This is a genomic window from Hanstruepera marina (assembly GCF_019880635.1).
Lineage (GTDB): Bacteria > Bacteroidota > Bacteroidia > Flavobacteriales > Flavobacteriaceae > Hanstruepera > Hanstruepera marina.
In genome coordinates, this window is sequence record NZ_JAINVX010000006.1 from 115343 (window position 1) to 173013 (window position 57671).

A 57671-nucleotide genomic window follows, 5' to 3' on the forward strand; every position below is an offset into this window, starting at 1 on the left:
ATTACAGGCCCTTCATCACCTGTTAATGTTGCGACTGGTGGTCCAGCTGGTGTTGACGATAACTTTTTAGAATACACCTCTACTGGAACAACTGGAGCAGGTGCTAGAATGGCTATATTCAATTCATTTCAACAATGGTCTGGTGATTTTGTTGCTCAAAGTGTAGTAGAAGTTCAATTGGATGTCGAAGTATTGACCAATGATTTACACTTAAGATTAGCTTTTCAGGGACCTAATGGAACTCGAATGATTTCTACTAACCCAGTAATTGTTACAGCTGGATCTGGTTGGAATAGCATTGCCTTGCCTTGTGGCATAAATGATTTTACTGTTCAATCTGGGCCTAATACGGTTTCAGAAGTTTTGGCAGCTGTTTCAACTATGCGAATAATAAGTGTTAGAGAAGAAAATATTGATAGTTGGAGAGGAGAGGTTATTGCTGCTACATTGCGTGTTGACAATATCACAGCTTCTACAACATTATCTCGTAAAGATTTTGATGTTCCTAATAACGAGTTTACAATTTATCCAAATCCAAGCCGATCTAAATTAAATATTACTTTACCAACCGTAGAGCATGTTTCTAAAGTTGAAGTTTATAATATTTTAGGTGCTCGAGTTTATAGTACAGTGTTAAATAAATTAAATACGTCAATTAATGTTTCACAATGGAATAATGGCGTGTATTTAGTGCGTGTATCTTCAGATTCAGGAACTGTTACTAAACGTTTTGTAAAGCAGTAAGGAAATAAAAATTTACTATAATTTAAAACCATCGGTTTACTGATGGTTTTTTTATATCAAAACTGTAAATAATAATCCTGTTATAATAGCAATTCCAAAGCTAATAAGTGTACCAATCAGTATATACTCGGTAAGTTTTCTGTGTTTACTTTCTTTTAAATCACCAAATCTAAATACGGATTTTGCGGTAATTAAAAAGCCAACAGCTTCCCAATGACCTGTAACAATAAAGATGAAGACTAAAAGCCGTTCTAACATACCTATGTATTTTCCAGCATCTTTAAGAGATTCGTTGCCTTTGGTTAGTTCTTTTATGTTCCATTTACTGAAAATGGCCTTCATGATTATGGAGACAGGCTGTGTCAAAAATAATAAGCATGTTAGGAGTAATACCGTATTTTCTGTAAATAATTTATCAGCCTTTAGGGTGTTATCTGTAAATATGTAGAATGCTATTATAATACTTAATAGATGTAATAATTGATCTACAAAAAACCACAACCGTTTGGTTTTTTTGGTTTGAAACAATAGTTTACTGGTATCTATAAGAAAGTGGAAAACACCTATAGCTATCAGTAATGGCCATTTTGTTAAGTCCCAAACAATTAAAAACATTATAGCTATATGTATAGCGACATGTATGTACAGTTTGGGTGATTTAAGTTTCTTCTTTTCTTTATCCTTAACCCATTTTTTAGGTTGCAGGAAAAAGTCACCAATCAAGTGTGCTAATATGAGTTTGATTATTAAAGTCATTTTATATTCTTTCTTGTTTGAGCTATTTTGGAGTTAAGCATTTGGTTGACTTCCAATATTTCATCAAGATAAGCGCGCTTCATACGTTTGCTAACCGCATCTTGACTTATACCTATTATTTCAGCTATTTCTTTTTGAATTTTATTCTTATTCTCTAGATGTAATTTAACAACTTCTGCTGAATTTACAGACCAATTATCCATTAGAATGTTTATGAGTTTTAAATAAAGATTCAACTCATTATCTATACTTCCTGCTCCTTTTATTTTCAAATTGGTTTTTGTCTGTTTTAAGAACTCCAACAGGTCGCCTGAATTTTGAAAAGCACTTCCATTGGATTCTGTTACTGAAGCACCCGTGTATGTTTTTGAGCCAATACCTATAGCCATTCTAACATCCAATCCCTTTATCATTTTTACGCAAGCTTTTATATAAACGGCATTTATAAAACAGTTATAAATATCTTTTATTTCTATTTGAAAACTATCGCCTCTATATATTTCCCAATCTTTAGAATTGGTAGATATAGTTTTTAGAGCTTCCTTTAACGGAGCAAGCCATATATTCGAATTTTCGTATTGCGTAGAGTTTATAATATCTCCTGTTATAACACCTGTCATTATTTTATTTTAAATATTCCTTATTTATGGAATAATCAAAAATATGCCTTTTTTATGGAATAAACAAATATATTCCTTAAATACGGAATTATTAAATGTTCAAACTGAAGGAGTTTTGAAACTAAATTGAAGTAAAACAGGTTCTATATTATAAGCGCCTATTACTGCGCTCAACATCTTCTTCAACTTTGGTTATGAAATATTTAGTATCACCTAGCCAGAAAAATGATTTAAACCGTTCAAAATAGTGTAGCTTTACATATTTCCCTTGAAGTCGCTGTAAATCTTCAATAACTTGTTTTTCATCTTTCTCAACAGAAAATTCAAAAATTTGGGCTTCAGAAACGCCTTGACTTATTTCGCCTTCCCAAGTTTTTATAATTACTCCTTTATGGCTAAACTTTACCAATTCGCCTGCCCGAATACCTTCGCTATATTTTGCAAAATAAATAAATACAGCATAGGCGATAAATAGTAGTAGAGCAATGCCTAAAATTTTTAAAAGAAATTTTTTCATATAATTATAAATTATTATTCTTCGTCATCACTTTCGGCACGTTTTAAAATAGGTTCAGGTAAAGATTTCTTGGCTTTGGCTCCCATTTTTTTCAATTTTTCAACACGCCCTATTAAATTACCTTTACCTTCAACCAACTTATTCATGGCTAAAGAATAATCGGCCTTTGCAGCATCAATTTTTTTGCCTACACCTGTTAAATCACTTACCAGTCCTTCAAATTTATCATACAAAGCGCCAGCTTGCTTGGCAATTTCCAATGCATTACGTTGTTGTTTTTCATTACTCCACATGGTGTCAACCGTTCGCAATGTGGCCAAAAGAGTAGAAGGTGTTACAATAACAATATTTTTTTCAAAGGCTTTATTATAAAGGGTGTTGTCTTCATTTAAGGCTACAGCAAAAGCAGGTTCAATAGGGATAAACATAAGTACAAAATCGGGAGATTCCATATCGTACAAATCCTCGTATTTTTTTTCTGATAATTGTGAAACATGTTTGGTTATGGAGTTAACATGAGCTTTAAGAAACATGGGTTTTTCATCATCGTCGGCATTGGCATAACGCTCATAGTCGGTTAGAGAAACCTTACTATCTATAATCATGCGTTTATTATCTGGAAGGTGTAAAACTACGTCTGGCAAAACACGCGTACCATCTTCACGATTAAAACTCTGTTGTACAAAATATTCGCGATCTTTCTCCAAACCAGATTTTTCCAAGACGCGCTCCAAGACCAATTCACCCCAGTTCCCTTGCATTTTACTATCACCCTTAAGCGCTTTGGTTAAATTATTGGCTTCTTTGGTCATTTGTTGGTTCAGGTCTTTAAGTCCCAATAACTGTTCCTTTAAGGCTGAATGCATGCTTATGCTTTCTTTTTGGGATTTTTCAACTTTATCTTCAAAAGTCTTTATCTTTTCTTGAAGTGGGTTGAGTATTTGTTTGATGTTTTCTTTATTCTGGAGGGTAAATTTTTCGCTTTTTTCATCTAATATTTTACTTGCCATCAATTCAAAATCCTTACGTAACTGTTCTTGTTGTTTGGCAAGTTCTTCGTCACGCTTTAGATTAAGCTGCTGTAAGTTTTCAAATTCGGTATTGCGTCGCGTTAGTTCAGAATTCAAGAAATCCTTTTCCTTTCTAATGGTTTCCCTTTCAGTTTCAACTTTGGCTAGGTTTTCTTTTAATTCATTAATAGTATTTGACAGTTGGTTTTGACGTTCCTCTAAAGTGCTTTTATCTCCTTTACTTTTCAGCTTTGAAATGGTTATGCCAATGTAGGCTCCTATACCTGCTGAAAAAAGAATGGAAAGGATAAGAATTATACTATCGTTCATTTAAAATTGAAGTTTACCCAAAGATAAATTTTTAGCTTGAGGATAAAAAGAAATGCCTTTAGATAAATTCAATTTAATTATTACAACACAGATGTTGTAATTTCAACATCAGCATATTGCCAAGCCGTATTGAATTCTTGCATAATAGCTGTGGCTTCATCTCGTTTACCTTGCGCCATAAGACTTTCGTATAATCCCATTAAAGACCAACCGTTTTGTCTTAAATCTGATAAGTCTTCAAGATAAACTGCTTCAGCTTGTTGAAATTCACCTGCTTTTAACAATACTGCTCCTAAATTTTGTCTTGGAGGAATATGCCAAGCCGAAGGTTCATTATAGATGAGATTGTCTTCCATTTCCACGGCTTTTTCCAGGTGTTCAATAGCTGATTTTAAATTGCCCTCAATAGCAGCAATTTCGCCAGCAACAACTTCATAAGCCAGTTTGGCAATGGTGGTTCCGTTGTCAAAACCACTAGCTAAAATATTTTCCATTTCCGGGTCATTAATTAACGATTCAATAGCGTCTAGTTCTTCTTTGGCTTCTTTGCTGTTATTTTTTCGGGTAAAAGCTACACCTCTTGAATAATGCCATATAAGCTTTAAATGTTTAATACTGTCATTAGGTTTTGGATAGGTCAAAATATCATTCCACTTTCCAAATCGGGTATAAGCAAGAAGTGGAGTGGCCGCGAAGTTTTGAAGAAAATGTAACTCTTCCATTTCCCCAATAGGAACTTTTTCAGCTGTTTTCTTGGCAGCATCAATGGCAGTCTCGCTATCGCCCAATAAACTTGCTGCTGACCATAAAAAGTGAATATTATGTGGGTAATACCCTAAAGGATACATGCCTTGGGAGTAACATTGAGAAATATAGTCCTCGTCAGCAAGTATAGCTTTTTGATTGGCTGAAACAGCATCTTTGTAGCGGCCAACCCTTATATATATGTGAGATGGCATATGAACCAAATGACCGGCAGCAGGCATTAATGTCCCTAATTTATCTGCACTAGGCACAGCTAAATCTGGTTTTGGAAGCTCTACCATATGAATATAATAATGATGAGCTCCAGGACTATTTGGGTTAATGCTAATGGCTTTTTCTAAAGCCAATTTGGCTTCAGGGATATTAGGAGATGGGTTGCCATCGTTATCCCAGTAATTCCATGGAACCGTATTCATCACTGAAGCTGCGTAAAGCGTTAAAATATCTGAATCTTCAGAATAGTCCTTCGCTACCTTTTCCATAGCTTCCATGTATGCTATATTTAATTCAGAAACGTCCTTTTCTAAATCTGTTGAATACCTAAAAGATAGGGCATGAATTAAAGCCTGTTCTTGATCTGAAGCGTTGTGAGCCAGTTTAATTGCTTTAGCAATGGCTTCGTTGTATTTTGTTTTTCGTTCGTCATCAGGGAAAGGGTCATTAATGTTTGGACCTAAAGTATAAGCTTGTCCCCAAAAGGCCATAGCTAAATTGGGGTCAATTCTTGAAGCTTCCAAAAAAGAGCGATGTGCTTCAGCATGATTGAACGCATATGTTAAACGTAGCCCTTGATTAAAAAACTTTTGGGCCATATTATTGTTGGTACTAACTTTAAAACTATGGTTACCTAAATTATCAAACAGAGGAGCTATTTGTTTAGTAGTATCAATATCAGTAAGTAAGAACTTTGCGGGTGTACATTTAATAAAGTTCATGCCTACTTTATCGGGATAATCAGTTTGATTATTGAAATTGAGGAAAAATAGACTACAAACGATAACTAAAAGGAGGACTATTGGTATGGACTTGTTTTTCATGACTTTTTGAATTAATGGTTAAAATCGCAGGTAATTAATTCAAAAAAAGTAGTTTAAAGGACTGAAAACTAATAAAGTAAAGATATGAAATTTTAATCAGAATAAAAATTATTTGTTTACACGAAAGCTTCCCGTTTTTTCATCAAAAGCAATGAGATCTTTTGGGAATAGCTCATTGAATGTTCCTTTTTGAATGAGATTACAAGGCATGTCTGAAACCACACAGTCTTTTGTCATAACAATCATTTTATCGCATAACTGAATGGCCAGATCTATTTCGTGTGATGAGAATAGAATAGTCTTACCAGTTTCTTTAACCAGTTTTTGCAATAATTTTAATATATAAGCTTTGTGGTACATGTCTAAATGTGTTGTAGGTTCATCTAGAATAATCACATTGGTGTCTTGTGCCAGAGCGCGAGCAATCATAACTTTTTGAAGTTGACCATCGCTTAACTCAAAACATTTTCTATGTTTTAGCTCAATAATGTTCGTTTGCATCAATGAGTTCTCAATAATATCAATATCGTGTTTTGATAAATTACCAATCCAATTGGTATAAGGTTGTCTTCCCAATGCTACCAACTCAAATACAGTAAGGTTTTTTGAAACAATTTGTTCAGTTAGTACTAAGCTTAAATTTTTGGCTAGTTCGAGTGGCTGGATTTCCGAAAGGTTTTTATCATTTAAAATAATTTTTCCTCCTATAGTATCTTGAACTTGTGTTAAGGTGCGTAACAATGTGGACTTACCAATACCATTAGCGCCTACTAAACCAATTAATTCACCTGCATGCAAGTCGATATTTATATAGGATGCAATAACGGTTTTTGAGTTCTTAGATTTGTAACCAATGGTTAAATCTTCAGTTTTTAGAATGCTATGTAGGTTTTTGTTGCTCATTAAAACATCATTTTACGTTTTCTAACCAATAACCAAATAACCACAGGCGCACCAATTAACGAGGTAATGGCATTTATAGGCAATGTATAATCGCTAGTAGGTAGTTGGGCTATGCTGTCACAAATTAGCATAACTATGGCGCCGAGTAAAATAATTGCAGGTAATAGGATTTTATGGTTTGAGGTGGTAAATACTTGCCGAACAATATGCGGAATAGCTAAACCAATAAACGCAATTGGCCCAGCAAAAGCTGTAATGGTGCCCGCCAATAGACTGGTAGCGATTATGATAATGAGTCTACTTTTATTGATGTTTAATCCTAAACTTTTGGCGTAGTTTTCTCCTAGTAACAAAGTGTTTAGTGCTTTTATGGAAACAATACTCATAAGCAATCCTAAAAGGTAAATACTAAAAAAAACAAACAACTCGTTCCATGATAAGTTTCCAAGACTACCAAAACCCCAAAAAATATACTGCTGTAACTGCTCGGCTGAACTAAAATAGGAGAGTACGCTAACAATAGCAGCAGTAATGCTGCCAAACATCAAACCGATGATTAAAATGGCCATGGTGTCTCGTACTTTGGTTGAAACAGCCAATACAGCTAAAAGGACTAAAAAACTACCTAAACTAGCAGCGATAACAATACTCCATTTAGAAATTAATAGCGTTGTAAAAGCACCACCAAAAACGCCAGCGCCTAATATAACAATGGCTACGCCCAAACTGGCTCCAGAACTTATGCCTAAAACAAAAGGTCCGGCAAGTGGGTTCCTAAAAAGCGTTTGCATAAGTAACCCAGATATACCTAGACCTGAACCAACAAGTATAGCGGTAATGGCTTTTGGTAATCTGTAGTTTTGAATAATATAGTTGTCTGATAACCCAAAAAGGCTATTAATTATTTCGTTGGTTGAAATAGATACGGAGCCTAAACTAATATTGATTAAAAAGCAAGCAATCAATAATGCTATTAATATTAAGAACGATGCTCTATATGATTTAATTTCCGACACTTATTTTAATGATTTAAAAAAATGGGTTTCGTAATTAGTGAGTAAGTTAGGGTGACAAATTTTTATTAAATCTTTTAAAATTAAATCTGGTCTTGCAATTCCTAATTCATAGTAGGTCACACCACCTGTTGCACCTGTAGTATTACTAAACGAGTAAATAGATTTATTTTTAAAAGCATCAAATTTAGTGTAATGTTCACTCGCCTTTTCAAGACTTTCATAAGAAGTATAGTAAGAAGGGCTCAACCAAATATCAGCATTTTTTGCTTTGTTGTATACGCTTTCAAAACTTAATGCTAAACTTCCATCTCCTTCACTGTTTTGCCATAAGTAGTTAACATTGGCATCCTTTAAAAGTTGAGCTTCAGGGCTTGTGCTACTGGGTAAATACCATATATCTTTATGCATAGCACCACATAAAATCGATGGTCGCTTGTTGACATTAGCGGCTAATAATTTAGCTTCGTTGTAGTTGTTTACTATAGTTTTAAAAACAGAATCAGCTTTTTTCTTTTTATTGAATAAAACACCAAAGAATTTAATCCATTCAGCTTTAGCTAATGGTGATTTTTCAACCCAATCGCCATTGTATATAACTGGAATACCTGATTTTTTTATGGTTTCGAAAGTTTTGTTATTGCCGTCAATACCAAAACCAACAACAACTTCTGGTTGAAGATCCAATAATACTTCGGTGTTTATGCCTTCATTTTTTCCTAACTCTCTAACTTTTTTAGCATCTATCAGAGCACGAGTTTGTTTTGATGAAACATAATTTGTTCCTGGAAAACCAATAAGTGTTTCTTCAACTTCTAAAAGTTCCAAAGCAGGAATGTGTGTTGTGGAGGTCACTACAATACTTTTAATGGGTATAGTTATTATACCGTCATAATCATCTTTGTTGTAGGTGCTTACCATGGCTTGATTTTTAGTGAGCAGAAGATAACTATAGGTCTTTTCAGAATTTGGCCAAGGCGAATTGATTTGTAGTATTGTATTATTGGCTGTTTTAATAATATTAAATCCTTCAGCATAAGAATTCTCAAGAGTTTCCTTTTGTGTTGAAGGTAATTCAATTTCTGATTTACTGTTTTCTTTGCAAGTCAAACAAAAAAGTATAATTAATATTATTAATAACGTATTCTTTTTGAGTAACATTTGTAACTGAAGAAGTTTCATTTACAGATTAAATTTGATAAAAATTTCTATTATGCGTGACGGCTCAAATTTAACAATATATATAGTAGGAGGAATTATATTACTTCATTTTTTGGCTGGCTTTATTTATTTGATGTACAAAATGAATAAGAAAAAGTAATATTTATGTGCTTGCTTTTATAAAACAACTTATTTTTGCTCCGAATTTTGGTTCGGGATTGTTTTTCAATTTCGATTAAAAGGGAATCTGGTGAGAGTATTATTTTCAAGTCCAGAACTGTTCCCGCAACTGTAAGCTATAAGCTTTGTGTTAAACTTCATGTCACTGTCGCACCAAATAGCGATGGGAAGACCAACATAAAGACGCAAGTCAGGAGACCTGCCAAATTCAAACAAATAAGTCAAACTTTCGGGATAAAAGTTTACGTATGATAGTCCATGCGATTCTCGAGCAATTAATTTAAAATGAACAAAAAAACATGGTTTTTTGGTGTGCTTTGCGCTACATCATTATTGGGATATTCCCAACAACAAACAGATTCAACGAAAGTTGAACGTTTAGAAGAAGTTGTAATTACCGATTCCAGATTTGAATTAAACAGGGAACAATCGGGTAAGGTAATTACAAGAATTACACGGCAGGATATTGAAAATTTAAAAGGTCAATCGGTTGCAGAAATTATAAATAATACTGTTGGGATTGAAATTAATGGTGTTAAAAGTAATGCAGGGCAGAATTTGAGTTATTATGTGCGTGGTGGACGTAATAGGCAAGTTTTAGTTTTAATCGATGGTATTGCATTAACCGATCCGTCTCAAATTGCCAACGATTATGATTTACGATTGCTTAATGTAAACCAAGTAGAAAGCATTGAGGTTTTAAAAGGGGCATCAAGTACATTGTATGGTTCTGGAGCAGCTACTGCCGTGATTAATATTAATTTAAAAGAGTCGGCTAAAAAACCTTTTGAAGTGAGCTTACGTTCTATTATTGGAACCAACCAATCTCAAGATAATGACAATTATGCCATTAAGAACTTTAATAACGCAGTAACATTTAATGGAACACTAAACAAATTTAGTTATTTGGCCTCTTTTGGAAACCAATTTACCAATGGTTTGTCAGCAGTTGAAAATGGAGAAGAACCTGATGCTTTTAACAGCTATAATGGGTTGTTAAAACTTGGATATAACTTTTCTGATGCTTTTATATTTAAAGCTTATGGTAGTTTTGATAAATTTAAAGCCGACTTCGATGATGGCTTCTTGTTTCAAGATGCCGATAACCAGTCTATAAGTGAACAATTTAGAATAGGTATTTCTCCAGAGTTTAAATACAATAACGGTAGTATAACATTAAATGCTGTTTACAACGATGTAATACGTACAATTGAGTCTAGTTTTCCGTCAAAATTTTATGCCAATAGTTTTGTGGCAGATTTATTCAACAAATATAATTTTAGCGAAACATTTTATACTGTAGTCGGTTTAAACGCACAGCAAAATGAAATGGAGAGTTTTGTAATACCCTTTGGTTCTAATGAGTTAGAACAGAGTATTAACCCAGATGAAGCTACATTTACCATTGTAGATCCATACCTTAATATGGTTTATATTTCTGAATTTGGATTAAATGTAAATGCTGGATTACGTTTAAATAACCATAGTGAATACGGCTCGCATGTGGTTTATAATATAAATCCTTCGTACCGGAAGGACTTTAATTTTGGGTATTTAAAATTATTGGCAAGCTATAGCACAGCCTACATAACACCATCGCTATACCAACTGTTTGAACCTGCTTATGGGAATAAGGAATTACAACCAGAAGAAAATGCAACAATTGAAGGAGGTCTTGAAGTTAGTTTTGGAGATAAGGCAATTGTGAGTGTCGTGTATTTTAATAGAAAAGAAACTAATTTTATAGATTTTATTGATTTAGGAAACTTTGTCTATCAATATAAAAATGTTGAAGATGAATTTACAGCAAGTGGTTTAGAATTTACTGCCAATTACAATATAACAAAAGCTTTAAGCTTGAATGCCAATGTAACTTATACCAAAGTTCCAGAAGATTTAGATTTGAGAATCCCAGAATTAAAAATCAATGGACAACTAAACTACAGATTGGGTAAAGCCACATTGTTTAGTTTAGCATATCAGTATAATGATGATAGAAATGATATGGTTTATAATTCTATGACTTTTGAGAACGATACTGTAGTTTTAGAAAGTTATAACCTGTTGGATTTTTACGTTAGTCACAGCATATTAGATAATAAACTTACAATTTTTGCAAATTTAGATAATGTTTTTAACGAAGATTATCAAGAGTTGTATGGGTACTCAACACTAGGACGGAATATAAGTTTAGGATTAAACTTAACATTATAATAAAAAGAGCCGCATATGCGGCTCTTTTTATTTATACATCCCTGTATTGGGTGGAAAAAATGTTTCTTTACCTCCAATAACATTTAAGGGTTCAAAAGTTTGTTGTGGTAATCTTGTATTATCAGAAATATGCTGTAATGCTACCGATAAGAGTAATTCATTTTCATCACCTAAAACACCCATGTTGCTGTAGTTTTCAGACACTAAAATATCAGGTGTCAAACCGTTTGAATAATCTGTATTTCCAACAGCGTTTAGGGATTTTAAAACTAGTGGCTGCATAGCATACAAATGTGATGGGTTAGCACCTGAACGCCTAAAATCGGGAGAGTCGTATAATGTTACAGATGCTTGAAATTTACCAGCAGTATTGGTACCTATGTGTATAACATCTATATAGGGATCTAAACTATTGATAACGAGTTCACTTGCTGAAGCTGATCGTTTTGTTGCTAGTATATATACCTTATCTAAATTCAAAATATTTAAAGGCGCACCATTGTCATTGCTTGTAAATCTGTTGGTTACAGATTCAGGTGATAAAGTGGCTTGAATATCGCTGTTCCATTCTTCGGTACTAAAAACTTCTCCTGTTCGTCCTGCAATCATACTAGATAATAAAATGGCTGTATTTACAGATCCTCCTGGATTATAACGTAAATCCAACACGACGTTCTGTACATTGTTAGACCGAAAATTTCCGAATACAGCATTCAATTGCGAATCAAAATTTCTAGTAAATCCATTGTACATTAAATATCCAACTTTAGTTCCGTTGATCTCAAAGATTTCGGTTTTGAAAATGGGGTTTTCTGTATAGTTAAGCTTACTTAAACTTATGCTTTGTCCATTGGGTGTAATAGTATCGTCAGCGGTTTCAGGTGTTCCATTGTCATCATAAGTGGCTAAATTAATGGTATAGCTATTTTGTCTTAATAAATCAGAATAATTATTTCGATTTAAAGGTGTGCCATTTACAGCATAAAAAATATTACCACGTTCTACTCCTTGATTTTCTGCATGGGTTCCTGGCATAACATAACCTACAAAACCAAATAGGGAATTTGGATTGTTTGGATACTCAACTAGACCAAAGTCCATTCCATTTGTAGCTGAATTACCTTGGAAAAATTGCTCTAGAGCAATATAATTATTGGTTATCCAACTAAACTTGTCAACTGTTTCTGGTAAATAGCGTAAATGATAAAACAAATCTTCAGGTGAAGAAAACCCTGTAATAAAATCTTCATAACCACCATTATTGAAACGGTCGTTTAATAAATCTGGAACATCATATTTATATAGGTAATAGGCATTCATACCTCTATAAACAAAATCGTTTAACTCACTTACGCTAGCAGGATTGTCGTCTAAATCTTCAAAACAACCCGTAAATAAGAAACATAAGGATATTGAGCTAACAATAAAAAATAGTTTTTTCATAGCATTAAAATATTCTTTTTCAGTTTAAAAGTAGTTACTTTATTGTAGAATAAAAATTTTTTGTAACAAAATTAATAGTCGGTCGTCGTAATAGTAAATAAGCCAAAAAGCTTAAAATGACCCAACCACAAATAATGACACAAACGGAGTTTTTACATATTGTAATGCCTTTTAAAGACAAAGTGTTTCGTTTGGCAAAACGATTACTAGTATCACGGGAAGAGGCAGAAGACGCCACTCAGGAAGTGTTGTTGAAATTGTGGAATAACAAAGCAAAAATGAGCGAGTATAAAAACGTAGAAGCGTTTTCTATGACCATGACGAAGAATTTTTGTTTAGATAAATTAAAGTCAAAACAAGCTCAAAACTTAAAAATTGTACACAGTAATTATCAAGATCATACTGTTTCAGTACAAAAACAAGTTGAGTTAAATGATAGTTTAGATTGGGTTGGACGTATTATTGAAGATTTACCAGAACAGCAGAAAATGGTTATTCAATTGCGAGATATAGAACAGTACGATTACGACGAAATAGCAAAAATGCTTGATATGAATCCTACAGCAATACGGGTGGCATTATCGAGAGCACGAAAAACAATAAGAGAAAAATTAACTAATACACATAGTTATGGTATTAAATAATATAGAAAAGTTACTGGAAAAGTACGAAAATGGTGAAACCACATTACTAGAAGAGCAACAGTTAAAAAGCTATTTTTCTCAAGAAACTGTAGCGCCACATTTGGAAATGTACAAACCCATCTTCGCCTATTTTTTGGTAAATGAAAAAGAGCAGTTTACAAAAGACGTTCCATTAAAAACTAAGAGAACATTTAATTATACGTGGATTTCTGTCGCTGCTGTAGCTGTCTTATTTTTCGGCTTCTATTTTGGGTCGCCCTTTTTACAAGAGCCATCTAAAGAAGAGCAACAAATGGCTTTCAACCAATTTAAAGAAGCCATGCAAATGGTGTCAAGCAACTTAAATAAAGGTACATCAAGCATTGGTTACCTTGAAAGTATGGGTAAAGGCACTGAATCTGTGAATTATTTAGATGAGCTAAATAATCCCATTCAACGAATTTTTAAATAACAATTAAAAAAATGAAAACTAAAAATACTACCACAGCACATACTGCAAAAAAATATGCAGTTACCTTGTTAATGGCAATTTTACTACTGCCTTTGACCTCTATGGCACAAGATGTTTTTGCAAAATATGATGGAAACCCAGATGTAACGTATGTAGATATTAAGCCAAAAATGTTTCAAATTTTAGCAAAAATGGATATTGATACCGACGATGCTGAAACCCAAGATTATCTAGAAATGATTAATAGTATTACCAGTTTAAAAGTTCTTGTTACAGGAAAAGTGAGCATTTCAACTGATATTAGTACTTGGGTCGATTCGAAATCTAAGGATTTAGATGAGTTAATGGAGGTTAGAGATGATGGAACCCTTGTTAAGTTCTATGTTAAAGAAGGAAAAGATGCAGACCATGTTGAAGAAGTTTTAATTTTTGTTAACGGTATAAGCAATCATATTAATGATTCTAACACTAAAGCTAAAGGCAAGCAACGACATATTGAAACCGTTTTAGTTTCTTTTACAGGTAATATAGATTTAACGAAAATTAATTTTGATTTAATAGGCGACCAAGTTCAGTTAAAAGAATCTTCGGCTAGCATATTAACCGAAGACAGTATGGTATTCAAAGATTTAAAAGTTTATCCAAATCCTTCACAAGATATAGTGACTATAGATTTACCTTCAGAAATGGCTAATGGTGCCAATGTTACTGTAGTGGATTCTCAAGGAAAGCAATTACAAACTCAGGCTGTAAATGCAAATAAGAATACCATAAATGTTTCCGACTGGCAAGCTGGCGTATATTTAATTCAAATTGAATATGGAGATTCCCGTATTGTAAAACGCTTTGTAAAAAAATAAATTAAACTAATTATATATTAAAAACACTAGAAGTATAATTTTTAAATAGAAAAACAATGAAAACTCTAATAAATAATAAATCAAACTCAATGAAAAAGAATGTAATTTTAGTTGCAATGGCATTATTAATGATGCCGTTAACATCCATGGCACAAGATATTTTTGCCAAGTATGCTGACAACCCAGAAGTAACTTATATCTCTATTAAGCCAAAAATGTTTCAAATGTTAGCAAAGATGGATATTGATACAGATGACCCTGAAACGCAGGAATACATTAAAATGGTAAATAGTATTACTAGCTTTAAAGTAATTACTACAGGAAGCAAATCTATTTCATCAGATGTTACCAATTGGGTAAATAAGCGTAAAAGTGGTTTGGAAGAATTAATGGTAGTGAAGGACGATGGTGTTAACATGACGTTCTATGTTAAAGAAGGTCGTGATTCAGACCACGTTAGTGAATTTTTAATGTTTGTGGATGGTTTGGGAGCCATTACTAAAGATGCAGATATTGAAATGAACGGAAAAAAGCGTGAATTTGAAACCGTAGTTGTATCCTTAACAGGAGATATAGATTTAAATCAGATTTCAAAGCTGACCCAAAAAATGAACATTCAAGGCGGTGAGCACTTGGAGAAAAAGAAACAGTAATTCGAATCACTATATAGATATTATGAAAACATCAATCAAAACATTTTTTTACGGTTTACTAGCAAGTATCTTGCTAGTAAGCTGTAATAATGGACCAACATTGCAAACCTATTTTGTAGATAATCAAGAAGCACCAAATTTTATATCGGCAGATTTACCAACATCTGTTGTAAAGTTGGATGTGGCCAGTTTGTCTGAAGATCAGAAAGAGGCCTACAATTCTTTAAAGAAATTGAATTTCTTGGGTTATAAAATGAGCGACACCAATTCAGATACTTATAAAACAGAATTAGAAAAGGTAAAACTAATTTTACAAGATAAAAAGTATGTTGAGCTTATGGAGTTTAGAGACCAAGCCATGAAGTTTGAAATAAAATACATAGGTGATGATGATTCAGCCGACGAAGTAGTAATTTTTGCCAATTCTCCAGATATGGGTTTCGGAATTATTAGAGTATTAGGTGATGATATGCGGCCAGAAAAAATAGCCACATTGGCCAATGCGGTTCAAAGTGCAGATTTTGATAACATGCAACTAGATGGCATTACAGATTTTTTTAAATAATATCTATTAGTCATAAATAAAAAAAGGGATCAATTTGATCCCTTTTTTTATATCTCGTTTTGATCGGAATTATCTAATTCATCCGTTTGCTCATAAAACTCTTTTTTGCTTTTGATAATTAAAATATTAGCAATAATTACTAAAAAACAAACAACCAGTAAACCAATAACAGCATAGTTATCCAGAATACCAATTATACCACAAGCTGAAAAGCCTAAAGCGACTGTAGCACAAAGAATTAAAGATTGTTTGTCGGTTAGCATAATAACACTAAATACCTGTATAATTACTTGGTGAAATAGCTTTAAGTTCGGTTTTTATTTCTGTTGAGACTTCTAATGTATCAATAAAATTCGAAATGGAATTTTGATTGATCTTTTCATTGGTTCTGGTTAATCCTTTTAAAGCTTCATAAGGATTAGGGTAGCCCTCACGTCTCAATATGGTTTGAATGGCTTCGGCAACAACGGCCCAATTATTTTCTAAATCTTCGGCAAATTTGTCTGCGTTCAATAATAGCTTATTTAAGCCTTTTAAAGTCGATTTAAAACCAATAAGTGTATGGCCAAATGGTACACCAACATTTCGTAAAACAGTGCTATCTGTTAAATCACGCTGTAAACGCGAGATAGGTAGTTTGGCTGATAAATGCTCAAACAACGCATTGGCAATACCTAAATTCCCTTCACTATTTTCAAAATCAATAGGATTAACTTTATGCGGCATGGCAGAGCTACCAACTTCACCAGCTTTAATTTTTTGTTTAAAGTAATCCATAGAAACATACGTCCAGATATCACGATTCAAGTCAATAATAATGGTATTTAAGCGTTTCAAACAGTCAAACAAAGCCGCCATATGATCGTAATGTTCAATTTGAGTGGTAGGGAACGAGTGATACAACCCTAATTTACCTTGTACAAAATCGGCACCAAAAGTTTTCCAATCAATATTTTGATAGGCTACTTTATGAGCATTGAAATTTCCTGTGGCACCACCAAACTTGGCCGCACTTGGTATATCGTTCAATAAATTGAATTGTTCCTTTAAGCGTGTAGTAAAAACGGCAATCTCCTTCCCCAATCGCGTAGGCGATGCTGGTTGACCATGAGTTCTAGCTAACATAGATATTTCTGACCATTCTTCAGAAAGTGCCTGAAGCTTTTCTAATACAGCCATATATTCTGGAACATATACATCGTTCATAGCATCCTTTATACTTAAGGGAATAGCTGTATTATTGATGTCTTGTGAAGTCAAACCAAAGTGGATAAACTCTTTATATTTTGAAATGTTTAAAGCATCAAATTGTTCTTTTATAAAATATTCTACAGCTTTAACATCATGGTTTGTAACTTTTTCAATATCCTTTATGGCAGAAGCGTCAATAGGCGTGAAATTTTTATAAATAGCACGTAAATCATCAAATAGATTTGCATCAAAATCGGCTAGTTGAGGTAGAGGAATTTCACATAAGGCAATAAAATATTCTATTTCAACCTGAACGCGGTATTTTATTAATGCTTCTTCTGAAAAATAAGGTGCTAATTTTTCAACTTTATTTCTATAACGTCCATCAATAGGAGAGATGGCATTTAATGATGATATAGACATGATTTCGCTTTGTTTTTAAAAGATGCAAAGATACTATTTTTAGACTGAAGCATGAAAGGTCAAGTAATAAGATTTATCGTTAACTTTTTGAGCATTTTGATGAAATTCGTCAATTCGAGTAAATTTTACTATTGAAAATAAGTGAAATTTGTATCGAGAATAAGAATTTCAACTCAAATATAGTTCTCGATAATATTTTTCTTACCTCAAAATCACTCGAACTGACGACGAGTTGTATTATTGGATTTTTGCCTTTGGAGGAATTACAACTATTTCATTTTTTAAGTATATTAGGTAATTAAAATTACAACTATGAATAGATATATTTTTTTATTTATAATTTTAGCTTCTGAGTTCACGTTTTACAAGTTTACAAAAAATCAGAACCTTTCACACATACCTATTCGATTGTCGCTCGCGATTTGGTAACGGGAGAAATGGGTGTTGCTGTACAAAGTCATTGGTTTAGCGTAGGCAGTATTGTAACCTACGGAAAAGCTGGCGTTGGCGTAGTAGCTACGCAATCTTTGGTGAACCCAAGTTATGGACCAAAAGGATTGGCTTTAATGGCTGAAGGATTGAGCCCAGAACAAGCATTAAAAGCGTTGCTTGATAATGATTCTGGACAAATATATCGGCAAGTTGCTTTTTTAAATCACAAAGGCGAAGTAGCGACACACACTGGAAGCTTTTGTATAGCTGAAGCTGGTCATAGAAAAGGCAATAACTTTTCGGTACAGGCCAATATGATGTTGAACAACACGGTGTGGGATGCTATGGCTAAAGCTTTTGAAACTGCAACAGGCAGTTTAAGTGAACGTATGTTGGTTGCCATGAAAGCTGCAGAAAAGGAACGCGGAGATATTCGTGGAAAACAGTCTGCTGCTATATTGATCGTTAAGGGCGAATCTACCGGAAATTCTTGGGAAGATACCGTTATGGATTTACGTGTTGAAGATCATGAGAATCCTGTTCAGGAATTGGAACGCTTGATGAAAATCCACAAGGCCTATGATTTTATGAATAGAGGCGATGTGGCCATGGAGCATGGAGATTCAGCAGAAGCGGAAAAACTGTATATGAAAGCCCAAGAGCTATTTCCTGATAATTTGGAAATGAAATATTGGTATGCCATCAATTTGCTTAACAATAAAGAGTTTGATAAAGCAGAGCCTATTTTAAAATCAATTTTTCAGCAAAATAAGGATTGGAAAACATTGACTTCAAGATTGGTTGTGAGTAAATTGTTGCTTGTTACAAATGAAGAAATTCAGAACATTTTAAAATGGTGACATAATGGGACGCATACATTTGTTTGAATTTGAAGATCAAAAATGGTTTCCAAATTTTTTAAGGAATTATGGTACAGACTTTTTACAATTCTTGTCTAATAAAACGAAGCTATATAAACCCGTTATTCCAATTATAAAAAAGGGTTTAAGTAAAGCCGATACCAACCAAATTGTGGATTTAGGTTCAGGTGGCGGTGGTGGATTGTTATGGTTGAATAGTGAATTGATAAAAGACATTCCCGATTTAAAAATTATTCTAACGGATTACTATCCCAATATTCCAGCTTTTGAATACACCAAAAAGCTAGCGAACAATTTTGAATTTATAAGTGTGCCTATCGATGCCAGAAATGTTCCAAAAGAACTTAAAGGATTAAGAACTCAGTTCCTATCATTGCATCATTTTAAACCTCAAGATGCTAGGCAAATTCTCCAAAATGCTGTGGATTCAAATGCCGCAATTGCTATTTTTGAAGCCCAAGAACGGAGTGTTCCCAGTATATTGGCCATGTTGTTTTCCCCTATAAGTGTATGGCTTACCACACCTTTTATAAGACCGTTTAAGCTTGGTCGTATTTTGTTTACTTACCTTATTCCAATAGTTCCACTATTTGTACTGTGGGATGGCGTTGTATCTTCATTACGAACCTATTCAATAAAGGAAATGCAAGAGCTGGTTACAAGTTTGGACAATTCTGATGATTATAATTGGGATATGGGAAAACTAAAGTCCGGTCCAGGTGTTGTTTTGTATATGCTGGGAACTAAAAGATAACTGCTACGGTTTTATTTTTCTCAAAATATGTCGTGCTCTGGCCTTAAATCCTGAACTCTGCATTTGGTAGTCACGTTCCAAGATGAGTGCTAATTCTGGATGAATCCAATCATAATCTTGTCCAAGTAAATAAAGTGTATTCATGGCGTAGGCTTTAGGAGCAATTTTTTCATCATTAATCATATAATCAAAACAGGCTTCAATGATACGCTCTTTATGAATGGGTTTTAAAGCTGTTTTGATTTTATTGTCCGTTTTTGAATAAAAGGCCTTTATTAAGTATTCGCAGACTTTAGCCACTGGACGCACAGCCGAATCCAAATGAACTTTACCAAAGTTTTCTGTAAACGTATCCAAATAAGGAATAGCTGCTTCCAAATTTTCCCCACACATAAACTCAAAAACCCAAGCTGCTCGGCAAGATACCTTATCATCAACCATAAAGAGAATATCCAACAGTTTGGGAATCAAATCTGGATTATCAATAACCAAATCGGCATAGTACAGTCGCTTTTCCCGTGAATGGTTTACATAATTTAATTCTTCGTAAAGTTGCTCTGTAGTCACGAATATTTTCTATTTTTAAAATCTAAAAATACATAAAATGAAACTTTTCAAGAAACTCTTACTCATACTATTAGCAGCATTTATAATCGCACAATTTTTTGGTCCAGAAAAGAACGATGGCGATTTGGCCATTAATGCCTTTTTAAACGATACCAATCCGCCACAGGATGTTGAAGCTATTTTAAAGGAAAGCTGTTATGATTGCCACAGTAATGCTACACGATATCCTTGGTATAATAATATTACACCAGTTAACTATTGGTTGGCAGACCACGTAAAGCATGGTAAGGGGCATTTTAATGTATCGATTTGGGATGACTATTCTACCAAGAAAAAAGACCACAAGTTGGAGGAGTTGATTGAAATGGTTGAAGAAAAAGAAATGCCATTAAATTCCTATACGTGGACACATGGTGAGGCTAAATTGACCGATGCACAAATTCAGTCGGTTATTAATTGGGCGCAAGCTGTACGCGTAAAATATGGTTTAGAGCCAAAACCAGAATAATCCATGTTCAGGTTGCTCATCATAGGCTACGTCTGGCCAGAACCCAAGAGTTCTGCGGCTGGGAGTAGGATGATGCAGCTTATAGAAACGTTTCAATTGCTAGATTATCAAACAACCTTTGCTAGTCCTTGTGAAAAGCGCAAGCAAGCATTTGATTTGGAATCTATAGGAATTTCTCAAAAGTCAATTGAAGTGAATTCCAGTACTTTTGATGAGTTTGTAACGGAACTGAACCCAGACGTTGTATTGTTTGACCGTTTTATGATGGAAGAACAATTTGGTTGGCGTGTTTCTGAAAATTGCCCGAGTGCGTTACGAATTCTCGATACCGAAGATTTGCACGGACTCCGAAAAGGCAGACACCAAGCTTTTAAAGACCAAAAGCTTTTTGAGAGGACCTATTTATTGAACGATACCTTTAAACGAGAATTGGCAAGTATTTACCGAAGTGATTTAAGTTTGATTATTTCAGAATACGAAATGGATTTGTTGGTTCATGACTTGCATATTGATAAATCACTGTTGGCTTATCTACCCTTTATGGAAGATAGGCTAGAAGATGAGGTCATAGCACAACTTCCTAATTTTGAAGCACGGCAGCATTTTATAACCATTGGTAACTTTTTACACGAACCCAATTATCAAGCGGTTTTGTATCTCAAAAAAAATATTTGGCCATTAATCAGAAAACAATTGCCCAAAGCAGAAATGCATGTATATGGAGCCTATGCTTTACAAAAAGTCCTGCAACTACATAATGAAAGGGAAGGATTTATCATCAAGGGTTTTGCTGATGATGTTGATCGAGTCATGCAACATGCTAAAGTGTGTTTGGCACCATTACAATTTGGCGCAGGACTAAAAGGCAAGTTGATTGATGCTATGAAAAATGGTACACCATGTATCATGAGCACCATTGCTGCCGAAGGTATGTTTGGGAATTTAGAATCTAATGGTTTTATAGAAGAAAATCCTACAGATTTTGCCAATAAGGCTGTACAACTCTGTACTGATGAAAACCAATGGAAAACCAAACAACAGAATGGCTTTAAGGTTCTAAATACACGATTTAATAAGGAAACTAATCAAAAAGAATTTATAGCACGATTACAACAATTGCAAGAGAATTTAGAAAACCATAGGCTTAACAATTCTATTGGGCAGATGTTACAGCATCAAACTTTACAAAGCACAAAGTATATGAGTAAATGGATTGAGGAGAAGAATCGCCCCTGAAAATTATGAGTTTCGTTTACGTTTTGTGTATGTGCAGCAACCGATTTTAAGCGATTACTTTTTCAAATTACATATAGTTTAATTAAATGAAAAAGCGGTTTGAATTAGGACCCAAATCGCTATTGCTCTTACACATTGTTGTGCTTACTACTTCTTTTATTTTTTTGTTTTCTTATAGATTTTTATCATTTTTCCAAAATCCTTGTCCTTTCTCCGTTTTTCGGCTACAGTTGATTCATAATGTTCTTTCTCTCTTTCCATTTTTATAAAGTTTTCAAAATGCGATATCTCTATTTGTCCATTATCAATAGCTAGTTGAACTGCACAATCTGATTCAGAAGTGTGTGTGCAATCTGAAAACTTACAATTTTGGGCAAAGTCATATATTTTTTCAAATGTACTTTCAATTCCTTGTACACCGTCCGTAATACCGACTTCTCGCATTCCTGGATTGTCAATAAGTATGGCTCCATTTATCATGGGAATTAATTCACGATGTGTTGTAACGTGTTTACCTCTATCAATGCTTTCGCTAATAGTGGCTGTTTTCATTCGACTTCCTCCAATCAAGTTGTTAATCAAGGATGATTTTCCCACACCTGATGAACCAAGAAGACAATATGTCTTTCCTTTGTAGAGAAGTTTTTTCAATTTATCAATTCCAACCTTTGTTTCATTACTTACGTGGATAAGAGGAACACTTTCAATTCTGATTTTTATTTTATTCAGCAAATCATTCAAGTTATGCGCGTCCGTTAAGTCTGTTTTAGTAATAACAATTATTGGCTCAATTTTAGAACTGTAGCACAGAGTTAAATATCGTTCCAATCGGTTAATGCTAAAATCTCTATTAACGGATTGCACAATCAAGCAATAATCAATATTGCTGGCAATTATTTGTAACTCACCAAATTTGTTCACAGCTTGTCTGGATAGAATAGAAAGTCTAGGTAGAATGCTATGAATAATTGCAAAATTGGGTTCATAATTTATTAGAGAAACCCAATCTCCAACGGCTGGAAAGTCTTTACGACTTTTGGCAGAAAACCTTAAATTTCCCGTAATCTCTGCTTCAAATTCATCTTTTTCATTCTTTACAATGTACCTTTCCTTGTGTTCGGCTATTACACGACCAATTTCAAAACCCTCAAGATTATTATCGAGTCTTAATTTTTGGAAGTAATCATTATATCCTAAATCTTGAAGTGTCATATTTCTTTGATATTCTTAATTTACTTTCCTAGTTTAATTTAATGACTTTGGTTCTTTTGTTTAACAAAATTTCAAACCGATTCAATTCTTCTATGTTTTTTATTTCATAGTGCATTGGAATAGTAACTTTAGGTCGAATCTTATTTACAATTTTGGCAGCTTCCTCTCCATTCATAGTTAGATTATCTCCTCCAATTGGAACCAAAGCGACATCAATATCATTTAGGTCTTCCAATTCAGTGATATAGTCTGTATCTCCTGCATGGTATATTTTTAGACCATTTTTTAATGTGAGAACATAGCCTACATTATCTTGCGATTTAGGGTGTGCTTTAATCCATAAAAAAACTGATTTTGTATTGTATGCAAAAGTTGTCGCGATGCTTAAACCCTCAAGTTCTAGTTGATGATTAGGCTTTACGACTTGGATTTTATTTTCGAAATCTAACAGTTTTTTTGAAACGCCCTTTGAACAAATAATCGTTGTTTCATCTTTTAAAAGACTTTTTATATCTTCAAAAGAGAAATGGTCTGGATGAGCATGTGTTATCAAAATATAGTCTGCATACTCGGCATTCTCAAGTCCTACAGGATCGATGTAAATAACCATATCATCAACTTTAATCTGAAAACTTGAAGGGAAAAAGTGAGACTTGTTTACTTTGATTGCTCCCCAAGTTTTTATCTTACTGTTTTTTCCAATTGTTACTTGTTGCAGAATTGGATTTCTCTTTTCGCTTATTGTTATTTTAACCACAGTGCAGCCTTGATTAATTATTAATGCTATACAAAGCAACAACATGTGTAACTTGTGAAACTCCATGTCTAATCTGCCTTTCAGACAAAATTAGAGAAGCTGTACGTAAGATTTTAGACGTTTCCGTCTAATTGACCTTTAAAGAGAAAAACCATTTGCCGAATATCAGCAAAGTATGACTTTAGCCAAGACTCGTTTAGGGTCTCGTCTGTAATTTGAAGATAAAAATTCTCCAAACTAAGATGTAAAACCATTTGTGCTAAAGCACTATTCTCTGATAAGGAAATTATGTTTTTCCATACAGGGAGTAACCCCTGAACGGAAAATTGCATGATACGATCAAGGTATTCTTTGAATAAAGGGTGGTTTCTATGGATTCTAAGTTGACGGTTAAATAATAAGTCAGTTTTATGTTCAATGATAATGGATATTAATTCTTCTTCATTCTTTGCATTTGATTCTTTTGTTGAAATATTTTTTGCTCGACTTAAGTGAAACTCCAATAAACTTTCCGTAAAAACTTCTAAATCAGCAAACAAATGATAAAATGAAGATTTATTTTTCCCGACTTCTTTAGATAATCTTTCTATCTTAAGTCCTTTTGGACCTTCATGAGCAAAACATTTATAGCCTATTTCTAACCATTTTTTTTCTATTTCTCTCATTTAAAAACAAAGAAAAATTCTAGATGATTTATATTCATTGAATGAGGTTTTTTGTATTAAGCAAAACGTACTGATATGAATTGTTGGAATTAATTATATCAGGCGTAAACGAAGTTAGTAGTTTAAATTGATAAAGTCAAATGATATGCAGTACTGTTTTTAACAATAGGAATTCCTTATGGAATTAGCTATCTTTCAAATCGTTAATTATTAATCAACCAACTATTCTTTATGAAATCCACAAAAAGAAAAGCAACGATATTTCTATTTCTTATTACATGTTGCATTAGCCAGTTTCAAGCACAAGTTACCTCACAACAAATAGATTCTATTGTTAATTATGCTATGACCAAGTTTAATGTGGCTGGTTGTGCGGTTGCAGTTGTAAAGGATGGTGACATTCTGCATGAAAAAGGTTATGGTGTAAAATCCATTGAAACCAAAGCACCAGTTAACGAACATACCAACTTTGCCATTGCGTCCAACAGCAAGGCTTTTACCACAGCGGCTTTGGCTATTTTGGTTGAAGAAGGTAAAATAAACTGGAGCGACAAGGTTAAAGACCATATTCCAGAATTCACCATGTATAATGATTATGTTGAGGAAAATTTTAATATTGTGGATTTGGTCACACACCGCAGCGGATTGGGATTAGGCGCAGGTGACCTCATGTTTTTTCCACAAGGCAGCGATTTTACCATGGACGATTTGTTGTCAAGTTTTCAGCACTTGAAACAAGAGTCAGCTTTTAGAACCAAATGGGATTATGACAACCTGTTGTATTTAGTAGCTGGTGAGCTTATTGCCCGAAAAAGTGGTATGACTTGGGAAGCTTTTGTGGAAAGCCGAATTTTTAAGCCATTGGGTATGGACAATACCTATGGAGCGTTGGCAAACATTAAAGACACCAGTAATCTATCGGCTTCACATTCCACAGAACAAGGTGATATTAGAATTATTCCAACCTTTGAAGAAATGATAAATGGAGCAGCAGGTGGTATTTTCTCTAATGTGAATGATTTATCCCAATGGATGTTACTACAATTAAACAAAGGTAAATATGGTGATAAATTAAGCAGCCAATTATTCAATCAAGCCAATCATAACAATATGTGGAAAATCCATTCGGTCATGGATGTTAATCGTAATCCACGTTACAATTCACACTTTTCGGGTTATGGTTTGGGTTGGTTTTTGTCTGATGTTAAAGGCAATATGAAGGTAGAACACACAGGAGGTTTGCCAGGTATGTTATCGCAAACCATTTTAATTCCTGATATGAATTTGGGAATCGTTATTTTAACCAATACCAGTAATGATGGTGGTGCTATGTTTTCTGCCATATCCAATACCGTTTTGGACATGTATTTTGAGTTGGATGACTTTAAGTGGATTGACAAGTATGCAGCCTATATGAAATCGTTTAAAAGCGGTGACGATGCTGCAACAAATAAGGTTTGGGAAGCTGTAGCCAATATGGATCAAGATGCCGTTGATAAAAGCAAATACATAGGCGTGTACCAAGATGTTTGGTTTGGTAAAATTGAAGTGTTCGAGAAAGATAATCAGTTATGGATTAAGTGTCATCGGTCTCCATTATTAAATGGTCCATTGAAACAATACAAGGAAGAAACCTTTGCCATTAAATGGGAATATCAAGATATGAATGCCGATGCCTTTGCCATGTTCACAATAGATGAAAATGGAAAAGCCAATGGTTTTACTATGAAAGGTATTTCACCTAACATCGATTTTAGTTTCGATTTTCAGGATTTGGACCTTAAACGTATTGACTAATGGTTTCAGCATTACGAAAAATCAGAAAAAAATTGCTGGAGCAGAATAGAGCACAGCGCTATTTCTTCTATGCCATTGGGGAAATTGTTCTAGTGGTAATAGGTATTCTTATAGCCTTACAGATTAATACATGGAATAAAGAGAAACAAAATAGGGTTCATGAAAAAACCATTTTGAAGAATCTAAAAGAAGATTTAGAAATTCAAAAAGAACTTTTGCAAGAGCAAATAGACTATGAGCTAGTAGTTATAGCACAAATAGATTCAGCAAAAACATTTGTTCCTGATGAAGGTGATAAATCTATTTTAAAAAGGATTTTTTCTGATTTAGCAGGAAGGCATACCTTTAAAGCTAATCGAGCCACTTTTAATAATATGATTTCCAGCGGCAGTATTAACCTTATTATAAATGAAGATTTACAAAATAACATTATACGTTATTTTCAGCGTTTAGATTATGTAGAGTCTGTTGTCAATAATAATAATTTGTATATGATGGATGCGAATTTTGGCTTATTTGTGGCGAATAATGGTCTTGGCCTTGAAGTGGATGACAATAATAAAGTTTTAGCTAAAACAAAATTTAATGACAAACATAAAGCAACTGTTTTCGCTCAATTAGAATACAGATTCAATAGTTCTGAAAGTATTAAAAATTTAAGTGAAATGTTACTAGAATTAACAAACGGTTTAATCCAGAATATTGAACAGTATTTAAATTAGTTTTATTTGTTCAATAGCATAACCAACACCAACAGTTGCGGGTTGAGCAATTACGGTTAGATTTTTCGTGCTTCCTATGGCCGGTTTTGGGTCTATAAAATAGGTTGGTGTGCCATTGGGTACATAATACATTAAACTAGCAGCAGGATACACTTGCATACTAGTGCCAATTATCATTAAGATATCTGCTGTTGCACATACTTCAATGGCTTTTTCAATCATAGGAACGGCTTCGCCAAACCAAACTATATTCGGTCGCATTTGGTAACCTTTTTGACAGACATCACCCAAAACCAAATCGGTTTTCCAATTGGCAATATCTGTTTCATTGTAAGTGCTTCTAGCTTTTAATAGTTCACCATGTAAGTGTAAAACGTTAGAACTTCCTGCGCGTTCGTGTAAATCATCTACATTTTGGGTAACAATAGATACACTATACTCGTTTTCAAGTTTGGCTAAATCATAATGGGCAGCATTTGGTTCAACTTCCAGTAATTGCCTGCGTCTTTGGTTGTAAAACTCTAAAACCAATTCCGGATTTTTGGCAAAACCTTCTGGTGAAGCCACTTCCATAACATCGTGACCTTCCCAAAGTCCGTTGGCATCTCTAAAAGTTTTTAATCCACTTTCGGCACTCATGCCTGCTCCAGTAAGTACTACAATATGCTTCATAGCTTAAAATTATAAAAATTACGAGATAATAATTAATAACTTATTTGGTTTTATAGTATAAATTGTAAATTTAGAGTGTTATTAAATAATTTATGAAGAAATCTATATTACTACTGTTTTCTGTTGCCACAATTCTATTTACCAATTGTGCGAGTGATGAAAATTCAATTCCTATCGATTCAAGATTAACGTACATTGAGTATGATTTAAGTGCTGTGGAAAACCCAATTGTTACGGGTTATGTACGCTTTGTTAAAAATGAAGACCTATCCATTACTGCACAAGTTATATTATCCGGATTAGATACTAATAATGGTAATCATCCTGCCCATATTCATTATGAAACGGCAGTTGAAGGAGGTTCTGTCGCCATTACATTAGACCCAGTTAATAGTAATACAGGAAGAAGTACCACAATATTTACAGCCTTAGATGATGGTACACCTATAACTTATGAAGAGCTTATAATCTTTAATGGTCATCTAAATGTGCATGTAAGCTCCAATAATTTAGATTCGCTTTTAGCTCAAGGCGATATAGGAGAAAATGATTTAACCGGAAACACAAAAACATATGCTTTAAGCGATGTAGAAATGTCTGGAATAAGTGGTACGGCAAAATTTTCAGAACGTGAAAATGGAGAGGCACTAGCGGTTATTGAGTTAACCAATACGGCTAATGGGACTATGCTACCGGTTCATATTCACAATAATACAGCTCTTGAAGGCGGAGCAGTGGTTTTTACATTTAATAATTTAAATGGCGATACAGGTATTAGTAAAACAAATGTCTCACAATTGGACGATGGTACCGAGTTTGGCTTTACAGATATTGCCGAATATGATGGCCATATAAATGTGCATTTGGATCCTGCAAATTTGCAAACCATAGTATCGAATGGTGATATTGGTGAAAACGAATTAACGGGAGCTGCACTAGCATACCCATTAAATGAGGTTGATGTACCCGGAATTCAAGGTACTGCAACATTTTATCAAAGAAACAATGGAACGGCATTAGCTGTTATCACACTAGAGAATGCAGTGTCTGGGTCTTCTTACCCAAGCCATATACATGCTAATGATTTTGCAACAACAGGACCAATTATTTTTACATTTAATAATGTAGAAGGTGATACGGGAGTTAGCGAAACAAATGTTGAATTGCTTGATGATGGCACACCATTTGGCTATGATGAAGTAGAAACTGTAAATGGATATATAAATGTGCATTTAAGTGATACGCAATTGGATGTTTTGGTTGCTCAAGGTAACATAGGTTCAAATAATTAGATGGTAGATTTAGCATTATTGGAACATTTGGAAGGCTATTTAACTGAAAATAGAAAAGCCAGATTCCAAAATGTATTATCACAGCGTACTAAACATTTTACAGTAGCTATAGAAGACGTTTATCAACTCCATAACACCAGTGCAGTAATTAGAAGCTGTGATGTTTTTGGTATACAGGAAGTCAACATTATTGAAGAGATAAACAGTAAGCGAATAGATCGTGAGATTGCCATGGGAGCCCAAAAATGGGTCGATTTAAACCGTTATAATAATGTAAAGGGCTGTTTGTCCAGTTTGCGAAACCAAGGCTATCAAATTGTAGCTACAACACCACATACAAACGATTGTTTCCTTCAAGATTTTGATGTTAGCAAAAAGTCCTGTTTCTTTTTTGGTCGTGAGACCGAAGGATTGTCACAAGAAGTTTTAGATCAAGCCGATTGCTATGTTAAGATTCCGATGTATGGTTTTACAGAGAGTTTAAACATTTCTGTATCAGCAGCTATTTTACTTCAAGATGTTACCACACGTTTAAAAAAATCTACAATTAATTGGGAATTGACCGAAAGCGAAAAGCAAGAAAAACGTTTGGATTGGATAAAAAAGACTGTTAAAAGTTATGATGATATTGTTAAAAGATTTTATAATCAATAAATGATTTAGTAGTTTTAGAATAACCAACTAACATTTTATTCTTATGATTATTATCTATATCCTATTAGGGCTCTTGGCTCTAATTCTAGTTTTGGCCTTGGTAGCTCCTAGAAATTATGAAGTTAATCGAAGTGTAGTTATCAATAAACCAGTTCCGGAAGTTTTCAGTTATATTAAACATGTTAAAAATCAAAATGATTGGTCGCCTTGGAAACAGAAAGACCCAAACATGAAGCAAGAGTTTGTTGGTACCGATGGCGAAATTGGTTTCATTTCCAAGTGGGAAGGTAACAAAGAAGTAGGGACAGGTGAACAGGAAATACTACATATAGACGAAAACCAACGAATGGAAACACAGCTGCGGTTTTTTAAACCTTGGAAATCGGAATCTGTAGGTTATTTTACTGTTGAAGAACTTGAGCCCAATCAAACTAAAGTAGTTTGGGGCTTTAAAGGTGTAAATCCAATACCATTTAATATTATGATGCTCTTTTTTAATTTTGAAAAGGCTGTCGGTAAGGATTTTGAAGAAGGATTAGCTAAATTAAAAACTGTTTTAGAACATTAAAATTATGGAAAATAATATGGTTGGCTGGTTTGAAATACCAGTATCAGACATGGATAGAGCGAAGGCTTTTTATGAAGCTGTATTTAAAATTGATATTCACGTCGTAGATTTTGGTGGTATATTAATGGGTTGGTTTCCAGACAGAGGTCAGGTGCCAGGGGCTCAAGGTACCTTAATAAAACAAGAATCTTATATACCAAGTCAAGAAGGTACGTTGGTGTATTTTATTTCTGATAATGTACAAAACGAATTAGATAGAATTGAAGCAGCAGGCGGTAAAATCTATCAGTCTAAAACCCAAATTTCTCCTGAACATGGATACATGGGTGTTTTTATAGATACTGAAGGCAATCGTGTGGCGTTACACTCTAGAGCTTAATGTAATATTAACCTCTACTTCGGCTACGACTTAATACTTTGTATTCTTCGTAGCATTCGCTTATGGCATCAAGTAGTTGTAAATCGTTAGCCGAATTTATAAAGTCTGCCGAATAGTTGCATTGTCTTACTATTTCATCTAAATCTACCTTGTCAACTTGTAATAATACCATGAGCATTTCGCGGTCGTAACGAGAAGCCAACAGATTACGAATTTCATCGTCTTGTTTCATCTGTTTTAGCTTTTTCATTTCATTTCCTTTTTTACCAAACATGTTATGCAAGAAGTCGGCAGGATTAAAAATGGCGCCTAAAACTTTGTTTACGGCATTAGATCTATTGACTGCCTCATAACCTGTAGACGGTAGTCCAGAAATTCTATAGCGATAATTGGTGTTAATAGGTACTTGCTGGATATCGAGTTCTAAAAAGCCAGTTAGTCGGAATTCGTTTATTACAACTTCTTCTAAAGCTAAAGCCAATTCGGTTAATTGAATAGTTGAACTACCAAATTTAATCCAGTCGTTTGTTACTCTAACTTTTATGGATTTAAACCCTAAATACGAAAAATGCAGCGTATCGTTAGGTTGAGCAGAAAGTTTAAATTCCCCTTTATCGTTCGTTGTCGTACCAATAACTTGAGTAAGGTTAACAATATTTACACCTTCTAACGGACTTGCCTCTGAAGCATTAATTACTTTTCCTTTAACAAAAGTTTCTTCTTGTGAAAAGCCAAAAGCAGATACAAGTATAAACGTAAGTAGGAAGAAGCAATTTTTCATTTCGACTAAATTAGGGATAAAAGTACTAAACAAAAAAATAGATATGGCTTTTATCCCTTAATTTGACTAAAAATTAACAATTGGTTTATCGTCTTGAACGTCTGGGTCTTGAAGAACCTGAAGACGTTCTAGTTTCAGAACGTCTAGGTTTATTATCAGATTTACGTCTACTGTTTCTTCTATCGCCTCTAGGTTTGTCATCACGTCTACGTTTGCCGCCATCACGACGCCTTTTACCGCGACTGGTACTTCTGCCTTTGTCTTCGCTAACTTCAACATTTACAAAACGACCGTTGTGTTTAAAATCGGTAAAGAATGCCAATACCTTTTCTTGTAACTTACTTTCGGTGGTAAAGAAGGAGAAACTTTCTTTTACATCAACTTTAAAAACATCGTCACGACCCAACTCTAAAATTTCTTTAAGGAAATCTTTCAATTTCATCCAATCGTAGCCATCTTTTTTACCCACATTTATAAAGTATCGGGTATTGTCACCTGAATCACCAGGGCGATTACTTGAGGCGTCGGCTGAAATGTTTAAGTCATGAGATTTCTGATAGTAATTAAAGAAACGCGTAAACTCAACCGAAAAGAATTTTTTAATCAATTCGTCTTTACTGGTATCTTCAAAAAGTTGATTGATACTATCTAAATATTTATCAATTTCATGGTTTACTTCAGTATTGTGTACTTTATTGGCCAAGGACATTAATTGGACTTCGCAGATTTCCATACCGTTTGGAATGTCCTTCTTTACAAAGTCTTTTTTAATGATGCGTTCAATACTTTTAATTTTACGTACTTCACTTTTAGATACAATAACCATGGAAACTCCCGTCTTACCGGCACGACCTGTACGGCCACTACGGTGGGTATAGGTTTCTATTTCATCAGGTAATTGATAGTTGATAACATGCGTAATATCATCAACGTCAATACCACGAGCAGCAACATCTGTAGCTACCAACATTTGAATTTGCTTGTTACGGAATGCTTTCATTACCAAATCACGTTGATTTTGACTTAAATCACCATGTAGAGCACCAGCACTATAACCATCTTCAATGAGTTTTTCGGCAACTTTTTGGGTGTCGCGTTTAGTACGACAGAAAATCACTGAAAAGATATCAGGGTTGGCATCAGCCAATCGTTTTAAGGCTAAATAACGGTCTCTGGCATTTACCAAATAGTATTCGTGAGAAACCTGATCACTACCCACGTTTTTAGTACCTACGGTTATTTCAACCGGTTGGTGCATGAATTTTTTGGCAATGGTTGCCACTTCTTTTGGCATAGTAGCCGAAAACAACCAGGTATTTTTTTCTTGTGGTGTATGCGAAAGGATATCGGTGATATCTTCATAGAATCCCATGTTCAGCATTTCATCAGCTTCATCTAAAACTGAATATTCAATTTTAGAGATATCCACCAAACGACGACTGATCATATCTTTCATACGGCCAGGAGTGGCCACAATGATTTGTGCCCCTTTTTTAACGTCTTTAGCTTGTTCGGTAATACTGGCACCACCATAAATGGCAACCACATGTAAGCCTTTGCAATGTTTACCATATTGTTTGAGTTCATTGGTGATTTGTAAACAAAGTTCACGCGTAGGCGATAGGATTAAGCCTTGTGTGGTACGACTATCCATCTGGATTTTTTGTAACATCGGGAAACCGAAGGCTGCCGTTTTACCAGTTCCGGTTTGTGCCAATGCCACTAAATCGGTGTCTTGGTTTAATAAAATAGGGATAGCTTGTTCTTGTACATCACTTGGGGTTTCAAAACCCATGTCATTAATAGCTTGTAATAGGTCTTGGTTAAGACCTAAATCTTGGAATGTGTTCATTCTTAAATGTAAGTATTCGATTATGTTATAAGGTGTTACAACAGAAGCGAATCGACATACTTAAACCTAAACTTCTTGGTAACACATCCTCACCCTGAGGAATACGAAATACAAACCGCTGTATTTCAGTGGGCAAAGATACACTTTTATTTGAGAAGTGGTTTCACTTACAATTAAAGAATGCAATAATGACTTGTTTTTATTATTAAAATAAGTAAAAAACATCTTTTTAATTTCTTATAAATCCATAGAATGGACCATCCGTATCAACATAACTAAATGTGAAATCAAAAAATTCAATGTCAAAAGCATTATCACCTTCAACGTCGAAAGCAAAACCCGTCCAACGGCGATTACCAATTTTGAATAATTTATATGGGATATCAGCGCCATTAACATTATGATGCGTTTCTAAAAATTCATATCCATATTCACCATTGGTGAAATATAATGACGGATCATCATTACCAGTTACTGTTACAGTGCCATTTGATTTAAAATCAAAAATGATTTCATCATTTGAATAATCAAATTCATTTGGAGGCGATGACACACGAAAAATATATATGAGTTTCCACTCACCAAGTATTCGAACTTCGGGTTCAATGGTTTGTGGGGTGCTTTCAGTATTATCATCATCACTACTACATGACAGTAAAATCAAGAAAACAGATAGTATATATAATACGTTTTTCATAACGTTGGTTTATTAGTAGATGCTCAAAACACAATTGGGTTGCGTCAAAAAATCAAAAAAGTCTTTTTAATTATGATAAGCCGTATTATGCGCCAAAGTATTACCGCAAGCACCACAATTTCCGGCAGATGCAGCTCCTCCAACACAACCGTTGCTACAAGTGTAATGCCATACACCAGCTGCATTTTGCCCACTTTGTGCTGTAGTGTTCGTTGTTGTACTAGTTGGTGAATTATTGGTATTGGTATTGTTGTGATAGGCCTGATTATGTGCTAAAGCAGTACCACAGGAACTACAATTACCTGCAGCAGCAGCGCCACCAGCACAACCATTAGGACAGGTATAATGATATAAACCACTGGTGTTTTGTGCAGTCGTGTTTTGCTTTGCAGGAGCATCAAAAACCTGTAGCGGTTGAAGTTCAGTTTCTTGGGAGGCTTCTTGAGGTGCTTCGGTTTTGTCCTTACAACCTAAAGTAGAAAAAGAAAGGGCAAGGAGTAGTATGGTAAATGGCTTGAAGTATTTCATAACAGGTTCTTTAAGGTGTTTATTTAATTCCTGGATAATATAAGCTTTTTTATTACATGATGATTAATAGTTGCTCAAAAAAGCTACCAATTGTTGTATGGCTTTACCACGATGACTTACTTTGTTTTTTTCTTCTAGAGCAATTTCTGCAAAGGTTTTAGTGTAACCTTCAGCTTTAAAAATCGGGTCGTATCCAAATCCTTTATCGCCGTGTTTTTCTTGAGTAATTTCGCCTTTACAAATCCCAGTAAAGGTTTTTAGATCGTTGTTAAGGTGTAGAGCAATTACTGTTTTAAATTGGGCATTTCGGTTTGTTTTTTTGTGTAAGTTATCTAATAATAGATTCATGTTATCTTCAGCATGACGTTGCTCACCGGCATATCGTGCCGAGAAGACTCCAGGCTCACCATTTAGGGCTTCTACTTCTAAACCGGTATCATCTGCAAAGCAATCGTAACCATATTTTGTTTTTATGTGCTCGGCTTTTTGAATAGCATTGCCTTCTATGGTATTTTGCGTTTCAGGAATATCCACTTCGCAGCCAATATCCTTTAAGCTTAAAAGCTTTATATGTGATGGGATAAGCCTTTGTACTTCGGTGAGTTTATTTAAATTATTGGTTGCGAAAACAAGTTGCATATTAATTGAATTAATGTAATTTTAGCTTTTTGAGAGGTTTTAACGAAATAATTTTTATCAAATTTAGTTGTTTTGCATAATATGATTCACAGAATTATTATTCTTTTTACGGTAAGTTTTATTTCTTTTTCAAGTCATTCCCAAATTAAGAAAGATAAAGACTCTCTAAATTTAATTGATGTTGTTGATTCACTGTTCATTGATCACGATATTAGTAATTATTCCCTACGGTTATTTTCAAATTATAAAGTAAAACAGTTTAGATTAAAAAATGGAGATACCAAATCGCGCTATGTACCCAATAACCGTTATGGACTGGGTTTTGGTTTTGCGAGCAGTAAAGTATTAATAGATATTGCATTTAATATAAAAACGGCGAATAAGGAGGCTACCAACCGTTTTGATGCTCAAGGAACCATTATTGTTGGTAAGCACCATTATGCTAATGGTTTTATTCAATCGTACAAAGGATTTAATGTTAAAAACAACTTTGGGGAACCAACCGTTTTTAGAGACGATATTAAGTCTATTACAGTAGGTTTTAATTACTTATATACCTTGTCTGAAATTGAATTTTCATATTCACTCTTAAAGGCAGGTTTGGCAAAGCGTAATAAAAATATTTATATAACAGGAGGTTTAGGTGTTTTTGGCGTTTATGATTATTTTTCTTCAAATGATGATATCCTGCCCCCAAATGGCGAGTTATTTTATAATGAACAAGCAGAAATTAAACGGTATAATAGTATTGCTGTTGGTGTGTTAGCTGGATTTTTATCGGTTTTTATGTTACCTAAAAATTTTGTTGCAACCTGTAATATTATGCCAGGAGTGGCGCTCATGAATAAAAGTGTCACTTTAGAAGATGAGAATTATAAACCATCAAAACCCATGCTTTATAAATTGGATTTCACACTCGCTCTAGGGTATAATGTTAAGCGGTATTATATTAACCTGATCTATGGTGCCGAAACCTATTCAACTCAATTGGGTTATGATAATAGGTATAGCTTTTACCTGTCCAAGGCTAAATTGGCTTTTGGTTATAAATTGGGAGTTAATAAAAAACGGAAAAAATAGTCTAGTTTTTATATTGTATTTTTACTAGCATGAAAAAATCTTTTTTCAATATTTTAAAAAACCGTCAAATTTGGAAGTCGTTTGTGGCCTATCCTGCTGCGGCATTTATTATACTTCAGGCTGTCGATTTTTTTATTGTTAAGTATGGGCTTAATCCAAAAATGCTCTCGCTGACTTTAATTCTGCTTTTTGGTGGATTTATTATTTCTATAATTTGGAATTGGAAGCATGGTGAAAAAGGCGAGCAAAAATTCACAAACCAAGAGCGTTTTATTTATTTGGCAATAATTATTACAACCATTACTATTGGATGTTATTTTTGGTTGTCAACACCGCAAAATAACCCATCTGTTGTGAATTCAGATTCGCTGAATGATAACAGAAGGCTAGCTGTTTTACCATTTGAGAATCATTCAGTTGAGAAGTCTTTAGTTTATTTATCGGATGGCATTCCGGAAAATTTGATAAATCGATTATCGAAAATGACTAATTTGAGAGTGTTAGCCAGAAATTCTACGTTTATTCTTGAAGAGTCAGACAGAAATACCTCTGGTGTAAAAAACAAATTAAATGCAGATTTAATGCTTATTGGTAAACTGGAATCTGTAGATGAAAAAATTGTAGTTAATTGTCAATTAATAGATGTTTATGATGATATTCAAATATGGGGTGATAAGATAGTTTATGAAGATAATGATGTTATTAAATTAGAAGATAATATTGCAGCATCCTTATTAAAATCTTTGCCGAGTTCAATTAAAAAGGATGCCATATCGAGAATTAGTAAAAAAAGCAGCAGTCCAGAGGCTCAATCACATTATATGAAAGGCAGAGCTTTAAGTTATGGGTCTACTAAAAAAGAGGCAGAAAAAGCCCTAAACCATTTTAGGGAAGCTATCGAAATAGACCCTCAATTTGTCCCAGCATATGTTGCTATAGCTAATGAGAAGATTATTCAAGCCATGTTTTCAACAGCTACAAGGGATGAAATTTTTAATGAGTCTAGAATGGCCGTTCAAACTGCTTTGGCTCTAGATCCATCATATTCTCAAACTTATGTAGTAGAAGGAGGTATTAATTTCTATGGCGATTTTGATTGGGAAGGTGCAGAAGATTCCTATAAAAAAGCGATTGATTTAGATTCATTAAACGTTGATGCTTTAATTAGGTATTCCGCCTTTCTGGTAGCAATGAAAAAGTATGATAAAGCTATCGAGTATGCAGAAAAAGCCATTTTATTGGATCCAATTTCTATATCAAGTCTCCATAATTTAGGATGGGTTAATCTGGTGTCAGGCAATTTTAAAAAATCAGAAGACTCATTTAGTGAGGCTTTGAGCATTCACCCTAATTGGGCTTGGGGTTACATTAAAAGAGCTTATGCAAGATTGTATCAAAATAAATGTGATTTGGTTTTAGAAGATATGGAGAAGGCTAGAGAATTGGTAGGTGAATGGAGTAGTGAATTAATAGAGCATACCTTTGTAGAAATGTACTCTAAATGTGGTGAGGAAAATGTAAAGAAAAATGCCATTAATACTTTTTTAAGTAGAGTAGATGAGTCGAATTATAAAGATCCTGTTGCAGTAAGTTTAGTGTATTTGGACAAGGGAGATTTAGACACGTTTTTTTATTGGGTTGAAAAAAGTATAACTGAAAAGGCTCCAAGCGTTTATTTATATAATTTAGATGTTTTTTTCAGTGAAGAAATATGGAATAACCCAAGATTTATTGCATTGAAAAGTCAATTAAACTTCCCAGAATAAATAACCATGCTTAAAAAAATAATTGTATTTCTTATTTTTTGTTCTACTTTTTGCGGATTTTGTCAAAATACGAAAAATCAAAAGGTTTATGAGTTTGATTATATTTTGGAGTATAATTTTTATAACGAAAATACGGATAGAGCACAAAGAAATTTCAGATTGATTAATTCTAAAAATAAAAATTACTCTGCATTACTTGTAGATTTAAATAAAAATCAATTTAAGATTATGTTTTTAGACAAAGAGAGGTTATCCTCTGAATCTGTTATTGATAAAGAATCATTCGTTAATGCAATGACAATAAATTTGGGCTCGAATTATAGACCATATAGTGGTAATCATAATTATAAAAAGGCAATATTGGAGCAACTACAAGACACAATAATAGATGGGTCTAAATATAAGTTCTATAGATATGTAATAAAGAAAAAGAAGATTATTGAAACTTATTTTGCAGTTCAAGAAATTAGCGACTTTAATTATTTGGCATTTAGTTCTTATTATAATTATAAAAAATATAATCCAAAAATCAAATGCCCTAATGGTGTGCTTAAATTACTTTATTATTTAGATGAAGATGGAAATTTTGCCGAAGGAAAAGGAATTAAATTGACAGATTTCCAAAAAGTTAAAAAGTTTATTTCTGTGGACTTAACTGACTAAAACAAATGATATTAAAATGATCACCAAACTCGGCGAAAAATTCACCCATTTGTTTTTAAAGTATATGCCAGATGCTTTTGTGTTTGCTATACTGCTTACCTTTTTAGCTGGGTTGAGTTCCTACTTTTGGATGGACGCCAAACCACTTGATATTATTGTGGCTTGGTACGATGGCTTTTTTGATTTGCTATCGTTTACCATGCAAATCGTTTTAATAATTATTACGGGTTATAGTATTGCCCTGTCGCCGGTTATAAAGAAAGGTATTGATAAATTGGCAAACCTGATAAAAACACCAAACCAAGTATATTTTTTTGTGGTTCTCATTGGCTTATTGTTTTCGTTGGTAAGTTTTGGTTGGGTTGTAATTACTTGTGTTTTGGCACGGGCTTTAGCACAACGTATTAAAGGGATTAATTACCCGTTTTTAATAGCCTGTGTATATTTTTCATTCAATGGTTGGGTTTTTGGGCTTTCTAGTACCATACCATTACTTTTAAATACGAAAAAGAATTATTTAATTGAAGCTAAAGTGTTGCAAAGTACAATAGACACCTCTTTTACTTTGGGCTCTGCGCTTAATATAGCTATGATAGTTTCTTTTCTTGCAATAGCGCCATTATTATTGTTTTTATTGCGTCCTAAATCTGCTAAAAATCGTGAATTAAAAGATCTTTTGGTAGATACTGATGGTGATGAGGTTAAAACCATTAAAGAAGAAGCGTTAAGCTTAAAATTACCATTTAAAGCCTGGTCTGATAGTTTAAATAACAGTCGTCTTTTGCAATTACTGTTTGTGACTATGGGAATGATTTATATTGTTTACCACTTTTATTCAAAAGGTTTAGATTTAAACTTCAACATCATGATTTTTGTGTTTTTAATAGTTGGGTTATTTCTGCACCAAACACCTATGCGATATGTTATTTCCATGAAACGATCGAGCCGTAATATTTCTGGCATATTGTTTCAATACCCATTATATGCTGGTATCATGGGAATTATGTTGTATTCGGGATTAGGTGAGCGTCTCGGTGAGCTTTTGGCTTCAGTGGCTACAATTGACACTTATCCGTTTTTTGCTTATGTTTCTGGCGGACTTGTTAATTTTGCTATTCCTTCGGCAGGAGGTGAGTTTGCGGTAATTGGACCTAGTATTATTGATGCAGTTCAAGAAATTGGGTCAGGATTATCACAGAATCAAGTGACAGCCATGATTTCTAGAGCATCGCTTTCTGTTGCTTATGGAGAGAGTTTAAGTAATATGCTTCAACCATTTTTCCTATTAATTGTTATGCCAATTATGGGCAAGGGTGTAAATCTTCAAGCCCGAGACATCATGGGATATTTAGTTTTACCTTTTTTAGTGTTTTTTATCTTACAATTATGCTTGGTTTTGTGGATGCCTCTTTAGAAATTAAGTAAAACTTTAGTATCTTTAAGAAATTCAACCAACTAGCTATGCCAGATTTTCACTCACCAATTGAGGCTTTCTTGTATTGGGAATCCAAAAATCCAGATCAAGTATTTTTAAAACAACCTAAAGCCGATAAGGTATACACGTATACTTATGCAGAAGCAGGTCTCCAAGCCAGACAAATAGCAGCAGCTTTAAAGTCTTACGGCTTGCCAGAAAGGAGTCATGTTGCCTTATTATCTAAAAACTGCGCTCATTGGATAATGGCAGATTTAGCTATTATGATGGCAGGATACGTGTCTATACCTATTTATCCCACTTTAAATGACAAATCAATAAACCAAATACTGTTACATAGCGAATCTAAAGCTATTATAGTTGGTAAGCTTGATGATTTTGAATCCCAAAAATCAGGAATCCCAAATATGCCCATAATTTCAACTGAAATGTATGGGATAGAAGTTGGGGACAAATGGGAGGACTTAATTACGAACAACGAACCCATTAAGGATGTTTACTTACCTAAACATGATGATTTACATACTATAATTTATACATCAGGAACAACTGGCAACCCTAAAGGTGTCATGCACACCGTTTCTAATTTTGCAGTAAGCTCTAAGACTTTTGTAAAGGTTATGAAATTGCCAGCTAACTCAAGGTTGTTTTCATATTTACCTTTAGCGCATGTTGCAGAACGTGCCTTATGTAATGCGGGATTATCTTTAGGTGCATCAATTACCTTTTTTGACACCATGGAAACCTATGCTCGAGATCTAGAAAACACGCAGCCTCATGTGTTTTTTGCAGTTCCACGCATTTGGACAAAATTTAGGGAGAAAATTTTAAATTCTATTCCGCAAAAGAAATTGAATGTGTTGTTAAGCATTCCAATTATAAATTCGGTTGTAAGAAATAAACTCAAGAAAAAATTAGGTTTAAAAGATGCTGTTTTTATAGTTTCAGCTGCAGCTCCTATTGCATCTAGTTTGGTAAAATGGTATAAAAGGTTAGGTATTACAATTCACCAAGGCTATGGTATGACAGAAGATTGTTGCGTTTCACATTTTAATTTGCCTAAATCCCACAAAATAGGAACCGTTGGTAAGACTATTCTTGGAGCAAAGGCAAAATTATCTCCAGAAGGGGAAATTTGTGTAAAGAATGATTGCTTAATGGTAGGGTATTATAAATCACCTGAAGCAACAGCAGCAGTTTTTGATGAGGATGGGTATTTAAAAACTGGAGATATTGGTGAATTTGATCATGATGGATTTTTAACTATTACAGGACGAGTTAAAGACCAGTTTAAAACAGATAAAGGTAAATATATATCGCCTTCGCATATAGAGTTGTTGCTTTCAAGCAATACAGATATAGAACAGATTTGTATAGTAGGAACAGGAATCCCTCAACCTATTGCTTTGGTTACTTTGTCTGAACTAGGTAAAGTTAAGTCGGAAACCGAATTAACGGAAAGTTTAATAGAATCTATAAATACAATTAACCCAAGTTTAGAAAAACACGAAATGTTGGAGAAAGTTGTGGTTATGAAAGAAGATTGGAATGTTGATAACGGATTAACAACACCAAGTTTAAAAGTAAAACGAAATAGTATTGAAAAAATTCATCAAGAGTTTTATAAAGCGTGGTTTGATAGCCCTGAAAAAGTAATTTTTGAGTAAATGAATGTATTGTGCCTTGGAGATAGCTTAACCGAGACCTATGGAATAAATCCGGAATTCGGATGGGTAGAACTCTTAAAAAGCGCGCTGAAAATTAATACTATAAATGCTGGGATTTGTGGTGATACCACATCAGGCATGTTGTCGCGCTGCGAGTCATTACTCCTAAAGCACAAACCAAGCCATCTTATTATTTTGGGTGGAACAAATGACCTTTGGTTTGGTTTAAAAGACGAATTTATAATTTCGAATATACAAGCTATATCGCGTCATGCTAAATATCATGGCGTTGATGCTATTGTTGGGCTACCCACATTATCCTATAATTTAAACGAACTTAATTTTATTCAAGAAAATTATTCTGAATGCATTAGACATTTTAGAAGTACTCTAATTCAATATTGTAATTTAGAAGCTAAACCATTTATAGATTTTGGTTTTAACATGACCTATAAACATGTTTTAGATGATGGCTTGCACCCAAATGAAGAAGGGCAAAAAATTATGATGAATAATGTTTTTAAGGTTTTAAAAGATTAAGATTAAATATGACAAAAGTCATTTACATACACTAATTAGAATAGTAACTTTGAACTATAAAATAAACATTATGACAATTAATATTCAATATGTACGTATGGCAACTAGCGAAGCTATGAATGAATACGTAACCGGTAAATTAGAAAAATTAGCTAAAAAGTATGATTGGGTTATTAGTGCAGAAGTGCATTTTGAGGTTATTCATGACCCTAAAGGAAAAGGTAAGATTTGTAAGATTGAGTTGAGTTTGCCTGGGCCTAGAATTTTTGCGACTTCCAATGAAGAAAATTACGAAAGTGCTGTTAAGGAAACAATTAAAGATTTAGAAAAACAGCTTAAAAAACGCAAAGAGCAATTTTCTACACATTAAACGGTCAATTTGCTCACTTTTAAGATAATACTTACAGAATTTAAAAAAACTATCAATATTTGTTAACAATATGTTAATTTATTGATAGTTTTTTTATATATTAAACACATCATCAGTCAATTACGGTTCTCAAGCCGAAACTTTTTAAGTTTAATTAACCATCAAAATTATGAGAAATCGTGTTGAAAATGTATCATTAATTCTATTCTTTGGGTTGTCTACTTTTATGATGATTAAATTGATAATGTATATTATTGGTTTTTTCTACACAATAGGAATTGATACAACGGCAATGACTGCTATGGGATAATTAAACCATAAAGTCAAATTACTATTTCCTATCTATGATGATAGGGTTCGTTTTTAAGTATCGTAAATGCACGATACAATTGTTCTACAACAAATAAACGCACCATTTGATGTGAGAAGGTCATTTTGGATAATGACAACTTACCATTAGACTTGTTGTAAATGTCTTCAGAGAATCCGTATGGCCCACCAATAATAAAAACAAGTTGCTTTATTCCCGAGTTCATGTGTTTTTGTAAATAACTTGAAAACGCTACAGAATCATATTGCTTACCATTTTCATCTAATAAAATTATAATATCTGTCGGCATTAGTTTGCTTTTAATAAGCTCACCTTCTTTTTGTTTTTGTTGTGTTTCGCTTAAGTGCTTTACTTTTTTTAAATCTGGAATTATTTCTAATTCAAACTTAATGTAGTGCCCCAGACGCTTTGTATAATCATCAATTAGAGATTGAAGCTGTTTACTGTCTGTTTTGCCAATAGCTAGAAGTTTTATAGTCATATACAAATTTATTCAATCTGTTTCTCTTTTTTGAATATGACAGCTATTAATTCTTTTATTTTAGTGTAGTCCCAAATTAGTAAATAGATATTGGCAAGAAGCATTAAACCTGCAATAATGGGTGTGCCTTGAAACTTCATAGCAGTTACTATAACAAAAATATTAATAACAATAGGTAAATATATTATGGCACCCAAAAAGGCTGTTCGTGGTATTAAAAGTAAAAGAGCAACCAATAATTGCATAAACCCTAGAAAGTTCCAATACCATCCTGCTTGATACAAGGCTTCAAAAAAGAACCCTACAGGGTCATCAGTTCCCAGTAAAGTGAAACGTTGACCCAATAATTTTTTTAGGCCTGAAGGAATAAATGCCAGAGAAAGTAAAATTCGAGTTCCCCAAGTAAAGAGTTTAAAGATTAACTTTTGATGAAGTTTATAAACAGCGGCTTCAAGTGTCTTCATATTATTGGTTTAAAGTCTCGACGATTTACAGAGAATCTTGTTACAAATGGCGTTATATTTCGAAAATCAATTGTTATTTTAGCACAAACAAATCAAAACATGATAAGTCAAGATCAATTCAACAAAGAACTCGAATTAATTATTGCTAACGCCATACGTGAAGATGTTGGTGATGGCGATCATAGTTCATTGGCATGCATTCCCAAAAGTGCTCAAGGAAAAGCTAAATTGTTGGTTAAAGATGAAGGTATAATAGCTGGTGTGGAGTTTGCTAGAAAGGTATTTAATTATGTGGACAGCAATTTGAAAGTTGAAACCGTAATCGAGGATGGAAATCGAGTTAAATATGGCGATGTTGTATTTTATGTTGAAGGTTCTTCGCAGTCCATATTAAAAACGGAGCGTTTAGTTTTAAATGCCATGCAACGTATGAGTGCCATAGCTACGAAAACCAAGCAGTTTGTAGATTTATTGGAGGGAACAGGAACAAAAATATTGGATACAAGAAAAACAACGCCTGGAATTAGAGCCCTAGAGAAATGGGCTGTAAAGATTGGTGGTGGTGAAAATCATAGGTTTGCGCTGTATGATATGATTATGCTTAAGGATAACCATATTGATTTTGCCGGAGGCATAACTAAAGCCATTCAAAAAACTAAAGATTATTTAAAGGAAACAAACAGAGATTTAAGAATAATTGTTGAGGCTAGGGATTTAGCCGAAATTAAAGAAATTTTACAATCAGTAGGTGTTTATCGAATTCTGATAGATAATTTTAACTATGAGGATACACGCAAAGCTGTTGAATTAATTGGTAATCAATGTTTAACCGAAAGTTCGGGTGGTATTAACGAAAAAACAATTAGAAAGTATGCAGAATGTGGCGTAAATTATATTTCTTCTGGAGCATTGACGCACTCGGTATATAACATGGATTTAAGCCTAAAAGCTGTTTAGGATGACAAAAATCATTGAGGATAAACTGGATAAGATTCCAATTGTAAACCTTGTGGTACGTTTGCTTAAAAATGTAAAACTACCGGGTTTAGAAGGTTTGTCGCTTTATGATTTGTTAGAATTGTACATAACAGGTATTGTTAAAGGAGCTTTAACTTCTAGGGCAAGTGCCATTGCATTTAGTTTTTTTACAGCCATATTTCCGTTTTTACTGTTTGTTCTATTCATAATTCCATATATACCAATAGAAGGATTTAAAATGGATTTTCAGCAATTTTTAAATTCCTTTTTGCCACCAAACACATCCGATTTCTTTTTTACCAATATTTACGATAATATAGATAATATGCATAGTGGAGGTTTGGTTTCATCGGTTTTGTTGGTATCAATTGCCTTAATGGCCAATGGTATAAGTGCTATATTTTCTGGATTTGAGAATTCGTATCACGAACAATTAACACGCAATATTTTCAAACAATACCTCTATGCGTTGGGAGTTGCTTTAATATTGGCATTTTTAACTATAGTTACCGTAATAGTTTTTGGGTATTTTCAAATTTATATAATTGGCAATCTTGAGGAACACGGATTTGTAGATAAAGAAAACACGGTAAACTGGATAACTTTTGCGAAGTATATATTCTTTGTTATCATGGTTTACATAGCAACTGCCGTGTTGTACTACTTTGGCACAAAAGAAGGCAAACATTCTAAGTTCTTTTCAGTTGGGGCTTTATTTACAACATTGCTAATTATTTTCAGCTCCTTTTTGTTTGGTATATATATTGAAAATTTTTCGCAATACAACAAATTATACGGTTCAATAGGTGCGTTATTAATTTTGTTATTATATCTATGGTTAAACTCTACCATTCTGTTATTGGGTTATGAATTAAACGCATCGCTTAACCGATTGAAAAAGTACAATCAAAATATAGGTGAGAACTAAAAATCCAATGCATGCCTTATTTTGTAGATGTTATATTGCCCATTCCGTTAGAAAAATTTTTCACATACCGTATAAGTCAAGCCGAATCTGAATATCTATCACCTGGTATGCGTATTTCTGTGCCTTTTGGAAAACAGAAAATCTATACAGCCCTAGTTTATCAAACACATCAAAACCCTCCATTGGTTTACGAGGCTAAAGACATTCATCAGATTCTAGACGAGCAAGCTATTGTAACTCATAAACAAATAGAATTGTGGCAATGGATAGCCAAATATTATATGTGTTCAGTGGGTGAGGTTATGCGAGCTGCTTTACCAAGCGCTTTTTTGTTGGAAAGCGAAACCATAATTTCAAGAAAACCGGAAACCCTTGTAAATGATAGCGATTTAAAAGATGATGAGTTTTTGATTTATGAAGCCTTACACCATCAAACGTCGTTAACCATACAGGATATTACTGGAATAGTCGATAAAAAACAAGTGCTTCCAGTAATTAAACGTTTATTGGAGAAAGAAGTTATTTCTGTACATGAAGAGGTTTACGAAAAATACAAACCCAAATTGGTAAGATATGTCAAACTTAATACAAAATATCAATCAGAGACAGATATTAGAAACTTACTTGAAAATTTAAGTCGTGCTCCCAAGCAACGTGATGTTGTAATGACATTGTTCTCGCTTTCTGCCAAAACTAAAAAACCAATAAAGGTTTCAGATTTATCTGAAGAAAGTCAAGCTTCTTCTGCAATTATTAAAGCATTAATTGATAAAAACATTCTAGAAGAGTATTTTATACAGACCGATAGAATTGAGTTTAACGAAACTGCAAGGGAAACTTCAAAGCAGTTAAACAAAGCTCAAAATACAGCCTTAGATAATATTAGCCAACAATTCGAAAATCAAAATATTGTACTGCTTCACGGTGTGACGTCTTCTGGAAAAACGGAAATTTACGTTAAACTTATTGAAAAGGCACTCAAACAAAATAAGCAGGTTTTGTATTTGCTGCCTGAAATTGCTTTAACCACACAATTGGTTTCGAGGCTACAAAGTTACTTTGGAGAGCAAGTAGCTGTTTTTCACTCAAAATATTCGAATAACGAACGTGTAGAGGTTTGGAATCAAGTATTAAATAATTCGCCTAAAGCTCAAGTAATATTAGGTGCGCGCTCTTCAGTCTTATTGCCCTTTAACATTCTGGGTTTGGTTATAGTAGATGAAGAACACGAACAATCGTACAAACAATTCGATCCGGCACCTCGTTATCATGCTAGAGATACAGCCGTGGTTTTAGCTAGTTTGTTTAATACAAAAGTATTGTTGGGTTCAGCGACACCAAGTTTGGAGAGTTATTATAATGCTACACTTGGTAAGTATGGAATGGTTGAGCTTAACACCCGTTTTAATGATGTTTTAATGCCAGATATTGAGTTGGTTGATATTAAGGATAAGCACAAGCGTAAACGTATGAAAGGTCATTTTAGTGATAGATTGCTTGAAGAAATGACCGAAACCTTACAAGATGGGCATCAAATTATTTTATTTCAAAATCGGCGAGGATTTGCTCCTATAATTGAGTGTTTAACCTGTGGGCATTCTCCACAGTGCCCTAATTGCGATGTGAGTTTAACTTATCATCAATATCGCGATCAATTGCGTTGTCATTATTGCGGCTATACAAGTGTAATGATAAAAAAGTGTGAGGCTTGCGGCAGTGTGGATTTAGATAATAAAGGTTTTGGAACCGAACAAGTAGAAGAGGAGGTTAGCCAACTATTTCCAGATTTTAAGGTTGGCCGTATGGATTTAGATACGACACGCGGAAAATACGGTTACGAGAAAATTATAACAGCCTTCGAGCAACAGGAGATCGATATTTTGGTTGGCACCCAAATGCTAACCAAAGGACTGGATTTTAGAAATGTTAAGCTTGTAGGTGTTATGAATGCAGATAATATGTTAAACTTTCCCGATTTTAGGGCGCATGAACGTAGTTTTCAATTGCTTTTACAAGTTTCGGGGAGGGCAGGGCGAACGGATACCCGAGGAAAGGTATTGATTCAGACGTATAACCCGTATCACAACATTCTACAGCAGGTATCAACAAATGACTATCAAAGCATGTACAAAGAGCAAATAAACGATAGATATAATTTTAAATACCCTCCTATTTACCGATTGATTAAAATTACATTAAAGCATAAGGACTACAATCGTGTAAATACGGGAGCCGATTGGTTTGCTAAATCATTGCGCATGGTATTTAAAGAATATGTTTTGGGGCCGGAGTTCCCGCCTGTTTCGAGGGTTAGGAATCAATACCACAAAAATATTTTAGTGAAAATACCCAACGGACAATCTCTAGCAAAAACAAAAGAAGCTATTATTAAAGTAAATAACAGCTTCTCCAGTGTAAAAGATTTTAGGGCTATACGAGTAGTTTTAAATGTCGATAACTATTAAATATTATTTAATGCATCTACAAGTTGGGTTTTCTTATTTCTACTCAACGGTATTTCATAAGTTCCAACTTCAACATTTTTACTATTAAATCTGTCAACTTTGTCTAAATTCACAATATATGATTTGTGAATTCTTAAAAACTTACCTTCAGGTAATTCATGTTCAAAAGCTTTCATAGTAGATAATACTACTAAACTAGTTTCTTCGGTTACCAATTTTACATAGTCACCAAGGGCTTCTATCCACTTAATGTCTTTAATGTAAACCTTACGTTTTTTAAGGTTACTTTTTACAAAAATATGTTCACCTTCGGTTTCGTTGAAATCTAGTTTAAGCTTGTGTTGTTCAACAGCTTTGTCTACAGCTGTATTAAAACGTTCGCGAGTAATTGGTTTGTGCAAATAGTCAGTAGCATCATAATTAAATGCTTTAAAGGCATATTCGGTTTTACCAGTTACGAAAATAATTTGGGGTTTGTTGTTTAATACGTCCAGCAATTCAAAACCATTTAAAACAGGCATTTCAATATCTAAAAAGATTAAATCTACTTTGTGGGTATTAAGGCCGTTTTTGGTTTCCAACGCACTGTTGTACTCAGCTATTAAATTAAGAGAAGGGTGATTTTCAATTAACTTCACAATTGAGAGACGTTGAATTGCTGAGTCGTCAACTACTACACAGTTTAATGTCATAACATTTGTTTTATTTCGGTTAAGATATCGACAATAGTACAAAAAATTCGGTTAAAAACCAAAAAACATCGTTAAAACGTTGTTTTTAACATTATTTTAACACATGTTCAAGTCTTGAAATTAAGTTTAAATATAGTTGTTTTATTTGATGAAAAGAACTATTTTTGCACCCATTTTTAACTATAAATTAGATTTTTATGAATCATTATGAAACTGTTTTCATCTTAAATCCCGTTTTATCTGAAGATCAGATAAAGGAAACAGTACAGAAATACGAAGATTTTCTTGTTTCTAATGGAGCGAAGATGATAGCCAAAGAAAATTGGGGCTTAAAAAAATTAGCATACCCAATTCAGAACAAAAAAAGTGGTTTCTATCACTTATTTGAGTACACTGTACCAGGAGAAGTAATCAACCAATTAGAAATTGAGTTTAGACGTGACGAGCGTTTCATGCGTTATTTAACGGTTAAGTTAGACAAACATGCAATTGCTTGGGCAGAGAAAAGAAGAAATAAACTTAAAGAAAAAGCGTAATTATGTCATCTATAGAACAACAAGCAAAAGGAAAAAAGGACGGAGAAATCAGATATCTTACGCCTTTAAACATAGATACTAACAAAACCAAAAAATACTGTCGTTTTAAAAAGTCTGGTATTAAGTATGTAGACTACAAAGATGGTGATTGGTTATTAAATTTTGTAAACGAGCAAGGTAAAATTTTACCAAGACGTTTAACAGGAACATCTTTAAAATACCAAAGAAAAGTATCTGTAGCGGTAAAAAGAGCTCGTCATTTAGCATTAATGCCATACGTGGCCGATTTATTAAAATAAAATTATCATAACAATGGAACTTATATTAAAACAAGACGTTGAAAATTTAGGATTTAAAGACGATGTTGTAACAGTTAAGAACGGTTATGGTAGAAATTTTTTAATTCCTCAAGGTCAAGCTGTATTAGCTACAGCTTCTGCTAAAAAAGTTTTAGCAGAGAACTTAAAGCAACGTGCTTACAAAGAGAAGAAAATTATAGAAGATGCTCAAAAAGTAGCTGAAGCTATAAAAACATTAGAACTTAAAATTACTGCAAAAGCTACTGAAGGGGCTTCTGCTGGAGATAAATTATTTGGTTCTGTAACTAAATTGGATTTAGTAGATGCTTTTGAAAAGGAAGGACACACTATTGACAAGAAATTCATTAGTATTACTGGTGGTAATATTAAGCGTTTAGGTCAGTACAATGCTGTAATTCGTTTGCATAGAGAAGTAACTGTAGAATTACCATTCGAGGTTATTGCTCAAGCTTAAGCAATTGATATCATAGTAAAAGCCTCAACCTAGTTGAGGCTTTTTTTTTAATAATTTTTTAATCGCAAGTCAAATAAATCAAACTACAAATGAAATACGCCAGATTAACAAAAGAACAGTTTGAAGAATTACACAAGGAATTTATTAATTTTTTAGCCACACAATCCATAACGGCAGAGGAGTGGGAAGATATAAAAACCAATAAACCAGAGGTTGCCGAACAGGAACTGGATGTGTTTAGTGATTTGGTTTGGGAAGGTGTGTTGGGCAAAGTGGAGTATGTTGAACATATTTCGCCACAGCAAATGCATTTATTCAATTTAAACGAAACCAATATGCATGTGATAGGAGTAAAGTTAAAGAACGCTATTGATTTAACTACTAAAGATGGTTTTAATTGGCTGCGTGAGAATTTAATGAATGACGATGTAGAGTTTATGCAGGCCAAAAAAGATTATTCTGAAGACAAACATGCCGATAAATTTGCTCTTATCAAACAAGGAGGTGTTATCACTAAAGGCGAATTGTTTCAGTATTTTGATAAACTGATTAATTAATTTCGTCACTTCGAGTGTATCGACATTTATTGTCGATATGTATCGAGAAGTAATTAAAACTATTATTTTTGTTTACAATTAGCAACTAAAAAGCGATACCTGCTATAGCAGGAAATTAATATGGCACAAAAACCAAGCATTCCAAAAGGCACACGCGATTTTAATCCTGAACAGGTTGCCAAGCGCAATTATATCTTTAATACCATTCAAAACCAATTTGAAAAGTTTGGTTTTCAACCTATTGAAACACCCAGTTTTGAAAATTCCGAAACCCTTATGGGTAAATATGGTGATGAAGGGGATAGGCTGATTTTTAAGATTTTGAATTCTGGGGAATATTTTGAAGATGTAAAAGACGGAATTAGTACAGCAATTCGTGGAGGTTCTCTTTTCTATCGAGAGTATATTAAAAATGAAAATGATACAACCGATTGGAACTACAGGAGCTCTAGATTAGAGTTTGTTGAGAAATTTAAAGATTCTATAAAGCGTGGAAGTGGAAATAAAATTTTAAATAAATTACCTTCTGATGATATATTGCAATATATATTCTCTTTAATTCAATCTAGTTATAAACATACAAAGGAAGAAGAAATTGAGAAATCATTGTCAATGATTTATGCTAACCTTTTTTTGAATATTAAATCTAACAGTATAACTCCAACAATCTCTGAAAAAGCCCTTCGCTATGACCTAACTGTGCCTTTTGCCCGTTATGTGGTACAGCATCAAAACGAGATTGAGTTTCCGTTTAAGCGTTACCAAATGCAACCCGTATGGCGGGCAGATAGACCTCAAAAAGGTCGTTTCAGAGAGTTTTACCAATGTGATGCCGATGTGGTAGGTTCTACATCGCTTTGGCAAGAAGTTGAATTTGTACAGTTGTATGACGCTGTTTTTACGGCTTTGGGCTTAACAGGTACGACCATAAAAATCAATAACCGTAAAATACTTTCAGGAATAGCCGAAGTAATTGGTGCTAGCGATAAATTAATAGATTTCACGGTTGCCTTGGACAAGTTGGATAAAATAGGCGAGGAGAAGGTAAAACAGGAAATGCTAGATAAAGGTATTTCGCAATCAGGTATTAGTAAATTGCAGCCTTTGTTCTCATTGTCTGGTGATTTTGGTTCGCAAATTTCTCAACTAAAAGATATTTTAAACACTTCTGAAGACGGAAAAAAAGGTATTGAGGAATTAGAATTCATTGATAATGCCATTTCAGAATTAGGCCTGCAAACAGCAAAACTTCAATTAGATGTTACACTTGCTAGAGGGTTGAACTATTATACAGGTGCTATTTTTGAGGTTTCTGCTCCCGAAGGTGTTAATATGGGCTCCATTGGTGGTGGTGGTCGCTATGATGATTTAACCGGTATTTTTGGTATGCCTAACATGTCTGGTGTAGGTATCAGCTTTGGATTGGATAGAATTTATTTAGTTTTAGAAGAATTAGGTTTATTCCCTGAAACGGTTTCAAAAAATATAGACGTACTGTTTATCAATTTCGGAGAAAAAGAAGCATTATACAGTTTAAAAGCTATCAAGCAATTAAGGAGCAAAGGTATTAATGCGGAATTGTATCCTGATTCTGCTAAAATGAAGAAACAAATGCAGCATGCCAATAAGCGTCATATTCCTTATGTGGTATTGGTAGGAGAGCAAGAAATGGCTAAAGGTGCTTTCACGTTGAAAAACATGCATAATGGGGAACAATCTGAAGTTTCTCTTAATGAATTAATTTCACAACTTCAATAAAAAAAGAGTCCTGAAGAAAACTTCAGGACTCAAACAAAGCATAGTTACACTCATGTAGATTTGGGGCTACAAGATTTATTTAACTAATACTTTTTTAGTTATTGTGGTACCTTCAGTTGTTTTAAGATTTATAATGTAGGTACCAGTACTTAACGAATTTGTTTTTAATTCCACATTGTTTTTAGTTTCAATATCATCAAATCTAGTGATAGATTGTCCTATCATGTTGAACATTTCAGCAGATTTTAAACCTACTAGTTTTGGATTTTGTATTACAATGCTAGTTTTAGAGTTTACATAGAATACTTGTAAAACATCACTAGCATCAAATTCGTCAACACCTAATGAATGCGTAGTAAATGTAATTTCAAAACGGTCTAAATATTCACCGGCTTCTAAAAATATTTCGTAATCTCTTTCTCTTAAATCTTGATATACATTAAGAACTTTATCATGAGCGTAAATGTTTAAGTCGCTAGGAACATTCTCAAGAATGTCAATAGTTATTTTGTTTACACCATCATCATGAGTATGGATTCCAATTGGTAAAATGGTGTTATCGGAAATATCATCTATACCTTGAACAACATACTTGTTGGCATTAATCATCCAATACATATCGTCCATTTGATCTTCGTTTATTTCGGCATCAAATCCCCAGTCAACATTTTCTGAAGCACGCTCATCTACAGTAACTAATAGTTGCCTGTGAATAGTGTTAACAGAATTAAACCCTAAACGAATTTTCATTCTATTGTCTACTTGGTTTGTCCTAGAAGCTGAATTGGAATCTCTCATAAATACAGAGCTCGCAGTGCCTTCTTTTTGGAATACACGTTGACCATTGTTAAATTCAACGTTTCCGTCATCTTCAGCAAGTACAAAGAATCCTTGACCAACTGGAATATAGCGTCCAGGTGTTTTTGTGCCTGTACCTACTTGAGCTACATCTGGATCCGGAGTTCCCCATGCTGCTGCTGGTGCTCCACCAGAATAGTTGTAAGTTCCATAGCCACCTTGATATTCTGCAAGAATGTGCGATCCGCCTCCCCAATGTTCCCAAAAGTAAAGCGTACCACTAATTAGAGGGTCGTCTACCATAGGATCTACGCCTCCATCAATTGTAGGGCCATTATCAGTAATAAATTGTTCGGCATCAATAGCTGAAGCATAAGGATTACCAACTAAATATTCATTTCCATTGTTTATTCCTAAAGATACTTTTCCATTATTAGGTTTACCTTGGAATACATAATTTTGTTCATCCGAAACATTTCCAGCTGTATCGTTTACACCTTTCATTGTAAAACCTTCACCGGCTAATATATCTCCAGTATTTCTTACATGTTGCCATGAAGCATAATCATCACTTAAACGGTTATTGAATTTCCAAATCCAATAGTGGGCAATTTCAATATTTGAACCTGAATTATCACCATCATAGCCACCAACAAAATTAATGTTGACAGGTGATGAAGAATTTGTACCATCTTTAAGGATGTTATTGTTTAAAGTGTATTTATAATTGTGTGGTGTTACTGTTGCTGTAAATCCAACTGGAGATGACCAATAGTTATAGGTGTAAAGGTCTTGAGTACCTTGCTGGTCTTTCTCCAATTCACCAGAAGCACCTAGAACTAAATCACTATCTACAGTTTGAATTAATTGCGATTCACCCTCTAAATCTATTTTTCCATCAAGATTTAAGTAGTGAGATACGGTTAAGCCATAGCCTGTATCTGTACTATTATCACCATCAACAGTTAACTCGTTGCTTTCAACAAATAAGGCTAATACATTTCTGTTTCCATTGTTTCCAACTGCTAGACCACTATTGTCCATAGTGACATTGTGGTTGGTTTCAACAATGTTCCAATCTACCGTTACGGAGTTGTCAACAATGGAGTTGGCACCTGGTTTAGTTTGTACACTTCCATTTGACCACACAGAATCTGTATCCCAATCACCATTATTTGCTGATTGGTAAGGCAATGGGGCTGTTTGTCTATCAACTGTTCTTAGAGTTCTTAAAGCACCTTGATTACCATTCCCAGATTCGTCTTTGGTATTTGTATAGGTATAAGTCGACATAGGGTAGTACCCAATTAAGTCAGACCAAGGAATTGTACTAATATCATCTTTAGTAGGTGAGGCACCTTGAGCAATAAAATATGATCCACCAATAAAACCGGCATTATTTTCAATTTCTTGATTCATGATGTATCGTAGTTGGTCTTCAGTAAGTCTAACATCCCAAATTCGTACTTCATCAATATTTCCATGGAAAAATGCTTGTGGCGATAATTTAGATGCAGCACCAATAAAGAAAGATTGATTAGTATCATCAGGTGCTGTTCTGTTTATTTGCTTATCTAAGACACCATCTATATATATTTTCACTAAACTAGAACCGTAGGTTACGGCCAAATGATGCCATTCGTTTTTCGGGATAGTAGTGTTAGAAGTTGTAGTTTGCATAGATCCACTAGATGTTTTCCAAGAAACTTCAAATTTACCTGTACTATTAATCTTGAAATCATATCCTTCAGTAAAGGAAGCATCTCGTTTAGATAATATAGATTTATTATCAGCATTGGTATCTGCCATAACCCATGCAGATATGGTGAATTCTGTTGGATTTAAATCTAAAGCATCTTCCATATCAACATAACTAGTTGTACCGTTAAAATAAATTGATCGCTCAAAAACAAGTTCAGGAGCCCAACCAAAAGTTATGTATTTAGTACCATCAAAATCATAATTAGTTGTTACAATGGCTTCTCCTAATTCATTTGTATCTTCAGTCATCACTCTGTAATCTGCTGTAGGATCAAAATTAGGTGTATCTGAAATAAACATTAAGTATCTTCCATTAGGTGGATTTGCCGTTCTAATAGCATTTTTAAGTACTTGCACTTCCACAGAAGGAATGTCTCCACCTGGTCCAACGTTTTCAACAACTTTCCAAGTTCTTGCAATACCATAAAATTCAACTTCGGTTGTTAGGGCAGGAGATATATCAGCGCTCATATTAACTAATACATCAACAGAAGGATCGCCTAAATCTACACCGTCATTACCCCAAATAAGGTATTCTTTATCTTCTAAATCTGTACTCGTATTTAAATTGTTTGTATTTGCTATACTGCCAATGCCAATTGTTAATACACCTTGACTTCGGTAATTGTCATCAAGGTCAGGGTGAACATGAGTAGCAGTTGCATTATTAACACTTCGAGATTGTTTTTGGTATAAGTCAGAAACATCATCACGACCAATTCCCGCGATGTCATAGTTAAAGACATCTTCAGCTGGTGTGCCTGTGTCAACATCCCAAATAACTGTTCCATCACTATCTACATAGTCTTGAGAAGTACCGTTAACTCCTAGTGTTATTCCATATTTTATGGCTAAATACGATTGGATTCTATTACGTTGAGTAGTTAGGTCAGTGTCATCTTGTCTAGCAGAATACGTAATGATTTCTGCAATTCGTGCATCAGTACTAGCTTCCCATCCTTCACTTCTACCAATCCAATAACGAGCATCGTTAACATTGGCAAAATCAGGCACATCATTTTGAGTACTTTCCTTATCTAGTGCATTATAGTATAATTCTTGTTGAGTACCAGCTAAATTATTCCTAGCATTAATTATTCCAGCATTGTCGTAGGTGATATTGTTGCCAGCACCAGAATCAATTTCAGCAACACCATATCCATCACCTGAAGAAGTAGGTCCGTGTGCATAAACTAAAACTTCATCAGTAAAACGTACGGTATATTTTCCTAGACCTATTCCTGTAGCATCTGTATTGTTTGTTGCAATATCTTCGTCTCCACAAAAAATATCCATACTACCAAATGATTTGTCAACAGTTACATCTGGAATTAGAACAGTAAATACATCTTGAGAGTAGTATCCACTTGTACCTTCTAAAAAGTTTCTGTTTGGCATATCATAAGAATAATCACCATCAAGAGGAATGTTGACATAATCACCATCAAAGTCAACCACTGGGTTAAAATTGATGTTATCATTAACATTATCTTTATAAGTTGGTTCTTGTCCTATACCTGGAGTGTTGACAGTTGCATCAGCACCTCTTCCTTGGTCATACCAAGTACTAACTAATTGTCCATCACTATATCCTAGTCCATCAGTTCCTTTTAACCATAGTTTCAAGTTTCCGGTTACACCACCAGGACCTTCAGTCAGTGGAGGTACACCATTACCTTGTAAAGTGAATTGATATGGGTTCTCGTCACTATCATTATTAACAATATTGATAGTAGCACTACGAATACCAGCTGCACTTGGAGTGAAGGTTACATCAAAAGTCGTACTTGCTCCAATAGCAACAGAACCTGATGGAGCAGAAGTAATGGCAAAGTCACCAGGGTTAGCCCCTGTAAAACTAATTGCTCCTACAGCGAGTGCTGTTGTAGCTGTATTTAAGTTTTGAATTGTAAATGTATGTGTAACACCAAGAGAGACATCAGTTGACCCAAAATCAGTACCATCAGTTGTAACGGGTGTACTATCTGTATGGGCAATATCAATAGTGTTCCCTTGAACATTTATTTCTGGAGATGGTACTGTAGCTGTTCCAGATATAGTGAAATTATATGGAATTTCATCTCCATTTCCGTCATCATTATCTATGGTTACTGTTGCGGTATGAGTACCAGTAACCAAAGGTGTATAATCAATTGAAAAATTTAAGCTGCTACCACCAGATATAGTACTATTTTGTGCAGGCTCGGTATTTATTGAAAAATAACCACTACCACCTGTTATCGTTATGCCTGTACCAGAATTACTTATGGTTAGTGTTGTTGAGGGGTTTGATGTGTTTTCTATGGAAAAAGTATGCGTTGTAGTTGTTGATACTCCCACCGTACCATAACTTGTATTATCAATGGCACTTGGTGTTACATCTCCATCGGCTATACTATTTCCCAAACCTAAAACATCAATTTCTGGTTGTGGGATATATCCTTCAATCAAAATATTATCAAACCTAGAACGTTCATTGCTTTGATTGGCGTCACCTTTAAATCTAAATTGTGAGTTGGAGTCAAAAGTGTATGTTCCACTATTAATAGTTTCT

58 protein-coding genes and 1 riboswitch (2 of these 59 running past the window's edge) are annotated in these 57671 nt (G+C 34.0%); of the genes, 33 read left to right on the forward strand and 25 right to left on the reverse strand.

What is annotated here, in order from left to right; genetic code table 11:
- Positions 1-744 carry the 3' portion of a T9SS type A sorting domain-containing protein gene (locus K7G76_RS14800; protein ID WP_223034989.1) on the forward strand. The gene continues 120 nt to the left of window position 1, outside the view, so only the last 744 of its 864 coding nucleotides appear in the window; the start codon falls outside the window, past its left edge; it ends in the stop codon at positions 742-744.
- Positions 745-795: 51 nt separating this feature from the next.
- Here K7G76_RS14800 and K7G76_RS14805 read toward each other — a convergent pair whose 3' ends face one another.
- The 8 genes from K7G76_RS14805 to K7G76_RS14840 form a co-directional block, all read right to left on the reverse strand.
- On the reverse strand, positions 796-1500 hold the full coding sequence (locus K7G76_RS14805) for a DUF3307 domain-containing protein (protein ID WP_223034990.1): 705 nt from the start codon (positions 1498-1500) through the stop codon (positions 796-798).
- Entirely contained in the window at positions 1497-2120 is a 624-nt protein-coding gene (locus K7G76_RS14810; RefSeq protein WP_223034991.1) for a SatD family protein, read from the reverse strand. The genes K7G76_RS14805 and K7G76_RS14810 overlap by 4 nt, the downstream gene beginning before the upstream one ends.
- A 148-nt stretch (positions 2121-2268) precedes the next feature.
- Positions 2269-2637 (reverse strand): 6-phosphogluconate dehydrogenase, encoded by a 369-nt coding sequence (locus tag K7G76_RS14815; RefSeq protein ID WP_223034992.1) that lies wholly within the window; start codon positions 2635-2637, stop codon positions 2269-2271.
- 14 nt (positions 2638-2651) lie between these two features.
- Positions 2652-3977 (reverse strand): DNA recombination protein RmuC, encoded by a 1326-nt coding sequence (rmuC, locus tag K7G76_RS14820; protein ID WP_223034993.1) that lies wholly within the window; start codon positions 3975-3977, stop codon positions 2652-2654.
- Between the two features lie 80 nt (positions 3978-4057).
- Entirely contained in the window at positions 4058-5779 is a 1722-nt protein-coding gene (locus tag K7G76_RS14825) for a tetratricopeptide repeat protein (RefSeq protein WP_223034994.1), read from the reverse strand.
- A gap of 108 nt (positions 5780-5887) precedes the next feature.
- Positions 5888-6682 (reverse strand): ABC transporter ATP-binding protein, encoded by a 795-nt coding sequence (locus K7G76_RS14830; RefSeq protein ID WP_223034995.1) that lies wholly within the window; start codon positions 6680-6682, stop codon positions 5888-5890.
- Entirely contained in the window at positions 6682-7698 is a 1017-nt protein-coding gene (locus tag K7G76_RS14835; protein ID WP_223034996.1) for a FecCD family ABC transporter permease, read from the reverse strand. The genes K7G76_RS14830 and K7G76_RS14835 overlap by 1 nt, the downstream gene beginning before the upstream one ends.
- Positions 7699-8856, reverse strand: coding sequence for an ABC transporter substrate-binding protein (locus K7G76_RS14840; RefSeq protein WP_223035046.1), 1158 nt, complete (start codon positions 8854-8856; stop codon positions 7699-7701).
- Positions 8857-9047: 191 nt separating this feature from the next.
- Positions 9048-9257: riboswitch (cobalamin riboswitch) on the forward strand.
- A gap of 64 nt (positions 9258-9321) precedes the next feature.
- Here K7G76_RS14840 and K7G76_RS14845 point away from each other — a divergent pair.
- The gene (locus K7G76_RS14845; RefSeq protein WP_223034997.1) at positions 9322-11250 is read left to right on the forward strand and encodes a TonB-dependent receptor plug domain-containing protein; all 1929 of its coding nucleotides are present in this window, start codon (positions 9322-9324) and stop codon (positions 11248-11250) included.
- Between the two features lie 27 nt (positions 11251-11277).
- Here K7G76_RS14845 and K7G76_RS14850 read toward each other — a convergent pair whose 3' ends face one another.
- Positions 11278-12693, reverse strand: a complete 1416-nt coding sequence (locus tag K7G76_RS14850; RefSeq protein WP_223034998.1) for a S41 family peptidase — start codon at positions 12691-12693, stop codon at positions 11278-11280.
- A gap of 134 nt (positions 12694-12827) precedes the next feature.
- Here K7G76_RS14850 and K7G76_RS14855 point away from each other — a divergent pair, with 134 nt between their 5' ends.
- The 5 genes from K7G76_RS14855 to K7G76_RS14875 all read left to right on the forward strand — a co-directional run bounded on the left by K7G76_RS14855 (position 12828) and on the right by K7G76_RS14875 (position 15866).
- Complete coding sequence (locus K7G76_RS14855; protein WP_223035047.1) at positions 12828-13337, forward strand: RNA polymerase sigma factor; 510 nt, start codon at positions 12828-12830, stop codon at positions 13335-13337.
- On the forward strand, positions 13324-13788 hold the full coding sequence (locus K7G76_RS14860; RefSeq protein ID WP_223034999.1) for a hypothetical protein: 465 nt from the start codon (positions 13324-13326) through the stop codon (positions 13786-13788). The genes K7G76_RS14855 and K7G76_RS14860 overlap by 14 nt, the downstream gene beginning before the upstream one ends.
- A gap of 11 nt (positions 13789-13799) precedes the next feature.
- A complete protein-coding gene (locus K7G76_RS14865) occupies positions 13800-14648 on the forward strand; it encodes a DUF4252 domain-containing protein (RefSeq protein WP_223035000.1) in 849 nt (282 codons plus the stop codon).
- Between the two features lie 89 nt (positions 14649-14737).
- Positions 14738-15301 carry a DUF4252 domain-containing protein gene (locus K7G76_RS14870; protein ID WP_223035001.1) on the forward strand — a complete coding sequence of 188 codons (564 nt, stop codon included), beginning with the start codon at positions 14738-14740 and terminating at the stop codon, positions 15299-15301.
- Between the two features lie 22 nt (positions 15302-15323).
- On the forward strand, positions 15324-15866 hold the full coding sequence (locus K7G76_RS14875) for a DUF4252 domain-containing protein (RefSeq protein WP_223035002.1): 543 nt from the start codon (positions 15324-15326) through the stop codon (positions 15864-15866).
- 47 nt (positions 15867-15913) lie between these two features.
- Here K7G76_RS14875 and K7G76_RS14880 read toward each other — a convergent pair whose 3' ends face one another.
- On the reverse strand, positions 15914-16129 hold the full coding sequence (locus K7G76_RS14880) for a hypothetical protein (RefSeq protein WP_223035003.1): 216 nt from the start codon (positions 16127-16129) through the stop codon (positions 15914-15916).
- Positions 16130-16136: 7 nt separating this feature from the next.
- On the reverse strand, positions 16137-17480 hold the full coding sequence (gene purB, locus K7G76_RS14885; RefSeq protein ID WP_223035004.1) for an adenylosuccinate lyase: 1344 nt from the start codon (positions 17478-17480) through the stop codon (positions 16137-16139).
- A gap of 437 nt (positions 17481-17917) precedes the next feature.
- Between purB and K7G76_RS14890 the strand changes: the two genes are divergently transcribed.
- Complete coding sequence (locus K7G76_RS14890) at positions 17918-18772, forward strand: DUF1028 domain-containing protein (RefSeq protein ID WP_223035005.1); 855 nt, start codon at positions 17918-17920, stop codon at positions 18770-18772.
- A gap of 4 nt (positions 18773-18776) precedes the next feature.
- On the forward strand, positions 18777-19547 hold the full coding sequence (locus K7G76_RS14895; protein WP_223035006.1) for a hypothetical protein: 771 nt from the start codon (positions 18777-18779) through the stop codon (positions 19545-19547).
- 3 nt (positions 19548-19550) lie between these two features.
- Here the strand turns inward: K7G76_RS14895 and K7G76_RS14900 are convergent, their stop codons facing one another.
- Positions 19551-20114, reverse strand: coding sequence for an adenylosuccinate lyase (locus K7G76_RS14900; RefSeq protein WP_223035007.1), 564 nt, complete (start codon positions 20112-20114; stop codon positions 19551-19553).
- Between the two features lie 37 nt (positions 20115-20151).
- On the opposite strand from K7G76_RS14900, the gene K7G76_RS14905 reads away from it, so the two are divergent.
- Positions 20152-20622, forward strand: a complete 471-nt coding sequence (locus K7G76_RS14905; protein WP_223035008.1) for a heme-binding domain-containing protein — start codon at positions 20152-20154, stop codon at positions 20620-20622.
- A gap of 3 nt (positions 20623-20625) precedes the next feature.
- Positions 20626-21858 carry a glycosyltransferase gene (locus K7G76_RS14910; protein WP_223035009.1) on the forward strand — a complete coding sequence of 411 codons (1233 nt, stop codon included), beginning with the start codon at positions 20626-20628 and terminating at the stop codon, positions 21856-21858.
- 156 nt (positions 21859-22014) lie between these two features.
- Here K7G76_RS14910 and rsgA read toward each other — a convergent pair whose 3' ends face one another.
- From rsgA to K7G76_RS14925, 3 genes are read right to left on the reverse strand one after another with little or no spacing between them, the layout of a single operon-like run.
- A complete protein-coding gene (gene rsgA / locus K7G76_RS14915; protein WP_223035010.1) occupies positions 22015-23070 on the reverse strand; it encodes a ribosome small subunit-dependent GTPase A in 1056 nt (351 codons plus the stop codon).
- Between the two features lie 28 nt (positions 23071-23098).
- Positions 23099-23893, reverse strand: coding sequence for an MBL fold metallo-hydrolase (locus tag K7G76_RS14920; RefSeq protein WP_223035011.1), 795 nt, complete (start codon positions 23891-23893; stop codon positions 23099-23101).
- A gap of 47 nt (positions 23894-23940) precedes the next feature.
- Positions 23941-24492, reverse strand: coding sequence for a TetR/AcrR family transcriptional regulator (locus tag K7G76_RS14925; protein WP_223035012.1), 552 nt, complete (start codon positions 24490-24492; stop codon positions 23941-23943).
- A 231-nt stretch (positions 24493-24723) separates the two neighbouring features.
- Here K7G76_RS14925 and K7G76_RS14930 point away from each other — a divergent pair, with 231 nt between their 5' ends.
- Together K7G76_RS14930 and K7G76_RS14935 are read left to right on the forward strand one after the other, a co-directional pair.
- A complete protein-coding gene (locus K7G76_RS14930) occupies positions 24724-26289 on the forward strand; it encodes a serine hydrolase (protein ID WP_223035013.1) in 1566 nt (521 codons plus the stop codon).
- Positions 26289-27011, forward strand: coding sequence for a DUF6090 family protein (locus K7G76_RS14935; protein WP_223035014.1), 723 nt, complete (start codon positions 26289-26291; stop codon positions 27009-27011). Before K7G76_RS14930 ends, K7G76_RS14935 begins: the two co-directional genes overlap by 1 nt.
- Here K7G76_RS14935 and K7G76_RS14940 read toward each other — a convergent pair.
- Positions 27003-27683, reverse strand: a complete 681-nt coding sequence (locus tag K7G76_RS14940; RefSeq protein ID WP_223035015.1) for an SIR2 family NAD-dependent protein deacylase — start codon at positions 27681-27683, stop codon at positions 27003-27005. The genes K7G76_RS14935 and K7G76_RS14940 overlap by 9 nt on opposite strands.
- A 92-nt stretch (positions 27684-27775) precedes the next feature.
- On the opposite strand from K7G76_RS14940, the gene K7G76_RS14945 reads away from it, so the two are divergent.
- From K7G76_RS14945 to K7G76_RS14960, 4 genes are read left to right on the forward strand one after another with little or no spacing between them, the layout of a single operon-like run.
- The gene (locus K7G76_RS14945; protein WP_223035016.1) at positions 27776-28975 is read left to right on the forward strand and encodes a CHRD domain-containing protein; all 1200 of its coding nucleotides are present in this window, start codon (positions 27776-27778) and stop codon (positions 28973-28975) included.
- Complete coding sequence (locus K7G76_RS14950) at positions 28976-29629, forward strand: TrmH family RNA methyltransferase (RefSeq protein WP_223035017.1); 654 nt, start codon at positions 28976-28978, stop codon at positions 29627-29629.
- A 43-nt stretch (positions 29630-29672) separates the two neighbouring features.
- A complete protein-coding gene (locus tag K7G76_RS14955) occupies positions 29673-30197 on the forward strand; it encodes an SRPBCC family protein (RefSeq protein ID WP_223035018.1) in 525 nt (174 codons plus the stop codon).
- 4 nt (positions 30198-30201) lie between these two features.
- Positions 30202-30576: a VOC family protein gene (locus K7G76_RS14960; RefSeq protein ID WP_223035019.1), complete on the forward strand. Its 375-nt coding sequence runs from the start codon at positions 30202-30204 to the stop codon at positions 30574-30576.
- Positions 30577-30583: 7 nt separating this feature from the next.
- Here the strand turns inward: K7G76_RS14960 and K7G76_RS14965 are convergent, their stop codons facing one another.
- The 5 genes from K7G76_RS14965 to K7G76_RS14985 form a co-directional block, all read right to left on the reverse strand.
- Positions 30584-31357, reverse strand: coding sequence for a carboxypeptidase-like regulatory domain-containing protein (locus tag K7G76_RS14965; RefSeq protein WP_223035020.1), 774 nt, complete (start codon positions 31355-31357; stop codon positions 30584-30586).
- A gap of 85 nt (positions 31358-31442) precedes the next feature.
- Complete coding sequence (locus K7G76_RS14970) at positions 31443-33209, reverse strand: DEAD/DEAH box helicase (RefSeq protein WP_223035021.1); 1767 nt, start codon at positions 33207-33209, stop codon at positions 31443-31445.
- Positions 33210-33438: 229 nt separating this feature from the next.
- A complete protein-coding gene (locus K7G76_RS14975; RefSeq protein ID WP_223035022.1) occupies positions 33439-33906 on the reverse strand; it encodes a hypothetical protein in 468 nt (155 codons plus the stop codon).
- A gap of 66 nt (positions 33907-33972) precedes the next feature.
- Positions 33973-34434 (reverse strand): hypothetical protein, encoded by a 462-nt coding sequence (locus K7G76_RS14980; protein ID WP_223035023.1) that lies wholly within the window; start codon positions 34432-34434, stop codon positions 33973-33975.
- 63 nt (positions 34435-34497) lie between these two features.
- Positions 34498-35073, reverse strand: coding sequence for a non-canonical purine NTP diphosphatase (locus K7G76_RS14985; protein WP_223035024.1), 576 nt, complete (start codon positions 35071-35073; stop codon positions 34498-34500).
- Positions 35074-35154: 81 nt separating this feature from the next.
- Here K7G76_RS14985 and K7G76_RS14990 point away from each other — a divergent pair, with 81 nt between their 5' ends.
- The 8 genes from K7G76_RS14990 to K7G76_RS15025 all read left to right on the forward strand — a co-directional run bounded on the left by K7G76_RS14990 (position 35155) and on the right by K7G76_RS15025 (position 42904).
- Positions 35155-36153: a DUF4421 family protein gene (locus K7G76_RS14990; protein WP_223035025.1), complete on the forward strand. Its 999-nt coding sequence runs from the start codon at positions 35155-35157 to the stop codon at positions 36151-36153.
- 29 nt (positions 36154-36182) lie between these two features.
- Positions 36183-37919: a tetratricopeptide repeat protein gene (locus K7G76_RS14995; protein WP_223035026.1), complete on the forward strand. Its 1737-nt coding sequence runs from the start codon at positions 36183-36185 to the stop codon at positions 37917-37919.
- Between the two features lie 6 nt (positions 37920-37925).
- Positions 37926-38582: a hypothetical protein gene (locus tag K7G76_RS15000; RefSeq protein WP_223035027.1), complete on the forward strand. Its 657-nt coding sequence runs from the start codon at positions 37926-37928 to the stop codon at positions 38580-38582.
- Positions 38583-38598: 16 nt separating this feature from the next.
- Complete coding sequence (locus K7G76_RS15005; RefSeq protein WP_223035028.1) at positions 38599-39996, forward strand: short-chain fatty acid transporter; 1398 nt, start codon at positions 38599-38601, stop codon at positions 39994-39996.
- Positions 39997-40043: 47 nt separating this feature from the next.
- Entirely contained in the window at positions 40044-41684 is a 1641-nt protein-coding gene (locus tag K7G76_RS15010; RefSeq protein WP_223035029.1) for an AMP-binding protein, read from the forward strand.
- Positions 41685-42224 carry a GDSL-type esterase/lipase family protein gene (locus tag K7G76_RS15015; protein WP_223035030.1) on the forward strand — a complete coding sequence of 180 codons (540 nt, stop codon included), beginning with the start codon at positions 41685-41687 and terminating at the stop codon, positions 42222-42224.
- A 70-nt stretch (positions 42225-42294) separates the two neighbouring features.
- Positions 42295-42594: a ribosome hibernation-promoting factor, HPF/YfiA family gene (gene hpf, locus K7G76_RS15020; protein ID WP_223035031.1), complete on the forward strand. Its 300-nt coding sequence runs from the start codon at positions 42295-42297 to the stop codon at positions 42592-42594.
- Between the two features lie 169 nt (positions 42595-42763).
- Positions 42764-42904 carry a hypothetical protein gene (locus K7G76_RS15025; protein WP_223035032.1) on the forward strand — a complete coding sequence of 47 codons (141 nt, stop codon included), beginning with the start codon at positions 42764-42766 and terminating at the stop codon, positions 42902-42904.
- Positions 42905-42932: 28 nt separating this feature from the next.
- Here the strand turns inward: K7G76_RS15025 and rlmH are convergent, their stop codons facing one another.
- Both rlmH and K7G76_RS15035 read right to left on the reverse strand, forming a co-directional pair.
- Positions 42933-43406, reverse strand: coding sequence for a 23S rRNA (pseudouridine(1915)-N(3))-methyltransferase RlmH (rlmH, locus tag K7G76_RS15030; protein WP_223035033.1), 474 nt, complete (start codon positions 43404-43406; stop codon positions 42933-42935).
- Between the two features lie 8 nt (positions 43407-43414).
- Positions 43415-43870 carry a DoxX family membrane protein gene (locus K7G76_RS15035; RefSeq protein WP_223035034.1) on the reverse strand — a complete coding sequence of 152 codons (456 nt, stop codon included), beginning with the start codon at positions 43868-43870 and terminating at the stop codon, positions 43415-43417.
- 99 nt (positions 43871-43969) lie between these two features.
- Here K7G76_RS15035 and nadC point away from each other — a divergent pair, with 99 nt between their 5' ends.
- Genes nadC through priA form a run of 3 tightly spaced genes read left to right on the forward strand, consistent with a single transcriptional unit; the run spans position 43970 to position 48241 of the window.
- Positions 43970-44827, forward strand: coding sequence for a carboxylating nicotinate-nucleotide diphosphorylase (gene nadC / locus K7G76_RS15040; RefSeq protein ID WP_223035035.1), 858 nt, complete (start codon positions 43970-43972; stop codon positions 44825-44827).
- A gap of 1 nt (position 44828) precedes the next feature.
- The gene (locus tag K7G76_RS15045) at positions 44829-45776 is read left to right on the forward strand and encodes a YihY/virulence factor BrkB family protein (protein ID WP_223035036.1); all 948 of its coding nucleotides are present in this window, start codon (positions 44829-44831) and stop codon (positions 45774-45776) included.
- Positions 45777-45787: 11 nt separating this feature from the next.
- Complete coding sequence (gene priA / locus K7G76_RS15050; protein ID WP_223035037.1) at positions 45788-48241, forward strand: replication restart helicase PriA; 2454 nt, start codon at positions 45788-45790, stop codon at positions 48239-48241.
- Here the strand turns inward: priA and K7G76_RS15055 are convergent.
- Positions 48238-48933, reverse strand: a complete 696-nt coding sequence (locus tag K7G76_RS15055) for a LytR/AlgR family response regulator transcription factor (RefSeq protein ID WP_104734031.1) — start codon at positions 48931-48933, stop codon at positions 48238-48240. The two genes, priA and K7G76_RS15055, sit on opposite strands and share 4 nt — an antisense overlap.
- 197 nt (positions 48934-49130) lie before the next feature.
- Here K7G76_RS15055 and rpsF point away from each other — a divergent pair, with 197 nt between their 5' ends.
- The 5 genes from rpsF to hisS all read left to right on the forward strand — a co-directional run bounded on the left by rpsF (position 49131) and on the right by hisS (position 52558).
- Positions 49131-49469 (forward strand): 30S ribosomal protein S6, encoded by a 339-nt coding sequence (gene rpsF / locus K7G76_RS15060; RefSeq protein ID WP_223035038.1) that lies wholly within the window; start codon positions 49131-49133, stop codon positions 49467-49469.
- 2 nt (positions 49470-49471) lie between these two features.
- Positions 49472-49768 carry a 30S ribosomal protein S18 gene (gene rpsR, locus K7G76_RS15065; RefSeq protein ID WP_223035039.1) on the forward strand — a complete coding sequence of 99 codons (297 nt, stop codon included), beginning with the start codon at positions 49472-49474 and terminating at the stop codon, positions 49766-49768.
- Between the two features lie 13 nt (positions 49769-49781).
- Complete coding sequence (gene rplI / locus K7G76_RS15070) at positions 49782-50243, forward strand: 50S ribosomal protein L9 (protein WP_223035040.1); 462 nt, start codon at positions 49782-49784, stop codon at positions 50241-50243.
- Between the two features lie 89 nt (positions 50244-50332).
- Positions 50333-50800, forward strand: a complete 468-nt coding sequence (locus K7G76_RS15075; RefSeq protein ID WP_223035041.1) for a DUF6495 family protein — start codon at positions 50333-50335, stop codon at positions 50798-50800.
- Positions 50801-50920: 120 nt separating this feature from the next.
- Positions 50921-52558, forward strand: a complete 1638-nt coding sequence (gene hisS / locus K7G76_RS15080) for a histidine--tRNA ligase (RefSeq protein WP_223035042.1) — start codon at positions 50921-50923, stop codon at positions 52556-52558.
- Between the two features lie 75 nt (positions 52559-52633).
- On the opposite strand, the gene K7G76_RS15085 is transcribed toward hisS, so the two are convergent.
- Positions 52634-57671, reverse strand: the 3' portion of a protein-coding gene (locus K7G76_RS15085) for a choice-of-anchor D domain-containing protein (RefSeq protein WP_255573046.1). Its footprint extends 407 nt past the window's final position; 5038 of the gene's 5445 nt are visible here — the last part of the coding sequence; its start codon lies off the right edge, out of view; its stop codon occupies positions 52634-52636.

Excerpts from the sequence above, each read along its gene's own strand:
- K7G76_RS14805 (WP_223034990.1), bottom strand. The coding sequence starts at position 1,500 with ATGACTTTAATAATCAAACTCATATTAGCACACTTGATTGGTGACTTT.
- K7G76_RS14810 (WP_223034991.1), bottom strand. The coding sequence starts at position 2,120 with ATGACAGGTGTTATAACAGGAGATATTATAAACTCTACGCAATACGAA.
- K7G76_RS14815 (WP_223034992.1), bottom strand. The coding sequence starts at position 2,637 with ATGAAAAAATTTCTTTTAAAAATTTTAGGCATTGCTCTACTACTATTT.
- rmuC (WP_223034993.1), bottom strand. The coding sequence starts at position 3,977 with ATGAACGATAGTATAATTCTTATCCTTTCCATTCTTTTTTCAGCAGGT.
- K7G76_RS14825 (WP_223034994.1), bottom strand. The coding sequence starts at position 5,779 with ATGAAAAACAAGTCCATACCAATAGTCCTCCTTTTAGTTATCGTTTGT.
- K7G76_RS14830 (WP_223034995.1), bottom strand. The coding sequence starts at position 6,682 with ATGAGCAACAAAAACCTACATAGCATTCTAAAAACTGAAGATTTAACC.
- K7G76_RS14840 (WP_223035046.1), bottom strand. The coding sequence starts at position 8,856 with ATGTTACTCAAAAAGAATACGTTATTAATAATATTAATTATACTTTTT.
- K7G76_RS14845 (WP_223034997.1), top strand. The coding sequence starts at position 9,322 with ATGAACAAAAAAACATGGTTTTTTGGTGTGCTTTGCGCTACATCATTA.
- K7G76_RS14850 (WP_223034998.1), bottom strand. The coding sequence starts at position 12,693 with ATGAAAAAACTATTTTTTATTGTTAGCTCAATATCCTTATGTTTCTTA.
- K7G76_RS14855 (WP_223035047.1), top strand. The coding sequence starts at position 12,828 with ATGACACAAACGGAGTTTTTACATATTGTAATGCCTTTTAAAGACAAA.
- K7G76_RS14860 (WP_223034999.1), top strand. The coding sequence starts at position 13,324 with ATGGTATTAAATAATATAGAAAAGTTACTGGAAAAGTACGAAAATGGT.
- K7G76_RS14865 (WP_223035000.1), top strand. The coding sequence starts at position 13,800 with ATGAAAACTAAAAATACTACCACAGCACATACTGCAAAAAAATATGCA.
- K7G76_RS14870 (WP_223035001.1), top strand. The coding sequence starts at position 14,738 with ATGAAAAAGAATGTAATTTTAGTTGCAATGGCATTATTAATGATGCCG.
- K7G76_RS14875 (WP_223035002.1), top strand. The coding sequence starts at position 15,324 with ATGAAAACATCAATCAAAACATTTTTTTACGGTTTACTAGCAAGTATC.
- K7G76_RS14880 (WP_223035003.1), bottom strand. The coding sequence starts at position 16,129 with ATGCTAACCGACAAACAATCTTTAATTCTTTGTGCTACAGTCGCTTTA.
- purB (WP_223035004.1), bottom strand. The coding sequence starts at position 17,480 with ATGTCTATATCATCATTAAATGCCATCTCTCCTATTGATGGACGTTAT.
- K7G76_RS14890 (WP_223035005.1), top strand. The coding sequence starts at position 17,918 with ATGGGTGTTGCTGTACAAAGTCATTGGTTTAGCGTAGGCAGTATTGTA.
- K7G76_RS14895 (WP_223035006.1), top strand. The coding sequence starts at position 18,777 with ATGGGACGCATACATTTGTTTGAATTTGAAGATCAAAAATGGTTTCCA.
- K7G76_RS14905 (WP_223035008.1), top strand. The coding sequence starts at position 20,152 with ATGAAACTTTTCAAGAAACTCTTACTCATACTATTAGCAGCATTTATA.
- K7G76_RS14910 (WP_223035009.1), top strand. The coding sequence starts at position 20,626 with ATGTTCAGGTTGCTCATCATAGGCTACGTCTGGCCAGAACCCAAGAGT.
- rsgA (WP_223035010.1), bottom strand. The coding sequence starts at position 23,070 with ATGACACTTCAAGATTTAGGATATAATGATTACTTCCAAAAATTAAGA.
- K7G76_RS14920 (WP_223035011.1), bottom strand. The coding sequence starts at position 23,893 with ATGGAGTTTCACAAGTTACACATGTTGTTGCTTTGTATAGCATTAATA.
- K7G76_RS14925 (WP_223035012.1), bottom strand. The coding sequence starts at position 24,492 with ATGAGAGAAATAGAAAAAAAATGGTTAGAAATAGGCTATAAATGTTTT.
- K7G76_RS14930 (WP_223035013.1), top strand. The coding sequence starts at position 24,724 with ATGAAATCCACAAAAAGAAAAGCAACGATATTTCTATTTCTTATTACA.
- K7G76_RS14935 (WP_223035014.1), top strand. The coding sequence starts at position 26,289 with ATGGTTTCAGCATTACGAAAAATCAGAAAAAAATTGCTGGAGCAGAAT.
- K7G76_RS14940 (WP_223035015.1), bottom strand. The coding sequence starts at position 27,683 with ATGAAGCATATTGTAGTACTTACTGGAGCAGGCATGAGTGCCGAAAGT.
- K7G76_RS14945 (WP_223035016.1), top strand. The coding sequence starts at position 27,776 with ATGAAGAAATCTATATTACTACTGTTTTCTGTTGCCACAATTCTATTT.
- K7G76_RS14950 (WP_223035017.1), top strand. The coding sequence starts at position 28,976 with ATGGTAGATTTAGCATTATTGGAACATTTGGAAGGCTATTTAACTGAA.
- K7G76_RS14955 (WP_223035018.1), top strand. The coding sequence starts at position 29,673 with ATGATTATTATCTATATCCTATTAGGGCTCTTGGCTCTAATTCTAGTT.
- K7G76_RS14960 (WP_223035019.1), top strand. The coding sequence starts at position 30,202 with ATGGAAAATAATATGGTTGGCTGGTTTGAAATACCAGTATCAGACATG.
- K7G76_RS14965 (WP_223035020.1), bottom strand. The coding sequence starts at position 31,357 with ATGAAAAATTGCTTCTTCCTACTTACGTTTATACTTGTATCTGCTTTT.
- K7G76_RS14970 (WP_223035021.1), bottom strand. The coding sequence starts at position 33,209 with ATGAACACATTCCAAGATTTAGGTCTTAACCAAGACCTATTACAAGCT.
- K7G76_RS14975 (WP_223035022.1), bottom strand. The coding sequence starts at position 33,906 with ATGAAAAACGTATTATATATACTATCTGTTTTCTTGATTTTACTGTCA.
- K7G76_RS14980 (WP_223035023.1), bottom strand. The coding sequence starts at position 34,434 with ATGAAATACTTCAAGCCATTTACCATACTACTCCTTGCCCTTTCTTTT.
- K7G76_RS14985 (WP_223035024.1), bottom strand. The coding sequence starts at position 35,073 with ATGCAACTTGTTTTCGCAACCAATAATTTAAATAAACTCACCGAAGTA.
- K7G76_RS14990 (WP_223035025.1), top strand. The coding sequence starts at position 35,155 with ATGATTCACAGAATTATTATTCTTTTTACGGTAAGTTTTATTTCTTTT.
- K7G76_RS14995 (WP_223035026.1), top strand. The coding sequence starts at position 36,183 with ATGAAAAAATCTTTTTTCAATATTTTAAAAAACCGTCAAATTTGGAAG.
- K7G76_RS15000 (WP_223035027.1), top strand. The coding sequence starts at position 37,926 with ATGCTTAAAAAAATAATTGTATTTCTTATTTTTTGTTCTACTTTTTGC.
- K7G76_RS15005 (WP_223035028.1), top strand. The coding sequence starts at position 38,599 with ATGATCACCAAACTCGGCGAAAAATTCACCCATTTGTTTTTAAAGTAT.
- K7G76_RS15010 (WP_223035029.1), top strand. The coding sequence starts at position 40,044 with ATGCCAGATTTTCACTCACCAATTGAGGCTTTCTTGTATTGGGAATCC.
- K7G76_RS15015 (WP_223035030.1), top strand. The coding sequence starts at position 41,685 with ATGAATGTATTGTGCCTTGGAGATAGCTTAACCGAGACCTATGGAATA.
- hpf (WP_223035031.1), top strand. The coding sequence starts at position 42,295 with ATGACAATTAATATTCAATATGTACGTATGGCAACTAGCGAAGCTATG.
- K7G76_RS15025 (WP_223035032.1), top strand. The coding sequence starts at position 42,764 with ATGAGAAATCGTGTTGAAAATGTATCATTAATTCTATTCTTTGGGTTG.
- rlmH (WP_223035033.1), bottom strand. The coding sequence starts at position 43,406 with ATGACTATAAAACTTCTAGCTATTGGCAAAACAGACAGTAAACAGCTT.
- K7G76_RS15035 (WP_223035034.1), bottom strand. The coding sequence starts at position 43,870 with ATGAAGACACTTGAAGCCGCTGTTTATAAACTTCATCAAAAGTTAATC.
- nadC (WP_223035035.1), top strand. The coding sequence starts at position 43,970 with ATGATAAGTCAAGATCAATTCAACAAAGAACTCGAATTAATTATTGCT.
- K7G76_RS15045 (WP_223035036.1), top strand. The coding sequence starts at position 44,829 with ATGACAAAAATCATTGAGGATAAACTGGATAAGATTCCAATTGTAAAC.
- priA (WP_223035037.1), top strand. The coding sequence starts at position 45,788 with ATGCCTTATTTTGTAGATGTTATATTGCCCATTCCGTTAGAAAAATTT.
- K7G76_RS15055 (WP_104734031.1), bottom strand. The coding sequence starts at position 48,933 with ATGACATTAAACTGTGTAGTAGTTGACGACTCAGCAATTCAACGTCTC.
- rpsF (WP_223035038.1), top strand. The coding sequence starts at position 49,131 with ATGAATCATTATGAAACTGTTTTCATCTTAAATCCCGTTTTATCTGAA.
- rpsR (WP_223035039.1), top strand. The coding sequence starts at position 49,472 with ATGTCATCTATAGAACAACAAGCAAAAGGAAAAAAGGACGGAGAAATC.
- rplI (WP_223035040.1), top strand. The coding sequence starts at position 49,782 with ATGGAACTTATATTAAAACAAGACGTTGAAAATTTAGGATTTAAAGAC.
- K7G76_RS15075 (WP_223035041.1), top strand. The coding sequence starts at position 50,333 with ATGAAATACGCCAGATTAACAAAAGAACAGTTTGAAGAATTACACAAG.
- hisS (WP_223035042.1), top strand. The coding sequence starts at position 50,921 with ATGGCACAAAAACCAAGCATTCCAAAAGGCACACGCGATTTTAATCCT.